The sequence below is a fragment of the Aporhodopirellula rubra genome, assembly GCF_014192335.1.
In the GTDB taxonomy this organism is placed as follows: Bacteria; Planctomycetota; Planctomycetia; order Pirellulales; family Pirellulaceae; genus Rhodopirellula; species Rhodopirellula rubra.
The window spans coordinates 346,029-403,699 of sequence record NZ_JACHXU010000005.1; the positions used below are offsets into that span (position 1 = coordinate 346,029).

Sequence of the window (57,671 nt, forward strand, 5' to 3'; positions counted from 1 at the left end):
CGTTCCTTGGCAGGCTGCTTACGCTCCTTGGATGACCGAAGTGCCTGGCTTTCGGTGCCCCAGTGACCCTGGCGTTGGCTTGCCGGCGATGGGGCGAACCAACTACGCAGCGTGTTATGGCGATTCGGGATACTGCTTGCACGAACCGATTCTCAAAGCGGACGGTACCGCAAACACTGGAAATTGGTGGGGGAGTGCTACGGAAATGGTGAGGGCGAGTCATCGGGGCGTGTTTGTGCATCGGCAAAAGATGGCCTTTCGAGACGTGCTAGACGGCTTGGCAAACACGATTATGGCGGGGGAAATCGCGACGGATTTGGGTGACCTGGATACGCGAACCGAACCTGGCGTTGCCACGACAAGTACAACAGCCAATCCGGCGGATGGTGTCTATGACAACCCATCTGCATGTGACGGACAAATCAATCCGACCCGTCCTCAATTTTGGATTACGTCTGCGGGATCGAGTTCCGCCGATCGCCGAGGATATCGCTGGGCTGACGGAGCGGCGCGGTACACGCTTGTCACCACGATTCGCCCTCCCAATTCACCTCTATGTCAGGCCAGCGGTGGTGATGTTCGCGGAGGCAACTTGTCGGTCAGCAGCCGACATCAAGGTGGGGCCCATGTTTTGATGGGAGATGGTGCCGTGAAGTTCGTCACTGATTCAATTGAAGCGGGGAACAGCAAGGCCGCGATGGTGTATCGAACGCCCGGTGGCTCTCCGCCGGGGGCAAATCAAGTTGGCGCCAATAGCCCGTATGGTCTTTGGGGCGCGCTTGGTTCTCGAGCGGCTAAGGAGACGATCGAGACCGAACTGTAATTGTCGGTTTTGTCACATGCAAGGCGGCCTGTAGCGTACAGGCCGCCGTCCTTTTTTCGCCATTGAAACATCCTGGCAGCGGAGGTCGTAAGCCTTTGGAGAGTAGGCGTGGGCAGCCAAGCTCTTGCAGGTTCGCTTACCAAATCGCCCGTAGATCTTGCTTAGTTAAACCTATCGTTTTTGTCATAATGGAAACACAAATGAAACTGATCCATGTATTTATAATTTGCCTGTGTGGCGTTTCGGTTTCCGGTTGCGGCGGCAACTCCGAACCAACCACGATTCAGCCGGGAGCGGAGTCGCAATCGCGAGTGGAGGAGTACGAGAAACACCAACGCGAGTTAGCCGAAGCACAAGAAAAGTTGGAAAGGGGAAGGTGATGAAACCAGAACCGCAGCTTTAAGCCGTTCGCAAAGCGATGCAGCCAAAATCGCAAAAGTATAGATGCCTTGCTTCTCTTTCACGCTTTGCGATTGTTGCCATTAAATTGTGTCCAAGCTTTCTCGGCTTCGTCTACTGCCACGAATATCAGGCTGATGTTTGTGGCGTTGGAAGTCACTTCTACAAAGGAATACACCACGTGATTGCCTTGCGATTATTTGCGAGAGATGCCATCTTCAGGACTGGGTTGTTGATCATTGTGCTGGTCGGCAATCCTTGCATGGTCCGTTCTACACGCGCCGACGATGTCGGGTCATTGAAACTCGCTGTAGCGGGGCGATTTAAGATCGGTGTCGGCACCAATCGTGATTTGGTTGACCACCCGCAGGATCGAGCCTTGCTGCTGCGGCATTTTGACATCGTAACACCCGAAAACTGTATGAAGCCTCAGGTGGTGCAGCCATTTGAAGGCGACTTTCGTTTTGATCTGGGTGATGCCTTTGTCAAGTTCGCCGAAGAGCATGGTTTGAAGGTCGTTGGCCATTGTTTGGTCTGGGCCGACAGCGGTAAAACTCCTAGCTGGTGGATGACCGAGAACGGGCAACCCACTAGCAAAGAGACGTTGTTCAGAAGAATGAAGACGCATATCCAGACGGTAGCCGGGCGCTATGGTGACCGGATCTCAGAGTGGGATGTGGTCAACGAAGCGCTGTCAGACGGTAGTGACGGGTATTTGCGTGATACTCTTTGGGCCCGTGTTGCAGGCGAGGATTTTATTGTGCGTGCGTTCGAGTACACCCGGGAAGTAGCGCCCAACGCTTTGCTTGTTTATAACGATTACAACGTCGACACCGATGGGAAACGTGACAGCCTGATTCGCTTGGTTCAATCGCTCAAGCAGAAGAACACGCCGATTGATGCCGTCGGGCTGCAAGGTCATTACGAGCTCGATGCGATCGCGTATGAAGGACTTGGGTCAATGCTAGAAGCGATGCGTCAATTGCAGGTCAAGGTGATCATTTCGGAACTGGACATCGACGTGATTCCTCGGTCGCGTTGGTGGGCAGACAACAACAGGCATCGCGACGAACTCAAGTCGTCTAATCCCTACAAGGATGGGTGCCCACCCGAGATTTTGCAGCGACAGGCCGAGCAGTATGCCAAGCTATTTGAGCTTTTCTGTCGATACGATGATGTGGTTGAGCGGGTTTCGTTCTGGAATTTGCACGATGGCCAAAGCTGGCTCAACTACTTCCCTTGGGATCGCGTGAACCATCCATTGCTGTTCGATCGAAACCGCATGCCTAAGCCCGCCTACCATGCGGTTATCAGAACGGTTCGCCAGTCAATTTTGAAGGCGAGCCATCTTGAGGAGCTTCCTAGCAACGCGAATTAGTTGCATTGCCTGCTTTCAAATTAATTCCGCAGCGTTTGTGCTGGCAATGACCGATAGCCGCTTAGCTGATTGAGCGGTGGATAGACAGACCCAACCGGCGACGCGTGACGTGATTTTCAACAACCTGCAAACCTTTGGTCGGAAATTAGATGACACAAGTAGAGCATAAGAACGGGTTTGTCATTCTGATCACCTTAGTGGCGACGATTGGTGGCTTTTTGTTTGGGTTTGATTCCGGTGTGATCAATGGAACTGTCGATGGGCTGCGGACGACCTTTCAGTCAGACAGTGCTGTGACTGGGTTTGCCGTTGCATCCATGTTGTTAGGTTGTGCAGCGGGCGCCTTTGCGGCGGGCCGAATGGCGGATCGTTTTGGACGCCGAAACATCCTCTTGCTGTCAGCCGCATTTTTCACTCTAAGTGCCTGGGGATCGGGAATCGCCCATGGGCCGTCAGAGTTTATGGCCTATCGTATTCTGGGCGGTCTTGCGGTTGGCGCGGCGTCCGTATTGGCGCCGGCTTACATCAGTGAAGTGGCGCCGGCAAAGTATCGTGGAGCACTTTCGTCGATCCAGCAAATCGCAATTATTGGCGGACTCTTTCTTGCATTTTTGAGCAACTATGCCATCGCCAATGCAGCCGGCAGCTCCCTTAGCGTTTTCGCATGGGGTTTCGAGGCCTGGCGTTGGATGTTTTGGGTTGAATTGATTCCAGCGGCCGCCTTCTTTTTCGCGTTGCTGTTAATCCCGGAGAGCCCGCGTTTTCTTGTGGCCACCGGGCAAAAAGAAAGATCGCTTGGGGTGCTGAAGAAGCTGATGGGTGATCATGCGCAAGCAAAATACGATGAAATTGAATCATCGCTGTCAAGCGACCATCACCGTCCGCGATTCCGAGACATCCTCGGGACGTACGGTTTCCGTCCGATCGTATGGGTCGGGATCTTCTTGGCCGCGTTTCAACAATTCGTGGGCATCAACGTGATCTTTTATTACGGCAGTGTCTTATGGCAATCAGCCGGGTTCGATGAGTCCAATGCATTGCTGATCAACGTGATCAGCGGTGCTGTCAGCATCGCTGCCTGCTTTGCCGCCCTTGTGGCGATCGATCGCATGGGACGTAAGCCAATGTTGGTGATCGGGTCGGTCGGAATGTTGATTACATTGGCAGTAATGGCGTTCGTATTCAATCAATCGGATGTTGCCGAAGACGGATCACTTTCTCTGACAGATGTCAACGGCAAGATTGCGTTGATCGCGGCAAACATGTATGTGGTGTTCTTCAATTTTTCATGGGGACCGGTCGTCTGGGTGCTGCTGGGAGAAATGTTCCCGAATCAGCTTCGAGGTTCGGCATTGGCAGTCAGTGGTATCTCTATGTGGGGAGCCAACTTTATCGTTACGATTTCTTTTCCACTGCTGTTGGCGAATATCGGACTTGGTGGAGCGTATTTTACCTACGCCATATGTGCTTTTTTATCTCTGTTCCTCGTCCTTCGGTTTGTCAGCGAAACCAAAGGTCTCGAACTCGAACAAATGCAGGGTTAGAGGACAAACAATCGATGCGTCTAGACACGGAGAGTTAATAGTTTTCCCCTTGCGAACGTTACAATAAACTCAACAGAAAAACTTTAGGAATCGCAAGATGAACGTTTTTTCGCCGTCAATACACATAACGGTCCTGCTGGCCGCGTTTCTCAACCACTGCGTAGTTGACCAAAGCTGTGATGCAGCCGATCGCTTGGACTTCTCCCATTCATTTGTCTTGGAAAAGGCTGAGCCAGGAAGCTTTCCTCTCGTGGCTGGCCAGCAGGCCACGACGTTGCTTATTGATTCCAGTGACCTGCTAGGGGTGCGGCGCGCCACATCGGATTTGCAGGCTGATATCGAACGCGTTACGGGCGTGAGTCCGAAATTGGTGAGCGATCAAGCCTCTGCGGGGTCACTCGCCGTGATTGTTGGAACATTGGGAGACAGCAGGCTCGTGGATTCGCTCGTCGAGTCGGGAAAGCTCAATGTCGAGGAGGTTGCCGGCAAGTGGGAATCGTTCGTCATCGCCACCCTCGAAGATCCCATGCCGGGGCTGGATCGAGCCCTTGTGATCGCGGGCAGCGATCGACGAGGAACAATTTTTGGAATTTATGAAATCTCAAAGCAGATTGGCGTTTCACCGTGGTATTGGTGGGCGGACGTGCCGACGCGACACCGCGATTCGCTTCACATCAAGGCGGGGGTCTATGTTCAAGGTCCACCGAAAGTGAAGTATCGCGGCATCTTTATCAACGATGAAGAACCGGCGTTCGGTCGATGGTCGCGTGAGAAGTTTGGTGGTATCAACTCAAAGATGTATTCCCACGTTTTCGAATTGATTCTGCGTCTTCGCGGCAACTATCTATGGCCGGCCATGTGGAGCAGCGGATTTGGTGAAACGGACGCTCAGAATCCAAAGGTGGCCAATGAGTACGGAATCGTTGTTGGGACTTCTCACCACGAGCCGATGATGCGTGCTCATCAAGAGTGGTCACGGCATAAGAACGAGTATGGAAACGGAAAATGGAACTACGGTTTGAATACCGAAGGGTTGCAAAAATTCTTTAGAGAAGGAATTCAGCGAACAAAGGACTTTGACAATCTGGTCACGGTCGGGATGCGCGGTGACGGGGACGCCCCCATGACCCAACAAGGGCAGGAGGCGTCCAATATTGACCTGATGGAACGTATCGTTGCCGATCAGCGAGAGATTCTTGCGGACATTGTCAATCCGGACGTCACCAACGTGCCGCAAATTTGGGCGCTCTATAAAGAGGTCGCCGACTACTACCAGCACGGAATGCAAGTTCCCGATGATGTCACGTTGCTATGGTGCGACGACAATTGGGGGAACATTCGCCGCATGCCTACTCGGGAGGAACGTAACCGCGCGGGTGGCGCGGGAGTTTACTACCATTTCGATTACGTGGGATCGCCACGAAGCTACAAATGGTTGAACACGAGTCCGCTGCCGAAGATATGGCAGCAGATGAGCATGGCCTACGACTACGGTGCCGACCGTGTTTGGATCGTCAACGTCGGCGACTTGAAGCCGATGGAAGTGCCAATTGAGTTTTTTCTCGACCTTGCCTGGGATCCTGAGGCTTTGCCCAAGGAAAAGATTGAGGCATGGACAGTAAACTGGGCGAAACGCAATTTTTGTGAAAAACACTCGACTCAGATCGCGGACATCGTTTCCAAGTACGCAAAGTACAACGGATGGCGAAAGCCTGAATTGCTCGACCCCACAACGTTCAGTTTGACTCATTACCGCGAGGCCGAACGTGTCCAGGCCGCATGGCAATCAATCGTCCAGCAAGCGGAGCAGATCAACGCGGAGCTGCCCACAGAATACCGTGACGCTTTCTATCAACTTGTGCTTTACCCGACAAAAGCCTCGGCCACGGTTGCTGAGCTTTACATCGAAACGGGGCGCAATCATCTCTATGCCGGTCAGGGCCGGGTGAGTTCCAATCAACACGCACAACGCGTTCGCGAGCTGTTTGCACAAGACAAACAGCTCAGCGATGCCTATCACCAGCTTGGCGGCGGCAATTGGAATCACATGATGTCCCAAACCCGTATCGGCTATACCAGTTGGTCAGATCCCAAGCAGAACATTCTTCCTCAACTAAAAGAGGTGACTCCCAAGAATGGCGCTGTGCTAGGCGTGGCCGTCGAAGGATCCGAAGCTGCGTGGCCTGGCGAGTTATCCAAGGCAAAGCTCCCTGCGTTGGATGCGATCAATCAGCAGTTGCGTTGGATTGATGTTTTCAATCGGGGCAGCGAGAGCTTCGAGTTTTCGGCCACCGCGAATCGATCGTGGGTCAAACTAAGTAGCGTGTCAGGCTCGGTGGATACGGATCAACGGATTTGGCTCAGTGTCGATTGGGACAAGATATCGCCTGGTAAACACGACGCAGTTGTCACCATCTCACAACTTGGTGGGAGAAGCGTCGACGTTCAAGTTGCTGCGGTCCAATCCGACCAATTCACTCGCGAGCAAACACAAGCACTGGGCGGGCTGATCGGCTCCATTGCGTTCTCGGTGGATCAAGCGAAGAGTTTCGTGCCGTCCGGCAATGCGAGTTGGGAAATCATTCCCGACTATGGACGTGGCTCCGCCGGGGTTACCCTCTTTCCAACCACGTCTCCCGCAATGATGCCGCCTGCAGAAGCACCTCGCCTGGAATATCCCGTGCTCTTTGCCGAGGCGGGCGACTATCAAATCGATCTAATCACCGGATCATCGTTGAATGTTCAGCCCAACGAAAACCTCAGGGTCGCGATTTCGTTGGACCACGAGTCACGCAAGATCATCGATGCTTTCACAGGACAGGCCTACGAGGATCCTTCGAAACGCGGTGACACTTCCGCTCCCGCAATTAAAGATTGGGGCAAATGGGTCAGAAACAATGCTCGGACCTTAACCTGCAAACAGCGGGTCAACGAGGCGGGCGTGCATACGCTCAAGATTTGGGCGGTCGATCCAGGTTTGGTGCTGCAAAAAGTCATCATTCACAAAGCCCCACTGCCGTACTCGTATTTTGGCCCTCCCGTAAATCCAATCGATGACCTCGAGCATACCTTGGTAACACGAGTTGGCCCAGCGACCGCGCATCACTGGGTGACAACCTGGGCGACGGCGGCTGAAGAAATCAAGAGTGGCTTTTGGATGGCCAAAGGTTACGCGCCTCCCGTACCACTCGAAAACAGCACCATTCGTATGTTCCTGCGAAATTCCATGGGTGGGGAGCGTTTACGTTTACGGTTCTCAAATGTATTCGGAACGAGCCCGGTAACGATCAACACTGCGCACATCGCGTTGGCAGCCAAAGACGACAGCAGTGCCACCGATGGTGACATCAACACCGATACCGACACCAAGTTGAAGTTCGATGGCGATTTGAGCGTCGTCATTCCGCCCGGAGAAACGGTCTACTGTGATCCGGTGGATTTCACGCTACCTGACTTGTCGGTTGTGGCGGTCAGCATTCACTACGGAAAGACCCAGGACGATCCGGTGACGGGACACCGGGGATCACGCACAACCTCGTTTTTTGCCAAAGGTAACGCGGTTGCGGTTTCGGACATGGCTGAGCAGATTAAGAAAGATGTCTGGTACACGCTGACGGGAATCGAAGTCTTGGCACCTTCTTCCAGCAAGACCGTCGTGGCGATTGGTGACTCGATTACCGATGGGAACGGCACCAAATATAACTACAACACACGCTGGACCGACTATCTCGCCACACGACTCAGCAAACACGAATCCACTTCGGATGTTGGCGTCGCAAACATGGGCATCGGCGGATCTGGTGTTCGTATGGCAATGGAACGTTTCCAACGCGACGTCCTTGATCAACACGCTGCTCGGTGGCTCGTTCTATTGATTGGGGTCAATGACATTGTCTACGGCAAAGCCCCCGCATCGAAGCTTATCGACGCCTATATGGAAATGGCTCGTCGGGCTCATGAAAACGGTCTGAAAGTTTACGGTGCGACCATCACACCAATGGGCGGCGCGGCATCAGTCGAACAGGAGCAAGTGCGTCAGGAGGTCAACGCTTGGATCCGCACAACAGCCGTTGAAACCGGTGTCTTTGATGCTTGCGTCGATTTTGATCGCCCCGTGCTCGACGAACTGGATAACACGTCCATGCGGTCGGCCTACAAGAAGGATGATTTGCATTTGAATCCAACTGGATATCAGGCACTGGCCGATGCCATTGATTTGAATTTGTTCGTTGATCCCTAGGATCAAGTAACGACTCAGCACGCCATTTTATGTTTGGGTGGTGGCTCTCTATTCCGTCCCTTGCTTCCAACAAACCATACGCTCCGAGATATGTACCAACTTCGCTTAGGGGTAATCACTGTTTTTGCTGTGTTTGCAACTCAAATCGTTATCGATGACGCGATGGCTCAGAATTTATTTCAGCCGATTGTCTCGGAAGCGGCTGAGCCCAGAAGTTCCCCGCTGTTACAAGACGGTGAGGTTTCGCCGATCTTTGTCGACAGCCGCGACCATGCCGGCGCATTGCGTGCCGCGTCCGACCCCCAGGCTGATATCGAGCATGCTAATGGCGTCGAAGCGAATCTCTCGACCGATAGAAAACCTTCTGGAAAGTTGGCAGTGATTGTGGGAACGCTGGGGCGTAGCAACTCAATTGATTTGCTCGTTGAGTTCGGCAAGTTCAACGTTGAGGCCGCCACACGTTGAATATCTACATGGTTGCTCCCGCTGTCGCACTGCAAAAGTTAATCGTGCATGTCAGCCCTATACCACCGAGCTATTTCGGTCCACCGACAAACCCGATGAACGAATTAGCAAGGCTATTGTCGTTTTTCATTCTTTTATAGATCGTCTACACACGCCAATTACATCATGATCACTCAATCATGCCCTCGCTTGGGTACCGCCGTGAACGTAAGCCCGCTTGACGCAGGGCAGGATGGGATCCTGCATCACAGGACGTCAGCCTGTGGTGCGAATTGGTCAATCCTCGATTGGATTACGGCCTATCTTAAAATGCTTCGTTCACTGAAACTCGTTGTTTATCTGCAATGGATAACTCTGGTCACATTGGGGGGATTGAGCTTTCAAGGTGAAACGCTCGCTGAGGAGGCTCGCGCGAACGACGCGAGTCAGCCACGCTATTTGGTACCGGGGCTTTATACCGCTGATCCATCGGCGCATGTGTTTGAGGGAAAACTCTACATCTATCCTTCTCATGACATCGAGACGACTGTCGAGCCAGACGACGATGGCGCCCATTTTGATATGCAGGACTACCATGTTTTTTCGATGGACTCCGTTGATGGTGAGGTAATCGATCATGGTATTGCCTTGGACGTCAAAGACGTTCCCTGGGCTGATCGGCAGCTCTGGGCACCTGATTGTGCTATGAAAAAAGGGAAGTACTACCTGTATTTTCCGGCGAAAGACAAGAATGACATCTTTCGGATAGGAGTGGCCACCAGCGAACGTCCGGAAGGACCGTTTAAAGCCCAACCGCATCCGATCGCTGGCAGCTATTCCATTGACCCCGCCGTTTTTCGTGACACCGATGATTCGTACTACATGTATTTCGGTGGAATCATGGGTGGCCAATTGCAGAGATATCGGGACAACAAATCCACGGAGCGTGGCGTCCTACCCGCCGATACGGAACCGGCAATTTGCTCAAAAGTGGTGCGTCTCAGTGAAGACATGCTCGAGTTCGCCGAAGAGCCTCGCGATGCGGTGATTCTCGACGCAAGCGGCATTCCATTGGAAGCCGGGGATGAACATCGCCGTTTTTTTGAAGCAGCTTGGGTTCATCAATTCAATGGCAAGTATTACTTCTCCTACTCAACCGGTGGAACACACAAAATTTGTTATGCGACCGGCGACTCTCCGTACGGCCCGTTCACCTATCAAGGAGTGATTTTGACACCGGTGGTTGGATGGACGACCCATCATTCCATTTGCGAGTTTAACGGTGATTGGCTGCTCTTTCATCACGACAGTGTTCCATCGGGAGGCATCACATCTCTACGTAGTATGAAGGTGACCAAACTCGTGCACAATCGAGACGGCACGATTCAAATGATACAGGGTAGCGTTGGCCGGGTGGATGCAGCCGAATCGACGGTCGATCGGGTGACTCACTAATCCAACTTCCTTTCGTTTTTTCACACGAGGATTGTTGCGATGCTAGAAACGCAACTAGCCCACTGGGGAATTCTTCCGGTTGTCGCGATCGAGTCTGCCAGCGATGCCAGCCCGTTAGCAGAGGCGTTGTCAAGCGCAGACTTACCGATTGCCGAGATAACCTTGCGCACCGATGGCGCCATTCACGCTATCACTCAGCTCACAAAACGCGAGCAATTCATCGTGGGCGCGGGAACGGTTCATAGTGTCGAGCAAGCGAAACAGGTTGCCGATGCGGGGGTGGCGTTCGTTGTCACCCCTGGTTTCAACCCCAAAACGGTCAGTTGGTGTTTGCAGCATTCGTTGCCAATTTTCCCAGGAGTATCAAGTCCAACAGACTTGGAGATGGCTCTCGATTTTGGGATTAACGTAGTGAAGTTTTTCCCCGCGGAACAATTAGGTGGTGTGAATATGCTTAAGGCGTTGCATGGACCCTATAGCAACGTGCGATTCATCCCAACCGGCGGTATCTCACTGACGAATCTTCGCGAGTACTTGAGTCTCCCATCTGTGATCGCATGCGGAGGAAGCTGGATGGCCCGGCAGGATTGGATCCGCAAAGGTCGATTCGATGAGATTCAAAGGGTTAGCACCCAAGCAGTGCAGGAGCGGCGTCAGCTATTGGCGACATGAGAGAGTGAACGGTAGCAGATGCATGAATAGATATGATTCAAAGCGTCTCAATTCGGTTCGGCTCATACGTTCGATTGATACGACTAATTACTTTCATAACACCCGTCCAGACAGTTTTAGCGCTGCTCGGACATTTTTCGGGATTTGCGACTAATATGCCCTCGAAACTTTACCTTAAGCCGCCCGAACAATGTCGGTTCGATCTCGTTTCGCTCGGCGAAGTGATGCTCCGGCTGGATCCAGGTGAGACACGCATTCGTACCGCTCGCCAGTTTCAGGTTTGGGAAGGTGGTGGGGAATACAATGTCGCTCGTGGTCTTCGTCGCTGTTTTGGTTTACGAACCGCACTGGTCAGCGCCTTTGCGGACAATGAAATTGGTCGCTTGGCGGAGGACTTAATTCTGCAAGGCGGCGTCGATATGTCGTACGTGCGATGGATGCCCTATGACGGACTGGGGCGTTCGATTCGAAATGGTCTGAACTTTACCGAACGCGGTTTTGGGATCCGTGGAGCCATGGGCTGTCCTGATCGAGGTCTGACCGCTGCTAGTCAACTCAAACCCGGCGACATTAACTGGGACCATTTGTTTGGAAGTCAGGGAGTTCGCTGGTTTCATACGGGTGGTATTTATGCCGCGCTCAGTGAGACGACACCTGACGTGGTGATCGAAGCTGTGCAGTGCGCCAAACGACATAGCACGATCGTCAGTTACGATTTGAACTATCGACCTTCACTTTGGAAAGGCATTGGAGGGCAGACGAAGGCTCAACAGGTCAATCGCGAAATTGCTAAAAGTGTGGATGTGATGATCGGCAATGAAGAGGACTTTACGGCTTGTCTTGGCTTCCAAGTGGAGGGCGTTGATGCCAGTCTGGGCAATCTGAACGTCGAAAACTTCAAACGCATGATTGAAACCGCCGTCAAGGAGTTCCCGAACTTTCTCGCCACGGGCACAACCTTGCGTGAAGTTCATACAGCAACCGTGAATGACTGGAGCGCGATCGTCTGGTACGACGGTAAGTTTCATCACTCGCAGTTGTACCCCAAGTTAGAAATACTTGACCGAGTGGGTGGCGGCGACAGCTTTGCCGGTGGAATGATCTATGGCTTCCTGACCACAGGCAACGCCGAACAAGCTGTCAATTATGGAGCGGCTCACGGAGCACTCGCGATGACGACGCCCGGCGATACCACGATGGTTTCGTTAAACGAAGTTGAAAAAATCATGACTGGCGGCGGAGCGCGAGTCGTCCGGTAGCCGTCGCCAATCGTTGAGTCTACACCACCCACCAAATCCACCAAGCTCATTAGTCCTCGCTATGAAATCTCTGTTTGATCTTACGGATCGTGTTATTGTCGTGACCGGTGCAACCGGCGCACTGGCTGGATCCGCTGCCAATTACTTGGCCGCGCAAAACGCTCGCGTCGTCTACCTGGGGCGGAGTCAGGAGAAGCTGGATGCGGCTTTGTCGGGGTGTCGGGCGCAAACGCCTGACGCGGAATGCCTTGGGATCATCGCCGATGTCCTTGACCGACCCGCGTTGGAACGGGTGCGTGATCAGGTTTTGCAGAAATGGCGGCGAATTGATGGGTTGCTGAACGGTGCCGGAGGCAACATGCCAGGTGCCACCGTCCCCCCGGAAAAGAGTTTCTCCGATCTCGACTTTGACTCTTTTCAGCAGGTCATTGATCTCAACCTGCATGGCACGGTGCTGCCATCACTGGTACTGGCACCTCTCATGGTAGAGGGTGGTTCCGGCTCGATTATTAATTTTTCATCGGTCAGTGCACCGCAAGCCGTCACCCGTGTAGTCGGATACTCCGCTGCTAAATCAGCGGTTGAGAGCTTCACTCGCTGGCTCGCCGTTGACATGGCTCGGCGAACCGGTGGAAAGGTGCGAGTCAACGCGTTGCTGCCAGGATTCTTCATTGGCGAACAGAACCGCCGACTGCTCACCAATCAAGATGGTTCGCTAACCGAACGTGGTCAGTTGGTGATTCAAAACACCCCCTTTGGCCGCTTTGGCGAAGCAGACGAACTTCACGGCGCGGTCCACTACCTGTTGAGCAATGCATCGAAATTTGCGACGGGTACGACCATGCCAGTCGACGGCGGATTTGTGGCGTATTCGGGAGTCTAGATCGTGAACCTTAAGAATCCCAATCTCTGTTTGATGGAAGAAGGATTGCGCTGGTTTGGTCCCAACGACCCGGTGTCACTTTCTTATATCCGCCAAGCCGGCGCCAGTACCGTGTTTAGTTCGCTGCACCAGATTCCCTATGGCGAAGTTTGGCCACGTGATGCCATCCACGCGCGTCGCGAGCTGATCGAGGCGGCTGGATTGCGTTGGTCGGTTGTGGAATCAGTACCAGTGCACGAAGACATCAAGGTGGGGCAAGGTGACCTGAAGCCAATGTTCCGCAACTACACCGATACGCTACGTCACCTTGCCGACGAAGGTATCAACACGGTGATCTACAACTTCATGCCGGTTTTGGACTGGGTGCGCACGGAAATGAACTCGTTGCTTCCAGATGGATCCCGATGCCTACACTATGATCCATCTCGGTTTGCGGCATTTGAGGTCTATGCATTGCGACGCAGGAATGCCGAAGCGGATTATACCGCCGAGCAACTCGCCGAAGCCAAGGTTTGGTGGGAAGGCTTGAACACGAATGATCAGCAGGCTTTCGTCCAATCCGTGATTGATGTATTTCCCGGTGTCAAATGGGGTTTAACCCTCGACCACATTCGTGCCATGCTCGCTCGTTACGATGGGATCGACAATGATCGTCTACGAAATAACCTCAAAACTTTTTTGCAGACGGTCGTGCCCGTCGCGGAAGAAGTCGGTGTTCGTTTGGCGATCCATCCTGACGATCCACCCTTTTCGGTTCTTGGCTTGCCGCGTATTGCCAGTACTGCCTCGGACATCGAGACCATCTTTAAGATGGTGGACAGTGACGCAAACGGCCTTTGCTACTGCACTGGCTCGTTCAGCGTCCGGGCGGACAACGATCTGTCGGCGATGGCTAAGCGATTTGCCTCGCGGATTCATGCGGTCCACCTGCGTAGCACCCAACGATTACCGGACGGTTCGTTTTATGAGGCGGATCATCTGGCTGGGTCGGTGGGAATGCCAGCGGTGGTGCAAACGTTGCTAGACGAACAGGATCGCCGTCGAGCTGAAGGACTGCCTGACTGGCAATTGCCCTTACGCCCCGACCATGGTCACACAATGATGGACGATCTAGAAAAACCTGTTGGAATAACTCCAGGATACTCGTGCATAGGTCGCATGCGTGGCCTCGCAGAGTTGCGAGGACTGATGCTCGGACTGCGCTATGCAGGTACGCAGAGATGAATTGCCAAAATCGATTGATCGCACAACCCTTGGTTTATGCTGTTTCGCGGGAGCGGTTGGCTTGCCACCTGCCACCATCACCTCGTTCACATAGCGGTCGGGAGCCGAAAACCTCAGTTGCGACCGCCGTGCCACAATCTTTTGGACATGCTTAGATCATGAACGAATCAAGCGTGCAGCTATTGTTACGTGAACCTGACGAAACATCGCTCCATCGATGGATTTCTTGGATTGCCGTAGGGCTACTCTTGACCGGTTTGTTCGCAATTGGAGGCTTTGCGTTGTCGCTTCGATCGCAAAAACTTCGAGCTGGCAGCGGGGCGGAACGCGGGCGGCCATTGGTTTTAAAGCTCGGCCATGGGCTCGATACCGCCCATCCAGTACACCTGGCCATGGAATCGATGAAGGAACGCTTGGAAGAGCTTTCTGGCGGGACCGTGAGCATTGACATCTATCCCAGTTCAGTGCTGGGTTCGGAAACACAATGTATCGAACAACTTCAAAATGGCACTCTGGCAATGACAAAAACGTCGGCTGCGTCGTTGGAGAATTTCATTCCCTCGATGTCGGTCTTTGGGTTCCCGTACATCTTTCGTGATAGCGATCACTACTGGGCTGTCCTCAATGGTGAAATCGGCAACGAGTTGCTTCAGGATGGCGAACAGAAGTATCTTCGGGGGCTGTGTTACTACGATGCTGGCAGTCGCAATTTTTACACCAAAAACACTCCCGTGCGCACGCCCGACGATCTGCGAGGTTTGAAAATTCGGGTTCAGAACAGCAGGACAGCAATTGAGATGGTCAAGGCCATGGGCGGTGCACCCACTCCAATTGCTTGGGGGGAGCTGTACTCGGCACTTGCTCAAGGTACGGTTGATGGTGCTGAGAACAATTTGCCCAGCTTTAGTACCAACAAGCACTATGAGGTTTGTAGGCACTTCACGCTTGATGGTCATACACGAATACCAGATCTGCTATTAGTCAGCACCCGAATCTGGAACAAGCTCGATCCGCAAGTACAGGCTTGGCTGCAACAAGCCGCCACCGAATCCTCGGATTACCAGCGACAGCTGTGGGATCAAATGACGTTGGATGCGATGGACCAGGTAAAAAGTGAAGGTGTCACGATTCATGAAATTGACATCAAGTCTTTTGCCGCGAAGGTCGCCCCGATGTTTGAGAACGTTGCATCCCTCGTGGTTCGCGATCTATTAACTAGAATCTCTAAAGTGAATGCTATCGAACACTGACCACACAATTCCTCCCACTCTTTGCTCCCTAACCGTACCCGCCATCACGACAGAATCATGCTAACAATCGTATCGAAAATCAAGCAATGGACCACGCAAGCATTGGAAGTCGCCTTAATCCTTGCAGTGGCGATTCTGGTTCTGGATGTGGTGTGGGGGGTCATCACTCGCTATGCGATGGGACAACAAGCGAATTGGACGGAAGAGTTGGCAAGGTTTCTATTGATTTGGGTGTCGTTGTTGGGAGGAGCGGTGGCATTCGGCACGAAAGGGCATCTCGGGGTGGACTATTTCGTGAGCAAACTCCATCACGACGCGCGAAAGGGGATGGCGACTATCAGCCATTTCATTGTCCTGTTTTTCGCAGGGGGAATCTTTCTCTACGGCGGTGGCCGTGTTGTGATGGATACCTTGGCGATGGAACAAAGTACGCCTGCCCTGGGTTGGGAAATGGGACATGTGTACTTGGCATTGCCCATATCGGGAATTTTCATGGTGCTCTATACCATTGAAAATTTGATCGAGACCTTGTACACGCCAGCGGCAAACCTTCATGAGTCGGATTCACCGGAGGAATGGAACTGATGGGCACAATTGCATTGCTTCTAGTGGTTATGTTCGCAATCTTGTTGGTCATGGATGTACCGATTGCGGTTGCCATAGCTCTGTCGACGTTTGTTGCGATTTTGGCGGAAGGTTCCGATCCAACGGTGGTAGTCGCGGCAAATATGGCCAATGGCGTGAACAGCTTTGCCCTGCTTGCGATCCCGTTTTTTATTCTCTCAGGGCACTTGATGGGACGCGGAGGGATGGCGGGGCGTTTGATTGATTTCGCAGGAACATTGGTTGGATTCCTTCCAGGTGGTTTGGCGTATGTGAATACGCTGACATGCATGCTATTCGGATCAATTTCTGGATCCGCGGCAGCGGCGGTGTCGTCGGTAGGTGGATTCATGATTCCAGAAATGAATCGGAAGGGCTATAACCGGGAGTTCAATGTGGCTGTTACCACCACTGCTGCGACAACTGGATTGCTGATTCCGCCGAGCAACATCATGATCGTTTATTCGGTGGCTGCCGGGTCCGTATCGATTGCGGCGATGTTTGTCGCTGGCGTGCTACCTGGCTTGATCAGCGGCTTCTTTATTATGTTGGTGTGTGGCATTTTCTCCCATCGAAACCGTTACCCATGTGAACCTCGTTCATCATTGAAAGAGATAGTCACTAGCTTTCGTCGCGCGTTCCTCAGCCTTTTTCTGATCATCGTTGTGATCGGTGGAATTTTGGCGGGAGTCTTCACGGCAACTGAAGCCGCAGCGATCGCTGTGGTGTACGCACTCGTGCTTTCCGTGATCGTTTATCGCGAAATTCAACTCGCCGAATTGCCCGACCTATTACTTCAGACTGGGATTACGACGGCGGTTGTGATGCTCCTGATCGGCGCCAGTTCGGGAATGAGCTGGATCATGACGATGGCCAATATCCCTCAAACCGTCAGCGCGACCTTGTTGGGGCTATCGGACAGCCCTATTGTGATTCTGTTGACGATCAATGTTCTTCTGCTCTGCGTTGGTACATTCATGGACATGACGCCAGCCGTGCTGATCTTCACGCCAATCTTTTTGCCAGTCGTGGAACGATTGGGCATGCATCCAGTTCATTTCGGTATCATGATGATCGCCAACCTTTGCATTGGGCTCTGTACGCCTCCGGTTGGCACCTGTCTTTTCATCGGCTGTGGCGTGGGAAAGACGACGATTGCCAAAGTTACTAGAACTATGCTGCCTTTTTTTGCGGCGATGACCGTGGCGTTGTTTGCAATCACCTACATTCCGACAACTTCACTCTGGTTACCCGTACAGACCAAGCAGCTCAAAGCAGAGGACGTTGATAAGTACACCTTCATGAACATCGAATCGAGTAGCAAGCGCTAACCACCGCCATATTGAGACTTGACGAAGCACCAAAGCTTTGTCCCGCTTTCGTTGCGGTCCATCAGTAATTATCGTGGGTAGAGCTTGAGTCTACTGAGGTGGTGACCAGATCCCGGGCGCGTCCTGTAGAGGGCGAGCGAGCAGAGGTCGCCTGGCCTCGGATGCGTCAGACTTCGAATGAAGGTTCCAGTCACAGAGTCGAATTGAGCACCTACCGTGTTGCCAGAGATCCCCAGCAGTTGCAGGCACATATCGTTCAAGCGATCATTTCTGGCGTCAGCGCCCGGGGCGTCGAAGAGATCAAGCAAAATTCTACTGGTGTGAAACAGTCCAACGTTTCGCGTCTTTGGCAAGAGGCTGGCAGCAAGTTCATCGAACAACTGCGAGGCAATGACCTCAGTTCAACGAACTGGGGTGCTTTGATGCTTGACGGCATTCGTTTAAGCAAAGATCAGACGGCCCTGGTGACACTTGGAATCGACTGCGAAGGCCGTAGGCATGTCTTGAATTTGCACTGGACAGTAGTGAAAACTTGGAGGTCTCGCGTGAACTGATGAGTCACATCGTCAACCGCGGATTCAATTGCGACTATCGGTTGCACGCAAGGCTCGACGGCAGCGATGCCCGTCGCTCTGCCGTGTTGGAGTTCTTCGCTAATGCGGTCATTCAGCGTTGCTTGGTCCACAGAAAGCGAAACATCAAGGGCAAGCTCTCGAAGCGTAATTAGGGCGAACTAGCGTCTGTTCACGCGTCTTCGCAGCGTTCAAGGAATCGAACCTCCGATGGAAGTCACTGGCGAGCTCACCGCGTTTCCGAAACCGATCAACACCGAGGCGTATCGGAGTCTGAACGAAGCCGGTGACAACCTGCTGGCGCGGCATTGATTTAGCGTTCCCAGCACGATACTCCGTTCACTGCTGAGCACCAACGCGATCGAGGACGCGTTATTGAATACCCGACCCAAGCTTGGCCGCGTGACGCGGTTTTGGGTTGAGACCGATCAAGCCAATCGTTGGCTTTCGTATGCATTGCTGGAAGCTGAGAAAGGCTTACGCAAAATCTCTGGCCATGCTTCACTTGGGCAGCTGATCGCGGCTCTGCCACGCCCCAAAACCCGATCCTGAATAAGTTGCCCTCGCCCGATAGCGTCCGAGTTCAAGCTTCCTTTGCTCGACGACGATCGAGATGTGCTTTCAACGTTTTTAAGTATTCGCTTCTGGCGTCTCGGCGACGAACTCCCGTGTTCTGGTCATGGATACGGCGTTCCAAAATGATCGCATCCGATCGATGAGATCGTAAACCGAGGGATTTCGACCTTGAAAACCAATCGATGAATTCGCCCACGGTCAATTCGGTGTTAAACCATCCGACTTTATGAAACCGCTCGGTGGGTATCAAAAGAGTCCCTGCCACTTCACCCTCATGAAATTCGGGCAACTTTGTGTCGGCCAACGGATGCGAAGCGTCATAGAACTGTCGGACACGACCGGTAATTAAATCTATCTCAGCAAAGTCTTCCGCGATCGTCAGTTGCCGCTGCAGCTTATCTGGACTCCAAAGGTCATCGGCATCCAAAAACGCCAATAGCTCTCCCGTGCAAATCTTCACGCCCGCGTTGCGTGCCGCCCCAATCCCTCCGTTTGATTGGCGAATCACCTTAATACCGGGAGTGTCGCTGGCGATTTGGAACGTCCGATCCGTCGATCCATCATCGACCACAATAATTTCGATGTTCGAGTGTGCTTGAACGCGAACGCTATTGATCGCCTCCAACAAAAATCGTTCTGCGTTGAACGCAGGAATCACGACGCTTACCGATACATCACTATCGCCCACACTCATTCGGCTGCCTTGGATTGGTCTGAGTTCTTCATTTTCAGTGCCCGCTGTCGTTCGACAGAACGTCGCATTAGTTGCAATCGTTCGGCATGCATTTGAGCCACGTTGCTGGTAAGACTGCCTTGACGTTTTCGGTAGGCCAACACCGTATCCGGCAGACATTGCGACCGAATCCCCAATTGTCTCGCTCGCGCGAACCAATCGAAGTCGTCACTCGTGCGGAGTCGTTCATCAAACAACCCTACGTGCTCAAATACTTCCCGGCGAAATAGTCCAGCGCCGAGTAAAAAACCTCGCATCACCTTGGCAGGTTCGCTGGCATCTTCCGTAGACGTAAGCGATGGTGTCTCGACAACCTTCGCAGCCCCCCACACAAATTGGTTTGCGGGATCACCCTGCAATGCCGTCAACAAAGTCGCGAGATGCCCGGGCAGCCATATGTCATCGGCATCTAAGAAAGCGATCACTTCTCCCGATGCCGCATCGAGCCCCGTGTTTCGTGCTCCGGCAGCGCCGCGGTTTTCTTGCTCGATGCACCTCACGTCTGAGAACTTGCGAGCGACCGCCGCCGTGCCATCGGTTGAACCGTCATCGACAACAATGACTTCAAGTTGATGGTAGGCTTGCTGTTGAATACTCCCGATCGCCTCGGACAAATATCTCGCGACATTGTAGGCGGGAATTACAACAGAAATCATCGGTTGCGTGTCAGACAAGATTGGTGGCCTCCTCTCGCAAAAGGTTATCCAATGCACCGGGCGAGGAAGGAATCCGCCCCAACTCCAATCGATAGGCAGGCAGCTGCCGAATGCATTTCGCCAGAAACGAAAACCCGGCGCTTTCCCGAGACGCGTGTTGCAACACCGTTGAAGGAGCAAGCCCCCTGAGAGCTTCCGCACGGGACGTCGGCACGCATCGCGATTGCTCTCGGTCCGTGATGACCGGACAAACAATGGCGACGATTCGCATTTCACGCTTCAGTTGAGCGCGGAAGGATCGATGGATAAAGAAAAGTGACTTGCCTTCGGGTCCGATGTTCCGGACCACTCGATCTTTCCAGTCCGGAAAGTGTTCCTGCAGCAATCGGGTGTGAAGTTTCGCGGAGTTGTAAAGACTAAACGCCGTCGGATGTGGCTGCAGCATCACGAGCACATAGTCATCACTGACGTAATCCATTCCCGCGTCCAAACACGCGATCGCCGTCGTGGATTTCCCCCGGCCACCACGTCCGACAATCAGAACGCCCTCACCAGCACGCCCAATCACGGCGGCGTGTGCGACCTGGCCTCCGTTATCCTCTGCCCACCACGAAAAAAGTGTTCGAAACGGGGCCGCAATCTCCCAGTACGAAAGCTGTTCCACACGATTGATAAAATAGATCGCCTTCCGCTCCTGCCGACTCCACAGTTGAAGAAAACCACAGGACGGCACATGACTAACGAAAACGTCGCCGTGATCGCGGCGCCACGCATCGTTGTCGCCGATGCTCTGCTCATCGGTCAGCCAGGGCGGGCAGGGGCATTCGGCATCCATGTCATCGCCGCAGAAAATCAAAATTTCAAAAGGCCCGCTCGTATTCCCCGTTTGAAGATCGGCGTTTGACTCTGCCGCCCTCTCATCGCGATCGATAAGGTGTTCCAAAGGATCGGTGAGGAAGCTCAATCGCTCGCCGGCGAAACGCAGTCGAATCGGATGACCAGCGAGTTCGCAGACAACCGTCGTTTCACCCACTCGATTCGCTTCAGTTTGAAACGATTCGACCATCCGATGAAAATACTCGTTGAGCAATGAATCGCCGCTGGATTCCTTCACGACGTTGTCATCCTAAGTTGCCTTGGATTGAGGCCAGCCACGCTCATCGATTTCGTGGATTGGGTCCAACAACAATTGCTCGGACATGTCGTCGTACTTTTCGAATACGAGCTTGGTATAGGCACCGTCAAATGTGGGAACGACCAACGCGGGTTTTTGCGGGGCATCGACCACGGCGACCAAATCTTCTCGCAACATCCCAGCGATGAACGCGTCGATTTCTTGCTCCACATCGTTTTTCGGCAATCCGTAATGAGTCGCAATCGCGTCTGCGATCTCGGTGGGTGACACACCGGCAAAGAGCCAGTGGCACACACTCGCGGACGTGTGCCGCACGCTGAAATAGCAGCCCGTCTCGAAATGGAGAAGAATGAACTCGCCGTCCAACAATTCTCCAACAACCTGTGGTTCGTTCAATTTGTAGAACGGCTGGCTCGTCATGACGGGTGACTCTCTTTGAAAGCGAGATCCAATAGGCTGGTGAAAAGACACCGTTCGGATGCTAAGAATCCATTTCGGCAAGCCCGTTTCGGCTTTTCCTTTCACGGGATAAATTAGAGGTTCGTAGAGTCTCTGCCAACCCAGACAATCGTGAAATCCAAATGCCCCGAGTTAATACCAAAGACTGGCAACCGGAATACGACGACCTATGGCCCAAACCAGAAGACGAATGGCTCTTGAGAGCGGCCCTTTCATCCCAACCCGACTTCGCTGAGCACTTTCTCATGTGGCGAAACGAGGCAGGCTACGCGAACTACGACGAGATTGACTACACAACCTGCCGCATCCTCCCGATGGTTCTCAAGCAATTCTTAAGTGCCGGGCGGGACGATCCGTGGCTACCTAAAATGAAGGCCCTCCACCGATATCACTGGGTCACGACTAAATCGAAACAAAAACACCTCGTCAAACTGATAGACGCGTTTGACCAAGCCGGCATTCCGACATTGGTCCTCAAGGGAAATGCTCTGATTGCGGGCAAGTACTTTGACGATGCCGGCGAGCGTCCTCTGCATGACCTGGATGTCCTGATTCGGCCCGATGACGAGCCAGCCGCTGCCGAACGACTCCGATCAATGAATTGGACCGATCTCGGCGATGGGCCGCACGCTGAATTCCACGCCCGTGTTTGGCAGGCAGAAGATGGAGTGCAACTGGATCTGCACCGCAAACTATTACCTCCCCCGTATGCCTACATCGGTCTGGATGCATTGCTCCCCTCGTCCCGCAAAGAGTGTTTGAGCGGGATGGAAGTGAGGGTTCCCGACGCGACGCATCTTTTAATGCACTGCGTGGTGCACGGACGACTCTGTTGGGGCTCCGTGAAGCATCCCTTTTTGTGGGTGGCCGATGCGATGCGAATCCTTCAACGATCCCCAGACGAGATTGATTGGAAACGGCTCAAGAGCGATGCTCAGAGATTCTCGATTCTTTTTGATGTTCGCGAATCGCTCGGATACCTGCGTTCGCGATTCGACGCACCGATTCCATCTGATTGGCTAAACGAACTCACCGAAATCCCAATCAGCCGTAAAGAGATGCTGCCATTTTTCCGCTGGACCAACGGTCACGAAATCCACTCGCTCTTAGAACTCAAAGATTTCATGTATGCGGATTTCTTGTGTCATCAACAAATGCATAATCAAACACCGACCACACCTCGATTCATTCGATACGCTTGCCAGCGGTTCCATCGTTTGGCAACCAGTGACGCGGGGCGACGCCGAATCGGATTCCTAGGAACCAAGCTCCGCTACGAAGGCCTGCTCGCGTCGATACGACGTCCTGACTATTTTCAATCGGCGATCGATTCATAAACGACGATCAAAGAAACGTTCGACCCTATCAAGGCATTGACATGCTGAAAAGGAACACATGAAGTTATTCAGCAAACGAATGCTAAGCCGATGGGGAATCCCATCATCGGCGAAATTGCTCAAACAGCTTCACCAGCTCGCCCATTCCCATGAAGCGGCAGGGTGCGCCGTCAACGCCCTGCAAACGGGTGAATTTTCCGATCAGTCGGGGCGTCATGAATCACTGGGCATCGTCAGAGTTCCCCTCGAACAAGCCGCTCTCCTCGCTTACCTGGCAAATCATTGCGACTCTGATTTATCAATCGAAGTCGGTTTTGGTATGGGAATGACCGCGGCCGTCATTCTCGCGTCGCGAGCCCAAGCCGGTCGAATGTTTGATCACCGAATCCTCGATCCGTTCGGGTTACCCGGAAACGCGGGCAACCAAGTTCAGGATTTCCTTACGGATCAATTTGGAACGTCGTTTCGACGAGTTCGCAAACACTCTCAATTCGCAATGGCTGAAATGGCTGCGACCACACCTCCGTCGTCATCGTCATTCATTCATATTGACGGTGACCATCGATTTGACTCCGTCTTTACAGACTTTTTCATGGCGGACCGGATCCTAAAAGTTGGAGGGTTCATAGTCGTTGATGATGCAAAGTTCCCCGCCATCGACACACTCACACAGTTCATCACGCACAATCGCTGTGACTACGAAGTCTCTCGGCTCGAGATCCCCAACACAGCCGTCTATCGCAAAGTCTCCAAGGATCAACGCAGTTGGGATCACTTCACCCCTTTCCCTGTTCCTCAAACGCAAAATTGGACATCCGTTGTTTAGTCAATCTGTTGATGCCATGATCCAAACGAGCGGAGGAATTGAAAGCTCCATGCGATCGCGTCACACCAATCCGCCGACACCATGGGGAATCGAAATATCGGTTGAAACGGCCGCTGTCGTGGCCGCTGTCATGTCCACTTCCGCGTTCGATAGTCCTCGACTGGCTTGCCATTCACTGAGATCTGGTTTTACGTCTATGGACGCATGGACCATAAACGGATCGACTTCCAACCGGCCGAGCCCATGACACTGCTCCTCGCCGCCCAGATCATCTTTGGCATCATCCTTTTCGTTGCCGTGTTCAATTCCGCTTGGGTTTTCTATCTGGCTACCGTCCTGACCCGCAGGAGGGCACTCCCCGACGACCAGCCACTCGGAAAAGCCGCAATCTTGCTGTCGCTTCGGGGAGCCGACCCGAAACTAGCGAGCTGCCTCGATCGTCTGTTGACTCAAGACTATCCCGACTACGACGTGTTGGTGGTCGTGGACTCCAAAAGCGATCCCGCATGGCCGATCGTTCAAGCCACAATTGAACGACACAATTGTGATCGCTTGCGAGTTTGGCCGCTGACGAATCGACGACGCACCTGCGGTTTAAAAAACAGTTCGCTGGTGCAGTTACTCGATGAGATTGATGAATCACATCAGGTGATCGCGCTGGCCGACGCCGACCTTGAAAGCCATCCGACGTGGCTTCGTGAACTCGTTGCCCCGCTTTCCGAACCACACGTGGGAGTTACATTCGGCAATCGCTGGTTCTTACCCGACAGACTGAATACGGGCTCGCTGGTTCGGCAAGTTTGGAACGGCCCCGGATTGATCGTCATGTCGTTTTTCAAGATCCCGTGGGCGGGGTCCATGGCGATTAAGAAGTCTCTCGTCGATTCCGGCGACATCCGCGAAAGGTTGGCAACATCCATTGTCGACGACGGCCCCGTTCGCGTCATTGCAAAACAACAAGGGCTGAAAACCGTTTTCGTGCCCTCCTTAATCATGGCCAACCGTGAAGCCTGCGACCTTCGATTTGCATACAGCTTTATTCGTCGACAACTCACGTGGACACGCACGTACTTTTCCCGCCTGTGGATCCCATTAGTTGCCTACCACCTTTTCGCCACCTCCGCATCCGCCGTCGCGCAAGTCGTCGCCGTGTTCGGACTGATCAAAGGCGATCATCTGTCCGCTGCGTTGGGAGTCATAGGATTTTTCATTTCCCTGACCACCTCGGTCCTGCATCATCTCACGATTGATTGGTGTGCCAGGCGCGCTGTCGCCGCGCAAGGCGAACGGGCACCTCGCGTCACGGTGGGTGAGTTCCTTCGCCTTCCTTTTAATCTTTCGTTGGCAGCACTCATCGGACTTCTGGCCTCGTTTGTTGCGACGTTCGCACGCCGAATCGTCTGGCGAGGGGTCACCTACGAGATTCGGGGCCCATGGAACATAAGACTCCTCGGCGAGAACAACGCCAACTGGCAATCTGCCCCCGCTCCAACGGATAGTCTTGCTGATGGAGCGATGGAACATGCCGCGAATGAGTCTCTCTAAACAAACGAGGCCACCTTACAGCGCGACCAACGTCGCCAGTGAGCCCGGCTCAGCATCTCGACTATCAACGTGACGCATCGACTTAGTCTGCCGGTGCCCCCTGGGTTCGCACCTACGACAGTTCAGACGTGACGGAACGGAATCATGCCTCGTCATCCGATCGTCAATCGTTGACGTCACCCACACAAAACCCGCATTTGAGTTGCAAACACTCACGGCACATCACATCGTCCGATCGGCCCTGACACCTGTTAAGATTGAGGCTACTTTGCGCACAATCACTTAACCGATTTCGTTTTCGATCTAGCATCATGACATGGTTCCATCGACTCACCGGCGTCGACGAAAACACTCCCGATCAAGTTCGCCAAGAACTACAGATTGAAGACGGTCGGCTCGTTTGCCCAAACGGCAACCGTTTCTGTTTCGGTCGGTTGGAAACGCCGAAATTGTCGGAACTCCGAAACGCGGTGGAACATATCGAACCAATAGGGCGACCTTCCACGATTAGAGAAGTCGTTGCCGACGTCCGAACGTTGCACTGTGATCGGAGGAATGAGAATGCGCTTTTCCAGGTCGCCTCACAATTCAACTTGCTGGAAATGACTGGTCCCTCGGTGACGCCAGAACGCGGTGTCGGGATTTATGAAGCCGATCCGACGCAAGGGCCCGCATGCGCGATCGCGTGCGGCGCAGGCACCATTTATCGCAACTACTTCGTTCCCGTCGACGGCTCGGTTGGCCAGTCCATGGACAAACAGATTGACTGTTCATCCGACCTCGGTTTGCATTTGGGCAACCAGACCGGTGAGAAATGGACGATGCGGAATGGCTATCTGTTACCGACAGTCGAAGGGCTTCATCAAACCACGAGGCGACTCGAAGAGGCGACAGAAACCGAACTCGACGAACTGCGGGGTGAGCTGCGAATCGGCCTCCAGTGGCAGACCGATGTGACACTGGCCGATGCCACGCACAAAGTCAGCCAGGCCTATTGTTCGGCTCTGCCGGTAGCGTATGGTTGCGGGGCGACCGATCAATGGAGCCCGTTCGCACAACTGATACTCGACGCAGCGTACGAAGCGACACTTTGCGCCGGTGTGCTCAACGCAGCTCAAACGGGAGTCAACACGATCTACCTAACGCTGCTGGGCGGAGGCGTGTTTGGGAACCGTGACTCCTGGATCACCCGAGCAATCGAACGCGCCTGCTACAAATTGCCGGGACGAGGCCTCGACCTACGCTGCGTTTCCGTTGTCTTATCCAACCCTGAAGTATCCGATCTGGTAGATCGACTCAACGCAAACATGATTTAGCGACCGCCGTCCGAGTACCTGCCAGAGCAACTCTCTTGCGATGCGGTGGTCCCCGATCTTTCAGATTTCCTTCTCTATCACGCTATCGATCTTGTCTTGCATGGATTGCTCGCGGTCGGTGCGTGTTCCCACTTTGATGCTGGTCGTGATTCGGGGGGCACCAAGGGCGTGAACGCGTTCGTGGCAACGTTTGATTGCCGCAAAAACATCGTCCCAGTCGCCCTCAATGTTCGTGCCGTAGGCGTGCAGTTGGTGTTCCAGTCCGGCTTCCTGCAAGACCTTCTGACACTCGGCGACATACCTGCCTACGGATACTCCCACGCCCATCGGGACGACGCACAAATCGACAATGACATTCATCTCTGTGGATTCCTCACTTTTCGGTTCGGTCAGTTGTTGCACCAACGAGTTTAAACTCTCGGATCACGAACAGCAGTGGGCTGGCAATAGATTACCCTACCGCCACAGATTCCTCCCGCATGCCGCTCGGAATCAATCTCCGGCGTTCGCAGAATCGTTTAGTAAATAACGGACTTTCGACGATTGCCGGGTTTCGCTAACCTCCCCACCGCAGAACGATGCGAGGTTCACTTCCGGTGAGCGTAATGAATTGATGCAGGATGCGAGACGATAACGTTGGAGCGGAAATGAAGACTCGGTTGCCATGGTGCCTTTTATGCCTCCTATTCATCGTTCCGGGCTGTCGGTCCACGGCGCCACCCAGCCCAGAGATTTCGGCTGATCTGGCGTCGCCGGATGTGACGACAGCGAAATGGAAACCGGTTTCGTTTGTCGACAAGCCAGACCTCCAGGCCGGAACGGGTTCGATGGACGCAACCGTCCCACCTGAATTCTCGGAAACCGCGTCAGGACTGAAATATCGCGTTCTGCGGAACTCCGACGGGCGCAAGCCAACGTCCGCGAGCACAGTGACGGTCCACTACCGCGGATGGCTCAATAGTGGAAAAGTGTTCGACAGCTCGTACGAGCGTGGTGAACCGACCACATTCCCATTGAAAAGCGTCATCGCTGGCTGGACCGAAGGGATGCAACTCGTTGGCGAAGGCGGGATGATCGAACTGTGGGTTCCCTCCCGGCTCGGCTACGGCGAACGCGGATCCCCCGGCTCCATTCCAGCTCACTCGAATCTTCACTTCATCGTCGAACTCGTGAGCGTCGACTAAAACGCCGGCGGCGCTTAAACCGGTTCTGAAACAACAGCAGGGCCCGAGTACTCACTGCCGATCGTACTGAGAAGCGTCTGCGGCTTAAATCCTTGACCGTAGCTCAGGTGATAGCGTCCAGAACTGTTGAGAACATCCTGCACGAATTCACTACACCGCGTTCGACCATCGGGCTTCGAATTCCGCCAAAAGTAGTTCTTAAGACCATACGGCTCCCCAATCTGCAATTCGGCATACGGCATCGCCATCACCGCGAGTTCGGCCGGCTTGCCGGGGAGGTGTTCAAACTGCTGCGGCGAAACCTTCTTGACGTGCCATAGGTCGGTCGCGTTGTTCGGGCCGTAGAACTTGTGGCCGGCTCCTTCTTTCCAGACATAGAACGCCCATTCGTGAGCGCCCATGAAATCGTTGCGCGTCATGACAGGATGCCGTCCTTTGCCGAAACAAACGATCCATGCAGGTGCAATCCATCCGCCACGCTGTCCCAAGTTCGCGACTGAACTCGCGTGTGGGAATCCCCGTGATGCCGGCCTTCATGTGCAGCGAGGTGGGTGGTCGTAATCAAACACAGCAGGCTCGCAACCGTCGCAATGAATGAGCGAGATTCATGAGCATGGCACTCTCCTGGAACACGTAGTGGATGATCATCAGCGTTGTTTTCGATGCTCGCGTTGCCGGCTCGCGAAGCCGATCGCATTCATCAATTTGTCACCGATGAGATGAGGTAGACTACCAATCCACACGTTCAGTGCAACAATGCCTCAATTCGCGGTGATGCACAAATCCTGGTAGTGCACGGGCCAACGATTAGGAGTAAGAGTTGACGAAAAGAGAGATGGATCAAAAGGCGGCGATCATGATCGTCATCGACCACTTCGGCGACATTTCACCAGGCACGAAGTGCTCTGCTGTGTTTTTTGACATGGAAAGGATTCGCCGGGAAAAGGAATTCTACGCAAAGCTGTACAGCGAGAACGGCGTGCATGATTTGGAAATCTTGCAAGCAATGGTGGCGGCAAACGTGCCCGACGAACCCTATTGGCTAGTCTCCCTGAAAACCAGCAATGCTGTGACGAGAGACGTCACTCGCCTGCACCGCGTGGACGACCGCACCGGAAAGATCATCCCTGATCCTGCCTAAGCCCTGATCCTGCCTAAGCATGGCGAAGCAGAATCCGCCTCGGTGATCGATATCTTGGCCAGTCAGTTTCACGCCGCGTCCGGACGGTGACGAGCGTTGACCGGCCCATCAGCGACCTCGTCCCAACAACCGTTTTTTGCGTTCATTCATCGCCTCGGTTTGCTTTTAACGACCGTATTTATTCTGTTGTTTCGCTTCCCCCTTGCCTTACCTGTACTATACAGGCAATCAAATTTAGGGAATTGAGCCTTTTGCGTTAAGTGAACTCCCCCGCCCGTTCACTCGAATCCAGCTCGTTCCACCAGACCCTGTTCAACTAAACCTCGGAGACGTGTCTTGCCAAACGAAAAGCGGACCATTCGACTCCCCCGTGTCGCGATCGTCGTGCGGATACTCTTCGCACTGTTTCTTTTTGGCACCGGGCTCATGACGATGAGATTTGCCGTCAACGGCTACCCCGTCACGGAAACACCTGATGATGTCGGTCGATTCATGATGGCACTCGAAACGACCGGTTATCTGATTTTCTGGGTTGGCCTCTTCAAGACCATAACGGGCGGACTGATGTTCTTCCCACGGACAGCGCCCCTCGCCGTCCTGATGTCGTTGCCCTATGCCTTCAATATTTTGCTGTATGTGACCTTTTTTGCGCATCAATTCCTCGCCATCGGGCTTCCCGATTTCGCGGCATGCGTTCTGCTGATTTACTGCTACTTCGATTGGTATCGCCCGATCTTTTCCGGGCCGCAAAAGCTTACGCACAACGCAACCGCGTCGGTTCACGATACGTCGGGAGGCATCAATGCACTTTGATTCAGAATCCTCGCCCGGATTCGCCATCGGGCGAGTTGCTTATTTGATTCGCACTTCCATGGCGGCTGAACTGAAGAAAGCCGGTTGGCCGTTCTCGCCCGAGGAAACGCAGACACTGATCAGTTTGCTCGATGCCGGCGAGCCGCTCAGCATGAACGAATTGGCATCGCTAATGATTCGCGATCCCACGACAGTCAAACGACAATTGGATCGGCTTGTCGAAAATCAGTTTGTACAACGGACGACATCGAGCAAAGACGCTCGCAGCGTGATGATCAGTTTGACTCGCGTTGGCGAACAGAAGCTGAAAAGGGTCCTCCCATTGTTGGATGACTTACGAAAAACGGCGTTGAAAGGAATTCCAAAATCAGAGTTACACACAACGCAAAACGTTCTGCGAAAGATGCAGAAGAACCTAACTAATCACCTCACATAGGCCCAATCTGATGAACAGAAATAAGATCACACTGACGTTCCGTGCAAGCTCGCGAGCGGCCGGTCTCTTCTGCCTTCTCGCACTGACAGCCGGTGTCGCCCGGGGACAAACGCAGGTCAAACCCGACACGGCCCTGCGAATGCTCAACGCTCAACAGCAACAGTTCGAAAAAGGCATCGTCAATGTCGCGGACAACGTTTTCACCGCAGTCAGTTATCACGGCGCAAACACGTCGATGATTGTTGGCACAGACGGCGTCATCATCATCGATACCCTTTTCGGTCCGGCCAGCGCATCGAAAGCGGCCGAGGCTTTTCGGCAATACAGCGACAAGCCGGTCAAGGCGATCATCTACACTCACAGCCATGGCGATCATATCGGCGGAGCGAGTGCGTTCGTCGGCGATGAGAAACCGAAGATCTTCGCCACGAAAAGTTTTGGTTCCGCCGAAGGCGTTAACAAAGCCGTCGATCCGGTCAAGCAGAAACGAAACATACGTCAGTTCGGTCGCAACCTCTCACCATCAGAGAGCACTAACCGCGGCGTTGCACCGGCTGGCACCGACGACAGCGACCGGGGAAAGGGATTCCTTCCTCCCAGCGTCACGGTTCCCAACGACGGACTCAAGACAACGGTCGCGGGTATCGAGCTCGAATTCGTCATTGCTCCGGGAGAAACGGACGATGCGTTGTTTGTCTGGCTTCCCAAGGAAAAGGTTCTGTTCGCGGGTGACAACTTTTACAGTTCCTTTCCAAACCTGTATGCGATCCGAGGCACCGCCTATCGCGATGTGCTGAATTGGTCCGAAAGCGTTGGGAAGATGGCTGCGTTGAAACCACACGTGGTCGTTCCTGGTCACACGATGCCTATCCAAGGACAACAAGCGGCAACGACTGCACTCAGCGACTACAGCGAAGCGATTCGCAGCGTGTACGACCAAACGGTGCGTGGCATCAATGTCGGGAAAGGTCCAAACCAACTCGCTCACGAAGTCAAAATTCCCGAGCACTTGAAGAACAAGCCGTATCTGATCCAGTTCTACGGCTCGGTGCCTCATGCGGTCCGAGCGATCTATGCAGGTCTGCTGGGTTGGTACGACGGCAATCCAACAACGTTGAATCCGCTCGAGCCAAGAATCAAAGCGCAGAAGATGTCCGAACTGGTCGGAGGCACACAGCAACTGACCGAGCAAATGCAATCCGCTTTGGCCAAACACGACTACCAATGGGCGTTGGAGCTATCTGACCACGTTAAATGGCTGGATGATGCCGACCGAACGCTCGCCCGAAAAGTTAAAATCGAGGCACTTCGAGGCCTCGCAGCTAGGGAGTACAACGCGCCCAATCGCAACTACTACCTGAGTTACGCAAACGAACTCGAATCCGGCCAACTGAGCGAAGTCTGGTTTTAGACCACTTCTAAGAAGCCGACGTCGCCCCCCCTCTCCTCGTTGAACAACCACGAGGAGAGGGGCCGGCGTCTAAAACATCGCTACATATCGATTTCAAAACCCTTGCGGCTTTCACGTGCCAGGAATGCGTTGGCCTCGTCATCGCCGACAATTTCTCGCTTTGCCGGATCCCAGTTCAGCTCACGTCCCAGGCGGATCGCGATGTTGGCCAAGTGACAAGTCTCGAGCATCCGGTTGTGCGACCACACGTCAGAGATCGGTTGCTCTCGCGACTGCATCGCAGCGATGAAGTTAGCAGTGTGATTCTCGCTGACGGGACCACCATAGACCTCTTCGACGGCACCTTCGGGCAACGGATTACTCTCCAAATCTTCCACAGGCTTGCCCGCCAAACGCCCGCGGTTTACGAAGAATCGCCCCTTCGTACCTTCGAATAGAATCCCGTTGTCGCCCTCGCTGGTGATAACGAGTGGAATGTCACCCGGCATGTTCACGTGGATCTCGAACTTCGTCGGCGAGTTGTACTGATCGTCCACGGTCGGATAGCCGTCTTTGTATTCGACCGGCAACGAAAAGCTCACCGGCGTGACCTTGTTTGGCCCGGTGTCGCCGGCGCCGAGAGCCCACGTCGCAATATCAACATGGTGAGCACCCCAGTCATTCATTTGCCCGCCTGAGTACTCATACCAATTTCGCCACGCGTAGTGACAATTGGTGTAAAGCGGAACACCACCACCGTATCCTTTCCGCATCTCCGGCAACGCTCGGTAAGACGCCTCCGGTGCAGGACCGAGCCACATGTCCCAATCGAGCCCCTCGGGAGCGTCAATCACCGGAATCACCGGGGACCCCGTCGCACCATTGATCCCACACGTGACTTTTTGTATCTCGCCAATTCGGCCCGCACGGATCAGTGCGATGGCTGTTAAGAATCGCTTCGAACATTCTGAACGTTGCATCGTTCCCACCTGGAAGACGCGTCCGGTTTGCTTCACGATTTTCTCGATCAGCTTGCCCTCGGCAATGGTGAGTGTCAACGGTTTTTCGCAGTAGACATCCTTTCCTGCCAGCATCGCTTCAACAGCGATCTTGGTGTGCCAGTGGTCGGGTGTCGCAATCATCACCGCGTCGATGTCGTCTCGTTCGAGAACCTTCCGATAATCGCTGTAGCCCTCGGCCGCCTTACCGGTCTTCTCTTTTAGCTTTTCATTGATCGCTCCGAGCACATTCGCATCAACATCAGCGAAGGCAGCGAAGTCTGCGAACTTGGTCGACTTATTGGTGATGGTCCAACCCTGGTTCCGCAGCCCAATGGTCGCGAAGACCGGTCGCTCGTTTGGCGAATCCTGGGCGAACGAAAATTCACTGGTGCCAGCAAACACGCCCGCGGCCGCCGCCGCAGAAGTCACTTGCAGGAAACTACGTCGGCTGTGACGTGTCGGATGGGTCATGTTTAGCCTCTCTAGGTGATTGCTGGAAATGGTTAAGAAGATTCGGAGCGGTGATCGAGCCAAGACGGCTACTTAAAGTCCCTAAATCGTTCCTAGGTTTGATCTCAACGTGTGCGTCTATTTGAGCACTTGGTTCATCGTTGCATTCCCTTGCACAACATCCGGTAGGCGGCCCCCAACATCCTTCCCGGGCCGTCTCGGCGGAATCCACGCCATAGCAAGCGGAGAATTCACCCCCTAGAGTAATCAGTCCGGGCCCCTGCAGGAAACCCGCCTTTGACCAAAAGTGAAACGGGCGTTATCCACTCCCACCTCCCAACCGCCTCTGCGATAGAGCAAACGCAAGCCATCTTGCCGCCCTATTTCGAAATTCTTCAGACAACAATTGCCCCAACGACGACGGCACCATCCTGCTGCAAAAATGTGGTTCGTCGTTTTCCGAGGTAGAATGCCGTCACCAGCTTCGCCAATATCACCGGTTCGATCTCGGCGTGCTCGCGTTGTCTTGCACCTTCTGCAATCAGCTTTGCTATGCGCGGTGTGCCCCTCCTGCCCGAACCGTGCAGACCAAGCATCCCTATCATCAATGGTTCGCTCAAATCACACCGACACGCAACTTTGGGTGCAGATCGCTCTGAATGCGGGCGTGAGTGGGTTAAACCAAAGTCTTCTCTTTGCTGAGCGAATTGGGGATCAAGCGAAGCAACCGAATCAAAATCTCGGCTTCTTTCGGCGTGATCGCTCCATACATGTCGTCGCGAATTGACTGTCCAACTTTCCAAAGCTTGCGAAGCGTTCTTTTGCCGGTCGCCGTTAACTCCACGGTTTTAGCCCGCGAATCGGTCGGATGGGAGGCGCGCCGGACAAAACCATTCTTCTCGAGCAGTACTAACATTGCTCGAACCGTGCTGGGGTCTGACGAAATCCGGTCTGCTAGCTCTCGCTGCGTGAGCGTGCCAGTTTCTTCCAAGGCTAGCAAGAGAACAAACTGATCCGCTGTGACTCCGTGGGATGCAAACTTCGCCTCCGTGCAGCGGTGAAGAGCCATGTACGCAGCACGAAGCGCCAATGGCAGTTCACGTTCTTGATCCATAGATTCTTTGGTTCGCTCGGAGACCATTGGGTCAGTGACTCGTTTTCGGGACATACCTGTATGGCGGATTGCACCATCCATTTCGGATGGCGGGCCAAGAATTACGTCGTCGACTAGGACGTAACCCACCTGCCCACACATAATAAGCCGCAATTCGAGATAAGGAACATCCTTGGGATACCGTGCCAATGAACTTTCCTGCGGATGGGAGACTCAGGCACCTGAACAACTGCGAAAACACCGTGAGTGACAAACGTTCAGAAAACAAACGATTCCTAGCCTGAGGACCAGGCTGAACAGACCTCGAGACTTGCTAGCGCACCGAGTGGACACAATGGGCCCATGCGTGATTGGCGTTTGTCCTTGCTCTTTAACTGCAGCGAAATCCTCTCACTGGTTTCAACCAACATCCGACCTGACGCGAAGAGTCCCCGTACAGTTTTCCTCGGCCCCCAGTACCTGCGAAGTAGCCGCCGGACGAAAACTTCTTGCAAAAAGCACCGTCCACACCGTTAAGGTGCGGCAGAGCAATCAGCCCCCATCCGTTCGGTTCACGATTCCGTATAGACGATCCAGTGCAGCGGCCAAAACGATGTTTTGGCGATCCCGCGATGCTTCGCTCTTCCAAGTGGCGTGTCACAATTCGAAGCCAAATCGGAAATTTCTCCGAGATTTGCGGAACTTTCTGATGCTGGCTATGTTTATGCGTATACGCACGTTTTGCCCCTAAACGATCGGGCGTGAATTCCAAACGCCTCAACATCGGTTCGCGAGTCTTTAGGAAGCGGCAAGTAGAGCAAGGTTGGAATCAGCCTAAATTGCTTCATGACAATTCAGATTCGCACGAATGACGTGTTTCGTTTCTGGAATTCAAGTTTACCCAAAGGAAACGCACCGTCAGGTCAACACGTCACGAAGCTGCGGTATGCGACTCCGCAGGGCAAGTACGAAAGGACCAATCGATCAAGCTTCATCGGCATTCTCGACGTGAACTAAACCACCTGCATCCAACTCTCAATTCGGGTGCTCACGTTCGTCCTCAAGGCGACACAATATCGCGCACGCAGCCATCGACACCATTTTTCCATGCACGACTTCTCCCTCTCTACTCCTGAGGAACAATCGATGAGAATACCAATCCTACTGCTCACATTTTGCCTTTTGCAACTCTCGCACGTCGCTGCGCAAGACGAATCCCCAAACCGGGAACGCTCTCGAAGGGAGCGTCCTCGCGGTGATCTTGGCGGTCCGATCGAACTCGGGCGTGACGACAAGCAAACGTACGCGGATCCACCAGACCGCATTGTCGAAAAACGCGACGACATTCCGCACGGCAAACTCGAGATGATCGAATACGAGTCGAAAACCGTAGGCACAACACGGAAGATGAATGTCTACACACCGCCGGGTTACTCAGATGAAAAGAAATACCCGGTCCTCTATCTCCTGCATGGCATCGGTGGTGACGAAACCGAATGGCAACGATTCGCTACCCCCGACTTGCTGTTTGATAATCTGATCGCCGATGGCAAAGCAGCCCCCATGATCGTGGTCATGCCAAACGGACGTGCCCAGAAAAACGATCGAGCAGAAGGCAACGTGTTTGAATCGGCACCCGCATTTGCTGTTTTCGAAAGAGACTTGCTCGATGACGTGATCCCTGCGATCGAGTCTCGCTACTCCGTCGCCGGTGCTCAACAACATCGGGCCATTGCGGGGCTGTCCATGGGGGGCGGCCAATCGTTGAACTTTGGACTCACGCACCTGGACAAGTTTGCCTGGGTTGGAGGTTTTTCGTCGGCGCCAAATACAAAAGCCCCTGAGGAGCTGATTGCGAATCCCGAGAAAGCGAAAGAACAGCTTGAATTGCTCTACCTGTCGTGCGGAAACAAAGACGGTTTGATCCGGATCAGCCAGCGATTGCAACGATACTTAAAAGAGGAAGACATCCCACATATCTGGAATGTCGACTCCCATGGGCACGATCCGACCCACTGGCGAAACAATTTGTACCACTTCGCACAAATGGTCTTTCAACAAGATCCAGGACACTCGCCAACGGAAAAAGAGGCCGCCAGTGAATCGACGGAACAGCCAGCGGGCGATGAAAACGCCGATACTGCTACCGGTGTTCCCGAAGGAATCAAAGACGACTTTCAACCCGCATCGACCAACCAAGCCGGGAAAGAATATCCACAAGTAAATTCGCAGGGCCGAATTAAATTCCGCGTCGTTGCACCGGAGGCGAAAAGCGTTGCGACGACATTTCGCGACAGCACCGAGTTCGTCAAAGGCGACGATGGCGTTTGGACCGGATATTCACGTCCACTCGATGAAGGCTTCCACTACTACGAACTGATCATCGATGGTGCACACGTACCGGATCCTAATAGCAAGTACTACTTTGGTGCAATGCGTTGGGGAAGCGGGATCGAAATCCCCGCGCACGATCGCGACTTCTACGCGCTCAAGAATGTTCCCCACGGTCAAGTTCGCGAGATCTTCTTCCACTCAGAGAGCACAGACACCCAACGCCGTGCTTTAGTTTATACGCCTCCCGGTTACGACAGCGATCAAGACAAACGCTATCCCGTACTGTACTTGCAACACGGCTGGGGTGAAAACGAGTACGGCTGGAGCGTCCAAGGTCACGCCGGACTGATCATGGACAATCTGCTCGCGGAACAGAAAACGAAGCCATTCATCATCGTGATGACCTATGGGATGACCAACGATGTTCGCATCGGAGGTCTTCGTAATTTCGATATCAAACACTTCGAAACGGTTCTGGTTGACGAGCTGGTTCCCTTCGTCGATGCCAACTTCCGAACACTCACCGATCAACCGAACCGTGCCATGGCTGGCCTTTCCATGGGCAGCATGGAGACCAAGCTCATCACTTTGCGCCACCTCGACAAATTTTCGCATATCGGGCTGTTCAGCGGAGCCACGATCGGAAAAGAAGACGTTGAGAACACGGACAGCTTCAAAGATAAAGTGAAACTCGTGTTCGTCAGCTATGGAAGCAAGGAAGTCGGTGGCGAAGGACGGACGCGTCGAGGTGGCAACCCCGCCGAATCCGTGGCACAGTTGAAAGAATTAGGGATCGATGCCCACTACTATCTTTCTCCTGAAACAGCCCACGAATGGCAAACTTGGCGTCGCAGCCTGAAAGAGTTCGCTCCGCTATTGTTCCAACCTAAGAACAAACTCTCGGGCGTTTGGCATATTCAGTTCGAAAGTCCTTTTGGTCTTCAGACCTACCACTTGCATGTCGCTATCGAGGACTCAGGCGATGTGTCTGCACGAGCGGAAGTTGAGTCGCGAGACGAAGAGCGGAAGGTTGACTTCGTGGACGTGAAAGTCGACGGCGAATCGATTGTGTTCGCTGAAGTTCGTCAGTTTGGCGAGCGAGAATTTCGCATCGAGTATAGCGGCGAACTGAAGGGAAAGGACCTTGCGCTGACTCGATCGTTTGGGCAAAGAGGCAGCCAGGACTCAATCGCCACGCGAGACCTTCCCAAGCCGCCACCGAAAGAAGATGTCACCCCAGTGGTCGAAGTCAAAATCGATCGCATCATCAAAGACCTCCCCGTACAAAACCAATCCGGAGAGAGTCAGCGGATTTCGCAGGCTTTTTCGCATTGAATCCGGCTTTCGTAATGCGATTGCCGTCCCGTTTGATACGTCTTCCGTCGACGCAAATGCGAAATCTATGGGGGATGTTGCTGTTAACCGAAGCTGCTCTTTCTCGCATGTCTGCGAGTGGTTAACAGGGAGCGAGAATGTCGCCCGTAAGGGCTTCACCGCTGGCAATCTGTTCCGGTTCTTCCGAACGCCGCGGCCGAATTTTGGACGGCAAGCCAATCACCACGCACGCGGCCATTGCGGTGAGTTAATCGTTCCGTACGCTCGTCGTTTCAGCGGGGTAAAAAAATGTCGCCACTCCGATTGTCCCCGCATTTGCAAGGCTTTTCATCGCACGATGGCGAACATTGTCCACCCGCTTTTGACACTCTTGGCGTCGTTGACACGGCAGGAACTGGCCCAGCAGATTCGCTACCTCAAAGCGGAGAACGAGATCCTTCGGTCCAAGTTACCCGGCCGCGTCACGTTGAACAATCGTGAGAGAAAAATATTGGTCAAGCATGGCAAGAAGCTGGGCGGAAAGATCAAGGACGTGATGACGATCGTTTCATATTCAACGTTTCGGCGATGGGTTCGGAAAATGGAAGACAACACGCCGGCGTCCAAGAAAAAGTCAGCAAAGCGAGGCACCGGCCGTCCGAAGATCGAAGACGATGTGCGCGTAACAATCCTGCGGATTCGGAAAGAGACCGGGTTCGGCTACACAAAAATCCTGCAAGAACTGCGCCGAATGGGCGTCCACGTTTCTCGGCAAACGGTGAAAAACGTGATCGTCGAAGCCGGCCTTGCGCCCACGCCGGGTGATCACCCCGACACTTGGCACAAGTTTCTCAAACGACACGCCGATACGTTGTGGCAGTGCGACTTTGCGTGCAAAAAGAAGTGGACGCTGAAAGGTCTGGTCGATGTCTACTTCATGGTCTTCATCCACATCGGCACTCGGCAAATCTGGATCTCGCCTTGTACGGAGACCCCGAACGGTGCCTGGACGACTCAGCAGGGACGCAACTTCCAAATGCATCTACAGGACAACGACTTGAAGTGCGAGATCCTGATGCGTGATCGTGATTCCAAGTACATCGACTCATTTGACGAAATTGTCAAGTCGACTGGCGGCAAGATCAAACTGACGCCGATTCGGTCGCCAAATTTGCAGGCTCACGTTGAGCGAGTCATTCAGACGATCAAACACGAGGTACTTAATGCATTCTGCATCGTGACGAACGAGCACCTCAACAGCATCCTTCGCACCACCCAGAGCTGGTACAACAAACGCCGCGGCCATACCGAACGAGATCACCTTCCGCCGCTTCGGCAAGAGGTGACGTTTCCGCTAAGACCGTTCTCGAAGGACCAGGTGATTCGCGAGACACTACTTGGTGATCACTTAATGTCGTATCGCCGCACGGCATGAAGACAGTTCAGTCAAGCGTTTTTCCGTTTGTACTCACCAGGGGAAACGCCAATTTCCCGCTTGAACGCGGCGCCCAAATATTCTGAATGTTCAAATCCAAGTCGCTCAGCAATTTGGTGAACGGTCAAGTCCGTCTCACGCAGCAGCTCTTTCACCCGATTCATTCGAACCCTTTGAATCTCCTGGTGCGGCGTCCGCCCGACTAATGTTTTAAAGCGATGTTCAAAGACTCGACGCGACAGGTCAATGTTGTCTAAAACATCGATGACGCGAATGTTGGCTGATGCCTTCCGCCGAATGTACTGGAGGGCCCTGGCGATCTGCTCGTCTTCAATCGCGACTATATCCGTCGACTCGCGAAGCTGAATCCCTAGCGGTTGAGTGATCAGCGGTTCTTCGGATGTGAAAACTTCTCCGGACATCATTCTGTCGAGCAAACTTGCTGCCTCGTAACCGGTGCGATTGGTATCTGGAATGACGCTCGAGAGCGTCGGCTCAGACAATTCGCAAATCAGATGGTCGTCATCGACCCCCAGCACCGCGACTTCTGTCGGAACGGCAAGCTTCAACCGCCGACAAGCGTCTAAAACCTCTTGCGCCTTGAAGTCATAGCATCCCATGATTGCAACCGGGCGCGGAAGCCGGCGAACCCAATCCATGATCCGCCGCTTCTCAGCGACGGCGTCAAAGGCGCGGTCATAACGCGCGACGGATTGATACTCGAAAACCTTGCAATCAGATGCCTCAGCAAACTGCCGAAAGTGTTGGCAACGCTTGGATGACCATTGAAAACCAGCATCTCCGCAATAAGCAAGGTTCCGAAAACCTCGTGTAATAAAATGCTCGACTGCCAATCGTGAAATCGCTTTGTCTTCCGTGTCAGCCCAGGGAACCCCTTTGACGTGTCGAGCCGCACTGAGGTCAACGATTGGAACACCGCAGCGTTGCAATTGGCAACCGACTGAATCGGTTTCAATACGAGCGATGATCCCATCCCCGCCCCAGGTTTCTAACCAGGCGGGTGGCGGCGCACCGCGTTCCTGTTCGGTCAAGTAGACAGACCAATTTCCATGCTCTTTGGTGTACGAAATGACTCCTTGAAGTAAGCCTCGGCAGTAGCCGTTTGAGGTCTCTATCAGCAGGGCGACAGATCGTCGAGTCATTGGCTACAAAACAATTAGAGGAGAAATGCCGCGAGGAACATAATCCGTGTGAGCGGCATGCACTCGGCAGCACGATCTCAACCACCGGGAGTCGCCCGGACACCGCTCCTATTCTTGATCCATGGCCTGAATCAATTCAGACCCCACGCTTACTAAAGATGATCCTCAAAAAACGCACGCATCTTTGCTGCGTAGGGAACACCGTATTTCGCAAAGGTTGCTTTGACTTCATTGTTCGGCTTCCAGTCAAAGAATGCGTGACCGGCACCTTCGACTTGGTCGTAGATAACGGTTTGTCCTTTGCTTTGAAGTGCTTCCAGGAAAGCAGCCACCCCGTCGTCGCGGATCAAGAAATCTTTCGTGCCGCGAGTCAGGTATTGCGGAACTGAACGAACACTGGAATCCGGGATATGACTCTGTGGTGCCGTGGCTTCGGCAGCCTGCCCGCTCATGCCGCGTTGGAAACCCTTGAGCCCCTCTGCGGCAAAAACACCGTAACTTGGCGCGGCAGCTTTGATCGAAGTGAGCATTTGCTGACGCACGTCCTCTGCTGACTTGCCCCCTGGGAGATACGTAGGTTTGAAGTGGTAGATTCCCTCTCTCACACCAGAGCCACCGGAGCCGATCTGTTCAATCAAGATGGATGCGGCAGCGGACAGATGACCTCCGGCACTGTCGCCGGTCACGCCAATTCGACTTGCATCTCCACCGTACTGAGCGGCATGCTCCATGATGTGAGCGATCGCGCCGAAAACATCTTCGATCAGATTGGCCATTGAGTTAGGTTTTTCGTCGCCATCGTTGTCGCCGATCCAGCGGTAGTCTATGCTGCACGCGACGAGTGTGCCGTCCTTGGTCAGTTCGCGAGCCAACCCACGCATGATGTCTTCGTCATTGCTTGACCATCCACCGCCGTGGATGATGACAACGATGGGGAGATCCTTGGCACCCTTAGGACTGTAGACGTCATACTTGAGCTCCTTCTTGCCTGGTATGGCATATACGATGTTGTGCCTGAGATCGAAATGGGCGACGGCATCTGCCTCGATAAATGAGGCGCCGATGTGTTTCTCCTGATCAATCGTGAATTTGAATTCGTCAGTCAGCGACTCGTGGTACATCGCTCCCCAGCGACCGGGAACGGAATAGTAAATCGAATCCAGCGAGTAGCCTTCGGCTGGCTTGGCATGAACAGTCACTACAGTTCCCAGCTCGTACGCTCCATCATCTGATAGTGGCGGTTGAAGCTCGATTGAGCCATTCTCAATCGGGTCGAGTGTCACCTTGAAGGACTCTTTGTCAGTCGTGGCTAGGGTGGCTGACAAAAGGGGTGCAGACTCATCGGTTGGCTTTGTTTCTTGTGCCATGGCAGTAGCTGTCGCGATCAGGAGTGCGATAGCGGGCAATGTGGATTTCATTAGATTCCTCTTGTCTGATTTGGTTCTCAAGCCTCCGGAACCGCATCGATTCGCGGGGGCGTCCGGCGTTACAAAACCACTACATGTTGACCTCATAACCCTTGCGACTCTCTCGTGAAAGGAATGAGTTGGCTTCGTCGTCGCCAATGATCTCACGCTTGGTCGGATCCCAATTCAGCTCACGCCCCAAGCGGATCGCGATGTTTGCCAAGTGGCAAGTCTCGAGCATCCGGTTGTGTGTCCATACATCGGAGATCGGTTGTTCACGCGCACGCATGCCTTCGATGAAGTTGGCGGTATGATTCTCGCTGACAGGGCCGCCGTAGACTTTTTCAACTGCGTCCTCAGGCAACGGGTTGGTTTCCAAATCTTCGACCGGCTTTCCCGCCAGCCTTCCGCGATTAACGAAGAAACGACCTTTAGTTCCTTCAAACAAAATGCCGTTGTCGCCTTCGCTGGTGATGATCATTGGGATGTCGCCGGGCATGTTAACGTGGATCTCAAACTTGGTTGGCGAATTGTATTGATCGCTGACCGTCGGATAGCCATCCTTGTACTCGACCGGCAACGAGTAGCTGACCGGCGTCACCTTATCCGGGCCGGTTTCGCTCGCGCCCAGTGCCCACGTCGCAATATCTACGTGGTGAGCACCCCAGTCATTCATCTGGCCACCGGAGGTTTCGTACCAGTTACGCCATGCATAGTGACAATTGGTGTAAAGCGGTACGCCGCCACCATAGCCTCGACGCATTTCGGTCCCCGCTCTGTATGGAACCTTGGGGGCTGGGCCGAGCCACATGTCCCAATCCAGGCCTTCAGGAGGATCGATGGCTGGGATCACGGGCGAACCGGTAGCACCGTTGATTCCACAGGTGACTTTGCGAATCTCCCCGATCCGTCCTTCGCGGATCAGTGCGATGGCTTTGAGGAACCGGTGCTGGTTTTCAGTCCGCTGCATGGTTCCGACTTGGAACACTCGCCCGGTTCGTTTGACGATCTTTTCGATCAACTTGCCTTCGTCGATCGTCAAGGTCAGCGGCTTTTCGCAGTACACGTCTTTGCCAGCGAGCATAGCTTCGACGGAGATCTTGGTGTGCCAGTGATCTGGGGCTGCGATCATCACCGCATCGATGTCTTTGCGGTCAAGCACTTCGCGGTAGTCTTTGTATCCCTCAGCTTTCTTGCCGGTTTTCTTCTCAAGCTTTTCGTTGATCGTTCCCAGTACATTGGCATCGACGTCGGCAAAGGCCGCGAAGTCCGCAAACTTGGTTGACTTGTCCGTGATCGTCCACCCTTGGTTTCGCAGTCCAATCGTGGCAAAAACGGGACGTTCATTCGGCGAGTCTTGCGCGTGTGAAGCGGAACTGGTGCCTATAAAGACGCCAGCCGCAGTGGCGGCGGTTGCCGTTTGAAGAAAATCACGTCGGTTGAATCTTGTTTGCGGCTTCATTGCGGAACCTCGTTAAGAGAACGGGAAAAAGGAACGGGAAATGTAGAAATCGTACTTGGGATTTATTTGCCTAGGTCTTTAAAGCGTTCGTAGGACTGGTTCAAAGGATGTGCCTCTGTTCGTCCATGAATCATGTTTGCCGTCCACTCCGACAACCTTCTCCCGAGTCGGCGACAGGCCTCTTGCACTCGTTCCTCCTCAGGGGCGCCCGCGGATATGGCTCCGTAGTGAGCCGAGAATTTGATGCCGGAGTAATCGGTCAAGCCGAAAACGAGAAAACCGTAGTTGATCAGAATGGACAGCAATGCCATGCAGGTCCATTCCTGGCCGCCACCCCAAGCTCCGGCGGAAGAAAAGACGCAGCCGATCTTTCCATCGCGTTTTCCCCAGTTTTCGATGGGTTGCCGGTCCCACCACTGCTTCATCTGCCAACTCACGCAGCCGTAGTTGGTCGGAGAGCCGAGCGCGAGTCCGTCACACCATTCCAGGTCCGTATGATCGGCCTCTTCAATGCTACGCAGTCGGACTTCAATATCGTCTAGCTGCTGCGCACCTTCAGCCACCAGCTCCGCCATACGTTGAGTGTTCGTGGTATTTGAATGGTAAAGGACCAAAATCTTCGTCATCGAGCTTTCAGTTTGTGCGTGATGAATTCCTAAAAATCGGCGATCTTACCGACGGACGCTATACAAGTGATTTTTCTTGATTGAGCGTGGAAGTGATGTTTCTTAACTGGCAGATCAGCGTGTCCACCTCATCCGGCGTCATGCACCTGTACATTTCATCGCGGATGGATTGCCCGGCTTTCCAAAGCTTGCGTAGCTTTCGTTTTCCGCTGGCGGTCAGCGCTACGGTTTTGGCGCGGGAATCGGTCGGGTGGCTTGCCCTTTGGATCAGTTCCATCTTTTCCAGTAACACCAGCATCGCTCGAACCGTACTCGGGTCAGAGGAGATTCGGTCGGCCAGTTCACGCTGCGTTAATGCTTGGCCCTCGGAGAGTGCCAATAGAAGCACAAATTGGTCAGCGGTCACGCCATGCTGAGCAAACGCTGCTTCCGTGTTGCGGTGAAGCGCCATGTAGGCCGCACGCAACGCTAACGGCAACTCTCGCTCTTGCTGTGTGGATTCCTTCATCTATTCAAGCGACTCCTACGCGAAAGAAAATGTCTGATGGCCACCCTCGCCGATCTATGGGCGTTCGTGATGCGCCCATCATGGATCGGTCTCCGAAGGGACACCTGTCGGATTAGGCGCATCATCGGTCGCAGCTGGTGGACCAAGGATTCCTTGAAAGATCGGTCTTAAAGCGGAAGCCCAGACTTCGTAGGCGGGTCGTTCAAGATGCAAACCATCGCTGGAATACCCAGGCAGGAAACGCCCCTCTGCATCGGTTAGTTGAGCGTTGAGATTGAGAAACAGAATCTGCCGATCATTCGCCAGCGACTGAAGGCGAACATTGATCTCTTTGATCGTTGGAGTGAGCGCCGCGTTCTGGTCTCGCGGGAACAGTCCGGTCAACACGATGACTGCGTCTGGGCAACGCTTCGAGAACTCGTCGGTGATCGCTACGATACCATCGACGACGTCATCGATGGTTGCTTGCTTCGCTGAGCCTTGCCAGGGCAGATTGTTGGTTCCCGCTTGCAGCACGACGATCTTCGGGCTCAACGCGTCCAGCTCCCCGTTTCGCATCCGCCAGAGAATATTGTGCGTGTTGTCACCACCCCAAGCAAAGTTGGCTGCATTCCATCCGTGAAAGCTCTCTTTCCAGTGTTCGAGCAAATGCGGATAGTCCGTTGCGCCCCATCGACGCGTGATTGAATCGCCTTGGAAGTATATATCGACCTTTCCCTGTTTGGCCTTTCGCAACAATTGCTCGTGCGCCGCCCGCGACATCCAATCGGTTCGCTCGTGAGGGACGTGGCCCGTGCCGGTTTGAATTGGCTTGGCTCCGACTGGGTTGGAATCGCGAAGCACTTTAATGACTGCGTCATAAACCGGCTTCGGTTCTAGCTCCCGATCGAACAAGAGCGGATAGTTGGTTCGATCCCAGGGAAAGTAGTTCAGCCAACTTTGGCCGTCGTGCAAGTTCCAAAACGAAACGCGTGCGATTGTCTCCTGGTATTCATCGAACAAGCGAAACAAAGTGACATATTGATCCGTCGCTCGCTGTTCAACATCTCTTGGCAAGCCGTCCTTGTAGGGATCGAACTTCCTCAGTTCCTCGCGGTACTTTCCCTCTTCGGCCCACCATTTTCCACGAGTGACGACATCGATATCCAACTCAGAGATCACAACTTGGATGTCCAGTTCCCGAAGTGCCGCGAACGTTTCCCTCAGTTGCGTAATGGAGTCATCACCCAGTTCAAAATGGCCCTGCATACCGTAAGCATCCACAGGGACGCCGCGCTCTTTTAGCTCCGTAAGCAACCGAATCAGCTTCTTGCGTTTTCCCGGGAAGTGACAGTTGTAATCGTTGTAAATGAGCAGAGCATCGGGATCGTGTTTGCGCGCGGTGCGAAATGCCGTTTCGATGAAGTCGATTCCCGTTGTGGTGCTGTACACCGATTCGCGGAGATAGCCTTCGTCTCCGTCCGCCAGTGCTTCATTGACGACGTCCCACATCGTTGCCGACTCATGATAGCGACCGACAACGGTGGCGACGTGATCTTCAATTCTCGCGAGCAATTCGGCTCGCGATACAGCGTTCCCATCTTTGCCGCGCTTCATCCACTCGTCGGTTCGATCATCCTTGGCCCAAACCAAGCAATGACCGACAACTTCCAGATTGTTCTGACTAGCGAACGCGACGAAGCGATCCGGTGCGGCGAAGTTCCAGCGATCTTCCTCAGGATGAATGCCCTGCGGCTTCATGCAATTCTCAGGTGTAAGAATCTGAAACTGTTCGCGAATCAAGTCGCTGCATTTCGGGTCCGTGAGAATCCGTTCACTCACCCCAACGCCAATCTTAAAGCGATTGCCGACCACTTCTTTCAATGTGGCCGTGTCAGTTGGTCCGATGCTCTCTTGGGCGACTGAAGCACCCACAACGACCAAGGAGAGTGTGAAAGATAGAATGACAAGCAAAGATCTGAATCGCATGAGGTGCCTGTGTTGATAATTGCGCTGCTTGCGTCTTCCCTACACGCGAGCCGGATCGTCTGACGAGATCACCGAGACGAGGCCGTGAAATAACTCCACTTCGGCAAAGTGTACACAACAAACACATGAGGACGTAGTCCCAACTTTTAAAACCATTTCACGTGCATCGAGGGGGCAGCTGCTTGCAATGGCGGTCCACACCGTTACTGTCCGCGCTGCCCGGCAAGTGGGCGCTGGCCCAAATGACGCAGCGCCGCCAATTCTGGCGAATGAGCCACTGCTGTCGCGCAATGAAAACCAAACGCCCATTAGGGCGTGGGGTATTTGAGCTTGTCGTTTCGTTGAATTCCCCCAATGGAATCGAAATATCCGTGAAAATAATGAGTTGGCTCACCGATTTGCAGAACTTTCAGACCGGCCTGGGGTTTATGCGTGTACGCACGGTTATCTGCCGAGCGGATCTGCTGCGAGCTTGTGAAATATCTCCGTTCAGGTGCGCAATTCCTCATTTCCATTGAGCTCAATGTGGCTATAACGCACAGTACCGCCACTCCATCATTCGCGATATCTCGTCCCACTATTGATCCTGACGGCGGCATGTTGTCCACCGAGAATCCAGCTCTATCTGCTTAGATGAACATCGAGCGGTGGAGTTTGCACCGTCAACCAAATAGGCCTACCAGAAACAAGATGACTGCTCTATCAAAACACGTTGCAACTGCAAATCTGCTCGTCCTTATCTTTCTCGCCTGCGGCTTCGCATCGGCTCAGGAATCGCAAGTCTCGGTATTGATGCTTGGCGACAGAGGATTCCATAGGCCATCCGAATTCTATCGGCATTTGGCAGGGCCGCTCCGAGAGCAAGGGATCGAAGTTGTTTACACGGAGAAGCTGAGCGACCTTAACGAAGATCATCTCGCTAAATATGAAGGGCTGATGATCTTCGCAAACATTGAGCAAATCACACCGGACGCCGAGTCGGCTCTGCTGAACTATGTTCAAAGTGGTGGAGGCCTGATTCCCGTTCACTGCGCGTCGTTCTGTTTTCTCAATTCTGATAAGTACATCGAATTAGTTGGCGGTCAGTTTCGAAGTCACGGGTTCACTCGCTTTGAAACCGAGATCGTGGCTTCCGATCATGAGATCATGCGGGGGCTGAACCCGGTTCGGTCGATGGACGAAAGCTACCGCCACAGCAAGCTCAACCCGGACATGACAGTACTTGAGACACGGAGCGACGAATCCGGCCCCGTGAGCAATCCCGATGGTGAACCCTACACATGGATCCGGACGAGCGGACAAGGTCGCGTTTTCTATACCGCGTGGGGACACGATCATCGGACGTGGTCCAACAATGATTTTCAAAAGCTGCTCGCACGCGGTGTTTTGTGGGCCTGTGGTCAGACGCTCACCGCAGCTTCGGCCGACAGCGGCAGGCCTGCAGATCCCAAAGCGGAAGCGGTCATCGCTGCGAATCGTCCCTTTTCTGCGCCGGAGATGAATCCGCCTTCGGTCGACGATGAAGAATTTGCAACGACAGACGTGGGGGCGAAGATCCCCAACTACACGCCGGGTGCTCAGTGGGGAACGCAGGCCGAACCGTTCTCGAAGATGCAAGACCCTCTGCCAGCGGAAAAGTCCATCAAAGCGTTCGCGACTCCGGAAGGAACGCAACTCGCGATCTGGGCCAAGGAGTCGACCGACAACTGGCCCGGCTCTCCCCAGCAAAACGACAAGACCGCGGGGCTAAAGGGTAAGCCGATCGCAATGAACTGGGACGAGGACGGGCGTTTGTGGGTTTGCGAAACTGTGGACTACCCCAATGAACTTAAGGAAAAATCAGCCGTCGGCCGCGACCGCATCAAGATTTGCGAAGATACTGACAACGATGGCCAGGCCGACAAGTTCACGGTCTTTGCAGAAAATCTAAGCATTCCATCGACACTGGTTTGCTACCGGGGTGGCGTGATCGTCCAGGACGGCGAAGAGACGATCTATTTGAAGGACATCGATGGCGACGACAAGGCCGATTTTCGACAGTCGCTGATTACCGGCTGGGCGCTGGGCGACACGCACGGCGGCGTCAGCAATTTTCAGTATGGCCCCGACAATTGGATCTGGGGCATGCAGGGCTACAACAATTCCCAGCCCGTAATCAACGGCGAACCGCAAATGCGTTTTCGCCAAGGGTTTTGGCGATTCAAGGTCAAGGCGGGTGCCTCGGATGAGACAGCGCCAGCCTATGCGATCGACGCGGAAACGGGCAAAGTCGCAGACAGCCAATCAAGCGACTTCGATCAGCACACAATCCGTGTCGATGCATTGGAGTTCATGAGAGGCACGAACAACAACACCTGGGGGCTGGGTTTCAGCGAGGAAGGCTATGTCTTTGGTTCAACTGCCAACGGTTGCCCGAGCGTTCACATGCCGATTCCCAATCGGTATTACGATCAAGTCGCCGGCTGGTCGCCCGAGACTCTTCAAAATATTGCCCAGTCGCATCGGTTCGATCCGATCGATGATCGCATCCGTCAGGTGGACTGGCACGGCGGATTTACAGCCGGTTGCGGCTCAGCAATCTACACCGCTCGCAACTATCCACCGACTTGGTGGAACCGAATTCAAATGGTCTGCGGTCCGACGGGGCACCTCGTTGGTTCTTTCGTGCTGGAGAAGGACGGTGCAAGCTATCGAAGTCGAAACGCGTTCAACACGGTTGCCAGCATCGATGACTGGTCAGCTCCGATCATGTCGGAGGTCGGTCCCGACGGCAACGTATGGGTCTTGGACTGGTACAACTACATTGTTCAGCACAACCCAACGCCCAACGGTTTCCAAACCGGCAAAGGGGCTGCTTATGAAAGTGATCTGCGAGACAAACGTTTTGCCCGAGTCTATCGATTGGTGACCGACGAGGCAGGCAGCGGCTCTGCGACGCGAACGTTACAACTCGCTGATGCAGAGAACGCCGAGTTGGTTACGGCACTCAGTAATGACAATTTCTTTTGGCGTCGAACGGCACAACGTCTTTTGGTGGAACGTGGGGCGGCTGACGATGCGACGCTCAGTGCTCTCGTTTCATTGGTCGACAATGATCAAGTCGACGAGATCGGATTAAACCCAGCCGCGATGCATGCGATTTGGACGCTTGCAGGCATGTCGGAAACGGGTAACGAATCAGCAGTCGCTGCACTTGCAAAGGCGTGTGCCGCCGGTTTCGGTCATGTATCCAGCCCAGTGCGCAACGCGGCAATCGCGAGTTGCGGTAGCGAGCAGATCGCCAAGGCGATTGAAGCGGGTCTGCAAAACGATGTCGACCCCAAGGTGCGGTTGACCTTGTTGCTGCGCGTTGCAGAAGGAAAAGCGAACGCTGCGATCAGCGGCGACGAGCTTGCTGGCTTAGTACCTTCGATTGGAGACGATCGTGTTTTATTGGACGCATGGACTTCCGCTGCTTCGACCGATCCTGCTGCGACGATCGTGGCGCTCGGCAAGATGAGTCCGTCCGCGGCGAATTCGCTCAATCAACGGATTGCCGTTCTGGCGGAGCACCTCGCGCGGAGTAATCCCACAGCTGAGCAAATCAGCGAGCTGCTTGAAATCTCGCCCGATTCGCCAGTCGCCGTCACGGTCTGGGAAGGCTTAGCAAAGGGTTGGCCGCGAGATCTGGTTCTTAATCTTCCCGAGTCATCGCAGAAAATTGTTCGTGACCGGTTCTTAGCCAACGACACTTCGGTCGAAAGCAAAGCCGCGATCCTGGCGGTAGCCGACAAGTGGTCGATCACGAACCTAAACGAGATTGTAAGTGAAATACAGGACGAACTGCTGACAACCGCTTTGGACGCGGATGCCGATTCAGAGAAACGTCTGAGTGCTTGGGATCAAGCGATTCGCCTTGCACCAATGAGTCCAAAGATTCTCGACGCGGTCGAAGCGTTCTTTACACCGCAACTGGCTCCAGAAACTGGGATCGCGGCACTGAACTCACTGCAGGCCGCGCGCGTGAATGGTCTTTCCGAAACGTTGTTGGACATGAAAACCTCGCTGGGGCCAAAACTCGGTAGCCAAGTTCTGACGTTGCTTTTATCCCGAGCCGACGGCACTGAAGATTTGTTGGACGCCATTGCCGATGGACAAGTGCAATTCAATGATCTTCAGCTCGATCAACGCCAAGCCTTACTGAACCACCCCACCTCATCGATAGCATCGCGAGCGAAGGAGTTGATGGAAACGCGAGGTGCGATGGTAACATCTAATCGCCAAGCATTGGTCGATCAATGGTTACCGGTCGCTGCCGTGGAAGGCGATGTGACGAACGGCCTGGCAATGTTCAAGAAACATTGCTCGGCTTGCCACATCCATGGCGAAATCGGACAAGAAATCGGTCCTAACTTGACGGGCATGGCGGTTCATCCCAAAGAAGAAATCTTGATGAACGTCCTCGATCCATCGCGAAGCGTCGAAAGCAACTTCCGCACGTACCAGATTTTGACCGTCGACGGAAATGTGCTCTCCGGAATGCTAGCCGGCGAGTCGGCAAACTCGCTACGCATCATCGACACGCAAGGCAAAGAAAAGCTGGTCCTTCGCGAAGACATCGAGCAATTGACTTCGTCGCACAAGTCATTGATGCCAGAGGGTTTTGAAAGCTCGATCAGTAAAACTGAAATGGCGGATCTGCTTTCGTTTCTCGCCAAACGTGGCAAGTACGCGCCGCTGAACATCTCTAGCTCTGCGACCATCAACAGCAAAAAAGGCCTCCCCGGATTCCGCGGACGACCTGGAGACGAGTTTGTACTCGATTCCTACGGGCGTGTGGAGGTCGAAGGCGTTCCGTTCGAATTGGTCGATCCCCAGGGAGATCGGATCGCCAACATCATCGGTTTGCAACGTCAATCATCGCGATTCCCAAGCACGTTGCCAGAATCGGCTAGCCTCGACTGCGCCGGAAACGTGAAAACGATTCACATGTTGGGGGGCGTCGCCTGGGCTGCCTACCCGCGTTTCAAGGACGAAACGACCAGCATGATCGTCCGTCGTCACTACGCTGACGGAAGCACAAGTGATTTTGAACTGGTAAACGGCAAGCACATCGTGACTTACCAAGCGGGCGAGGATGTGCCGGAATCGAAGAAGGCGATTGAAGCCGGCGGCAAGCAAATCCGCTACTTGAAGATTCCTGCCGAAGCTGACAAAGCACTTACGAAAATCGAATTCTTGAAAGGAGGTGACTTTTCGCTTCCGCTCGTGTTTGCGGTGACCGTCGAGTTTGCAGGTGAAGGTCACTAGACCCGACGGTGATTCGTTGACGTTCCTTCTCATCTTCTTCTGTATCGAGACCCTCTCATGAGAAAATTAGTTGTTCTAGTCCTGCTCGGCATGCTACAGCTTGCCAGTGCCGTTGCCCAAGCACAGGAGCAAAACCCGGAACGTCCTCGCCAGGGTCGTCGCGGAGGCGGATTCGGCGGCCCGATCGAACTTGGTCCCGACGACAAGCAAACTTATCCCGATCCTGCAGATAGCATCGTTGCAAAGCGGGAAGACATTCCGCACGGCAAGTTGGAGATGATCGACTATGAGTCGAAGACGGTCGGCACGAATCGCAAGATGAACGTCTACACGCCCCCGGGGTACTCGAGCGAGAAGAAGTTCCCTGTCTTGTATTTGTTGCACGGCATTGGCGGCGACGAAACCGAGTGGCAGCGTTTTGCGACACCTGATGTGTTGTTTGACAACCTGATCGCGGATGGCAAAGCGGTTCCGATGATTGTGGTGATGCCGAACGGCCGCGCGCAGAAGAATGATCGCGCCGAAGGCAATGTGATGGCGAGTGCTCCAGCATTTGCCGTTTTTGAGAAAGACTTGCTCGATGACGTCATTCCCACCATCGAGTCGCGTTATTCCGTTCAGGCCGATCGAGAACATCGAGCCCTGGCCGGCTTGTCGATGGGCGGTGGCCAGTCGCTGAATTTCGGACTGACCAACCTGGACACGTTTGCCTGGGTCGGCGGATTCTCGTCCGCGCCCAATACCAAGGCCCCAGAGGAATTGGTCCCCGATCCAGAAAAGGCGAAGGAACAACTCGAGCTACTCTACTTGTCATGTGGAAACCAAGACGGATTGATCCGAATCAGTCAACGTCTGCAGCGTTATTTGAATGAGAACGACATTCCACACATCTGGAACGTCGACTCGCACGGACACGATCCGACCCACTGGCGAAACAATCTTTATTATTTTGCTCAATTAGTATTTCAGAAGTCATCGAAGGACTCAGAGCTGCAGGAAGACACGACGACCAATTCGAATGAACAGCCTTCTGCGAATGAAAATGAGAACGCGGCTGCTGGAAGTAATGTTCCTGAAGCATCAAAGACGATTTCAAGCCGGCGCCTACCAACCAAGCTGGAAGAGACTACCCGCAGGTCAATTCCCAAGGTCGCATCAAGTTTCGCGTCGTCGCGCCGGAAGCGAAGAGCGTGGCAACGACATTTCGCGACAGCACCGAGTTCGTAAAGGGTGAAGATGGGGCATGGATCGGATACTCACGACCTCTTGACGAAGGCTTCCACTACTATGAGCTGATCATCGATGGTGCCCACGTTCCGGATCCCAACAGCAAATACTATTTCGGAGCAATGCGTTGGGGGAGCGGAATTGAGATTCCTGCCCACGATCGCGATTTCTACGCACTTAAAAACGTTCCCCACGGCCAAGTTCGCGAGATCTATTTTCATTCAGATAGCACGGATTCCGAGCGGCGAGCTTTCGTTTACACACCACCGGGCTACGACAGAAACCAAGAAGTACCTCCCCGTATGAGACTCTCCTCGAACTTTTTTCAGAGAGTTCGCGCGAGTACTTTTCAAAACAGCGTGATTTACGGGCTTTTTGAAGATGCGAGCCGTTACACTCGACACCCCTGATGAGACTCTCCTCGAAACAGAGTACTTTTGAAAATACTCTCGCTGTTAACCCAAACCAGAAATGTGACAACTTTGTCAGAAACTGACACTCTAGTTAACAGCAAAGCGCGCACTTGAGTACTTCTCAACGGCCCTCGCCGAGATGACTCGGCTACTTTGCATCGCCCGCCAGCGGCTCAAACGCTCAGGCCGTCCGCCATTCGATTCCGTCATCACCAATGCGGCACCGCGAAAACCGTATCAATCAAATCGATTGACGGTGCTGCCTGTTGGTGTCTTGTACGTCGTTCCACCGAATTTGGATTCCATTGGCCCCGTACTCGTATACCCTCTCGTTTTGAGCGGGGTACAAAAAGGTTGCCACCTCGATTATTCAGTAAAACGCGAGGTCTTTCAGCGATCCATGGCCAAGTTTATTCATCCACTTTTGACACTCCTTGCATCGCTTACGCGCCCGCGAACTTGCCCAGCAGATCCGCTTCCTGAAAGCTGAAAACCAGATTCTTCGTGCCAAGTTACCTGATCGGATTGCGCTCGACAATCGCGAGCGTCAGATCCTTGTTAGCGACTCCGAACGGGTTCGTCGGTTGTTATGGATGCCGAACGTTTCGGCTGTGCGGTGTTGGGCGGCGTCACGACGGCCAGCGTTCGAAAAACCAACCACCGAACGCGTCAAGTTTAAATCGGATGGTGGATATGCTCACGCCAATGCTGCCACTGATCACCACAATGACGCCGACAGTGTGGAACCAGTCCCTCGAGGTTTTTGCTCGCCAATCCAAGGCTACGGCTGTTAGAAGCAAAAAGCAACCGGCGGTGATAGCATATTGATGCAACCAAATAATGCCGATGAGGCGTTCAATACTGAGCAGCTCAACAAATGAATGCCAACTGTTCTCGCCCGAATTTTCATGGGCGATTTCATGAATCGCAAGTTGCGACAATGAGTTGCACGACCACTGGACAGTTGCCGCGATGAAATAAACGGTCCATCTAGTTGGGAAACGCGATATGCAGAGGGCAACAATATAGATCGCGCTCGCGATACTGCTGACTGCTATCGTACCAAGGTCACCGGTGGCCATCGGTCCGAGAATGGCGATCAGACCGTGGACCAACACGAGCCAATAGCCGGGATGCAACATCAACGGGGCGACACCACGAATCGTTCGCGAGAACAGTACAACTAGCCCCGCGGCGGCAGCACTCTCCGGAATAACGTACAGAGTCCGCCAAAACCGCATGGTCCCCCGAGTCTCTTCCGGGTAATAGCGAAATAGGTCAATGGCGTCGTGGCCCGCAAACAAGACACCAGCGCAAGTCATCCAGAGCATCAAGTGGCGGATGCTCAGCTGCGGCGTAGCGTCAGTAAAAGGGGTTTCGTTGATCTTGTTGGACACGTCCACTTCCCTAGACCCCGTACTCGTATACCCTCTCGTTTTGAGCGGGGTAGAAAAAGGTTGCCACCTCGATTATTCAGTAAAACGCAAGGTCTTTCAGCGATCCATGGCCAAATTCATCCATCCACTTTTGACACTCCTTGCATCGCTTACGCGGCAGGAACTTGCCCAGCAGATCCGCTTCTTGAAGGCTGAAAACCAGATTCTTCGTGCCAAGTTACCTGATCGGATTGCGCTCGACAATCGCGAGCGTCTGATTCTTGTTCGGCACGGCAAAAAGCTTGGTGGTGCCATAAAGCAAATCATGTCAATTGCTTCGTATTCGACGTTTCGACGCTGGGTCCGAATGCAAGAAGATGGAGCACTCACAGCGGGAAAGAAGCAAAAGAAGAAGTCGAATCAAAAACCTGGCCGGCCAAAGACGCCTGAGGACATCCGCGATACGATCATTCGGATCCGCAAAGAGACTGGCTTTGGCTACACGAAGATTCTGCAAGAATTGCGGCGGATGGGCGTTCGCGTTTCTCGCCAAACCGTGAAGAACGTAATCGTCGAAGCGGGTTTCCCAACGACTCCTGGCGATCACCCGGACACTTGGCACAAGTTCCTGAAGCGTCACGCAGAAACGCTTTGGCAATGCGATTTCGCGTGCAAGAAGAAATGGACGATGAAGGGCTTAGTCGACGTTTACTTCATGGTCTTTATCCATATCGGCAGCCGGCGGATTTGGCTCTCCCCATGCACAGATACTCCCACCGGCGCTTGGACCGGCCATCAAGCCCGGAACTTCAGCATGTGGATGGAAGACGAGGGACTGGAATGCACCTACATGATGCGTGATCGCGATAAGAAATACACCGATTCGTTTGATGGCGTTTTCACGTCGACGGATTGCAAGATCAAGAAAACGCCGATTCGCTCTCCAAATCTGCAGGCTCACGTCGAACGCGTGATTCAGACGATTAAACACGAAGTGCTCAATGCGTTCTGCATCGTGTCCAATGCGCACCTTGACCATGTACTGAAAGAAACATCGATCTGGTACAACACCGAACGTTGTCACAGTGCCCGGGACCATTTGCCTCCGGTGCGTGACGGCGATCCGGTGGCAACGGTGAAGTTCCGTAAGGAACATGTGGTTTGTAAAGATCGTCTGGGTGGGCATCTAAAGTCATATTTTCGGCGGGCTGCTTGAGTCGGCATCGTGAGTTGCTTAATTCGTTCGACTCTCACTCACTCGCTCGCACCACTCCGGTCTCAAAACAATCGGTGTGACGTCTGCTGCGCGATGCGACCGTTTCGACACGACTATTTAACCGTCCCGCTGAATATGGACTCGATCTCGATCCAGAACTCGACCTTATATGACAAACCAACCTCAGATTTCACCGACCTAAATGCTCGTTCGACTTTTTTGCCCCCCCCCGCCATTCATCGTTAAAAAAAACAAATCGGGCATAGGTTGTGTTTGCACAATGGAGGAGTCGAACATTGCTACGGACGCTCAACGAATTTCCACCAGTCGAGTTTGGCTAAGTTGTCTTCTTCGCCAACGAACCTCACGTACAGATCGTGAACTCCGTCGGCACCGTTGACGTCGCTTTCGACCAGTTCCCATTCGCTTGCCTCGTCACCCGCAGGAACCTTAATACGACCAATCTGCTTTCCCTCAAGGCTGTCGAGACGCAGTTCTATTGTGCAATCCTTCGACTCCGATAAGATCATGGCGTTTACCTTCGACGCACCCTGCGGGCCAAAGTTAACTCCGGCGATTTTGATCCAGTCACCGTTGCTGGTGTTCGTAACGTTCATACCGCCTGCTTCGCAAGGCTCCGTCTCGATTCCCCGCTGTGCAGCGAAGGTCTCTGCTTCATTGCGAACATAGGGATCAATGTTCCCGATCTGCGTCACGCCATCGGTCGTGTACTGTACTTTGACGATTGAACCATCGTCCTGATAATCGAATTGCTCGACTGCGATGTTGCGACGAAAGCCAGTGGGGATACCGGCCTCAGTGGCGACGATGCGGTTGTGGTAGACGTGATACCAATTGTCTTTGAACTTGAACTCGGCAGCATGGTTATTGTTATTATTTAGTGGTGGTTGATCGGCGACGATACCTGCATAGGTAAATCCTTCGGTCGGTCGCTTGCTGGTCATGTAATCAATCCGCATTCCCGCATTGGGAGTTGTGGAATAGGTGAAATAGTAGGTCTCTCCGATCTTGTATACCCAAGCCGCTTCGAAAAAATTGGGAGCTACCATCTTTATCACGTCACCGTCGAGAGTCACCATATCTTTGTTCAGCCTCGCGACGCGGACGTTCTCATCCCCGTTACCGCCGAAGTAAATGTATGCTTGGCCGTCATCGTCAATAAAAACCCCCGGATCGAAGAGCCACATGTTTTTCGCCGGTTGGACGCCAGGCGTTCGATGTTCGATCAACGGTTCCCCCTTAATATCCGTAAATGGTCCGATCGGACTATCACCGGCAACGACACCTATGTTTCCACCGCCATTTCCGAAGTACAGGTACGTTTTGCCGCTTCGTTCGATTGCACATGGAGCCCACGTTTTCTTTGCCCACGATGTATCACGCTCGGCGTCGAACACGATTCCATGATCCGTCCAGTTTTTCATGTCGCTGCTTGAAACACAGACAACATTGGGAATGTTGTAGCCACCACGGAGCGGGCTTTCGTCGTCGTTCGAACAGTAGATGTAGACTCTGTCGCTGGTGACAAGCGAGGAGGGATCGGCTAGATAACGATGAGAGGCAATCGGATAGTCCGCGTAGGATTGTGTGCCCCCGATGATGATCGTAAAAAGAATCAACAATCCGGCCAAGCGTTTATTTTTCATTGGATCAAAACTTCGATGAAGGGGGACTGAAACCGTTATTTCGTTTGCAAATTCGATTTTGTCGGACAAGTCGGAATCATCAAAGTCGACATGTCCGCC

Annotated in this window: 47 protein-coding genes and 1 pseudogene (1 of these 48 only partly in view); 30 read left to right on the forward strand and 18 right to left on the reverse strand. The window is 53.6% G+C overall.

What is annotated here, in order from left to right:
• The 15 genes and pseudogenes from FHS27_RS09325 to FHS27_RS09395 form a co-directional block, all read left to right on the forward strand.
• On the forward strand, positions 1–823 hold the 3' portion of the coding sequence (locus FHS27_RS09325) for a DUF1559 domain-containing protein (protein ID WP_184304425.1). It extends 407 nt beyond the left edge of the window; 823 of the gene's 1,230 nt are visible here — the last part of the coding sequence; the start codon falls outside the window, past its left edge; its stop codon occupies positions 821–823.
• A gap of 418 nt (positions 824–1,241) precedes the next feature.
• A complete protein-coding gene (locus FHS27_RS09330; RefSeq protein WP_184304427.1) occupies positions 1,242–2,600 on the forward strand; it encodes an endo-1,4-beta-xylanase in 1,359 nt (452 codons plus the stop codon).
• A 149-nt stretch (positions 2,601–2,749) separates the two neighbouring features.
• A complete protein-coding gene (locus FHS27_RS09335) occupies positions 2,750–4,144 on the forward strand; it encodes a sugar porter family MFS transporter (protein WP_184304430.1) in 1,395 nt (464 codons plus the stop codon).
• 250 nt (positions 4,145–4,394) lie between these two features.
• Positions 4,395–8,384: a glycosyl hydrolase 115 family protein gene (locus tag FHS27_RS09340; RefSeq protein ID WP_184304432.1), complete on the forward strand. Its 3,990-nt coding sequence runs from the start codon at positions 4,395–4,397 to the stop codon at positions 8,382–8,384.
• Between the two features lie 129 nt (positions 8,385–8,513).
• A complete protein-coding gene (locus FHS27_RS09345; RefSeq protein ID WP_184304434.1) occupies positions 8,514–8,849 on the forward strand; it encodes a hypothetical protein in 336 nt (111 codons plus the stop codon).
• Positions 8,850–8,857: 8 nt separating this feature from the next.
• Positions 8,858–8,989: a hypothetical protein gene (locus tag FHS27_RS31620; protein WP_184304436.1), complete on the forward strand. Its 132-nt coding sequence runs from the start codon at positions 8,858–8,860 to the stop codon at positions 8,987–8,989.
• Positions 8,990–9,158: 169 nt separating this feature from the next.
• Positions 9,159–10,283: a glycoside hydrolase family 43 protein gene (locus tag FHS27_RS09355; protein ID WP_184304438.1), complete on the forward strand. Its 1,125-nt coding sequence runs from the start codon at positions 9,159–9,161 to the stop codon at positions 10,281–10,283.
• 39 nt (positions 10,284–10,322) lie between these two features.
• A complete protein-coding gene (eda, locus tag FHS27_RS09360; RefSeq protein ID WP_221224976.1) occupies positions 10,323–10,955 on the forward strand; it encodes a bifunctional 4-hydroxy-2-oxoglutarate aldolase/2-dehydro-3-deoxy-phosphogluconate aldolase in 633 nt (210 codons plus the stop codon).
• Between the two features lie 155 nt (positions 10,956–11,110).
• Positions 11,111–12,214 (forward strand): sugar kinase, encoded by a 1,104-nt coding sequence (locus tag FHS27_RS09365; RefSeq protein ID WP_184304440.1) that lies wholly within the window; start codon positions 11,111–11,113, stop codon positions 12,212–12,214.
• Positions 12,215–12,275: 61 nt separating this feature from the next.
• Positions 12,276–13,097 (forward strand): SDR family oxidoreductase, encoded by an 822-nt coding sequence (locus tag FHS27_RS09370; RefSeq protein WP_184304442.1) that lies wholly within the window; start codon positions 12,276–12,278, stop codon positions 13,095–13,097.
• A gap of 3 nt (positions 13,098–13,100) precedes the next feature.
• Positions 13,101–14,321, forward strand: coding sequence for a mannonate dehydratase (uxuA, locus tag FHS27_RS09375; protein ID WP_221224977.1), 1,221 nt, complete (start codon positions 13,101–13,103; stop codon positions 14,319–14,321).
• Positions 14,322–14,479: 158 nt separating this feature from the next.
• Positions 14,480–15,571 (forward strand): TRAP transporter substrate-binding protein, encoded by a 1,092-nt coding sequence (locus FHS27_RS09380; protein ID WP_184304444.1) that lies wholly within the window; start codon positions 14,480–14,482, stop codon positions 15,569–15,571.
• Between the two features lie 57 nt (positions 15,572–15,628).
• On the forward strand, positions 15,629–16,156 hold the full coding sequence (locus tag FHS27_RS09385; protein ID WP_184304446.1) for a TRAP transporter small permease: 528 nt from the start codon (positions 15,629–15,631) through the stop codon (positions 16,154–16,156).
• Positions 16,156–17,505 (forward strand): TRAP transporter large permease, encoded by a 1,350-nt coding sequence (locus FHS27_RS09390; protein ID WP_184304448.1) that lies wholly within the window; start codon positions 16,156–16,158, stop codon positions 17,503–17,505. Before FHS27_RS09385 ends, FHS27_RS09390 begins: the two co-directional genes overlap by 1 nt.
• 111 nt (positions 17,506–17,616) lie before the next feature.
• Positions 17,617–18,633 (forward strand): annotated as a pseudogene (locus tag FHS27_RS09395) (transposase); the annotation flags it as partial.
• Positions 18,634–18,660: 27 nt separating this feature from the next.
• Here the strand turns inward: FHS27_RS09395 and FHS27_RS09400 are convergent.
• Genes FHS27_RS09400 through FHS27_RS09415 form a run of 4 tightly spaced genes read right to left on the reverse strand, consistent with a single transcriptional unit; the run spans position 18,661 to position 21,597 of the window.
• A complete protein-coding gene (locus FHS27_RS09400) occupies positions 18,661–19,347 on the reverse strand; it encodes a glycosyltransferase family 2 protein (protein ID WP_184304450.1) in 687 nt (228 codons plus the stop codon).
• Positions 19,344–20,042, reverse strand: coding sequence for a glycosyltransferase family 2 protein (locus FHS27_RS09405; RefSeq protein WP_184304452.1), 699 nt, complete (start codon positions 20,040–20,042; stop codon positions 19,344–19,346). Before FHS27_RS09405 ends, FHS27_RS09400 begins: the two co-directional genes overlap by 4 nt.
• Positions 20,043–20,052: 10 nt before the next feature.
• Positions 20,053–21,156, reverse strand: coding sequence for a hypothetical protein (locus tag FHS27_RS09410; RefSeq protein ID WP_184304454.1), 1,104 nt, complete (start codon positions 21,154–21,156; stop codon positions 20,053–20,055).
• Between the two features lie 12 nt (positions 21,157–21,168).
• Entirely contained in the window at positions 21,169–21,597 is a 429-nt protein-coding gene (locus FHS27_RS09415) for a PqqD family protein (RefSeq protein ID WP_184304456.1), read from the reverse strand.
• A gap of 161 nt (positions 21,598–21,758) precedes the next feature.
• Between FHS27_RS09415 and FHS27_RS09420 the strand changes: the two genes are divergently transcribed.
• From FHS27_RS09420 to FHS27_RS09435, 4 genes are all read left to right on the forward strand, one after another.
• The gene (locus FHS27_RS09420) at positions 21,759–22,973 is read left to right on the forward strand and encodes a nucleotidyltransferase family protein (RefSeq protein WP_184304458.1); all 1,215 of its coding nucleotides are present in this window, start codon (positions 21,759–21,761) and stop codon (positions 22,971–22,973) included.
• Positions 22,974–23,031: 58 nt separating this feature from the next.
• Positions 23,032–23,799 carry a class I SAM-dependent methyltransferase gene (locus tag FHS27_RS09425; RefSeq protein WP_184304460.1) on the forward strand — a complete coding sequence of 256 codons (768 nt, stop codon included), beginning with the start codon at positions 23,032–23,034 and terminating at the stop codon, positions 23,797–23,799.
• A 243-nt stretch (positions 23,800–24,042) separates the two neighbouring features.
• Positions 24,043–25,344, forward strand: coding sequence for a glycosyltransferase (locus tag FHS27_RS09430; protein WP_184304462.1), 1,302 nt, complete (start codon positions 24,043–24,045; stop codon positions 25,342–25,344).
• Positions 25,345–25,655: 311 nt separating this feature from the next.
• The gene (locus FHS27_RS09435; RefSeq protein ID WP_184304464.1) at positions 25,656–26,660 is read left to right on the forward strand and encodes a hypothetical protein; all 1,005 of its coding nucleotides are present in this window, start codon (positions 25,656–25,658) and stop codon (positions 26,658–26,660) included.
• A gap of 60 nt (positions 26,661–26,720) precedes the next feature.
• Here FHS27_RS09435 and FHS27_RS09440 read toward each other — a convergent pair whose 3' ends face one another.
• Positions 26,721–27,020 carry an MTH1187 family thiamine-binding protein gene (locus FHS27_RS09440; protein WP_184304466.1) on the reverse strand — a complete coding sequence of 100 codons (300 nt, stop codon included), beginning with the start codon at positions 27,018–27,020 and terminating at the stop codon, positions 26,721–26,723.
• A 287-nt stretch (positions 27,021–27,307) separates the two neighbouring features.
• Between FHS27_RS09440 and FHS27_RS09445 the strand changes: the two genes are divergently transcribed.
• The gene (locus tag FHS27_RS09445; protein ID WP_246419342.1) at positions 27,308–27,844 is read left to right on the forward strand and encodes an FKBP-type peptidyl-prolyl cis-trans isomerase; all 537 of its coding nucleotides are present in this window, start codon (positions 27,308–27,310) and stop codon (positions 27,842–27,844) included.
• Positions 27,845–27,858: 14 nt separating this feature from the next.
• On the opposite strand, the gene FHS27_RS09450 is transcribed toward FHS27_RS09445, so the two are convergent.
• Together FHS27_RS09450 and FHS27_RS09455 are read right to left on the reverse strand one after the other, a co-directional pair.
• On the reverse strand, positions 27,859–28,263 hold the full coding sequence (locus tag FHS27_RS09450) for a hypothetical protein (protein ID WP_184304471.1): 405 nt from the start codon (positions 28,261–28,263) through the stop codon (positions 27,859–27,861).
• Positions 28,260–28,541, reverse strand: coding sequence for a hypothetical protein (locus FHS27_RS09455; RefSeq protein ID WP_221224998.1), 282 nt, complete (start codon positions 28,539–28,541; stop codon positions 28,260–28,262). The genes FHS27_RS09450 and FHS27_RS09455 overlap by 4 nt, the downstream gene beginning before the upstream one ends.
• 138 nt (positions 28,542–28,679) lie before the next feature.
• Here FHS27_RS09455 and FHS27_RS09460 point away from each other — a divergent pair, with 138 nt between their 5' ends.
• The 4 genes from FHS27_RS09460 (at position 28,680) to FHS27_RS09475 (ending at position 31,645) form a co-directional block, all read left to right on the forward strand.
• Positions 28,680–28,985, forward strand: a complete 306-nt coding sequence (locus FHS27_RS09460; protein WP_184304576.1) for a hypothetical protein — start codon at positions 28,680–28,682, stop codon at positions 28,983–28,985.
• Positions 28,986–29,321: 336 nt separating this feature from the next.
• Positions 29,322–29,798: a hypothetical protein gene (locus FHS27_RS09465; protein WP_184304473.1), complete on the forward strand. Its 477-nt coding sequence runs from the start codon at positions 29,322–29,324 to the stop codon at positions 29,796–29,798.
• Positions 29,788–30,234: a MarR family winged helix-turn-helix transcriptional regulator gene (locus FHS27_RS09470; protein ID WP_184304475.1), complete on the forward strand. Its 447-nt coding sequence runs from the start codon at positions 29,788–29,790 to the stop codon at positions 30,232–30,234. Before FHS27_RS09465 ends, FHS27_RS09470 begins: the two co-directional genes overlap by 11 nt.
• 10 nt (positions 30,235–30,244) lie before the next feature.
• Positions 30,245–31,645 (forward strand): alkyl sulfatase dimerization domain-containing protein, encoded by a 1,401-nt coding sequence (locus tag FHS27_RS09475; protein ID WP_184304477.1) that lies wholly within the window; start codon positions 30,245–30,247, stop codon positions 31,643–31,645.
• Positions 31,646–31,725: 80 nt separating this feature from the next.
• On the opposite strand, the gene FHS27_RS09480 is transcribed toward FHS27_RS09475, so the two are convergent.
• The 3 genes from FHS27_RS09480 to FHS27_RS09490 all read right to left on the reverse strand — a co-directional run bounded on the left by FHS27_RS09480 (position 31,726) and on the right by FHS27_RS09490 (position 34,189).
• Positions 31,726–33,096 (reverse strand): Gfo/Idh/MocA family protein, encoded by a 1,371-nt coding sequence (locus tag FHS27_RS09480; protein WP_184304479.1) that lies wholly within the window; start codon positions 33,094–33,096, stop codon positions 31,726–31,728.
• A 374-nt stretch (positions 33,097–33,470) separates the two neighbouring features.
• A complete protein-coding gene (locus FHS27_RS09485) occupies positions 33,471–33,695 on the reverse strand; it encodes a hypothetical protein (protein ID WP_184304481.1) in 225 nt (74 codons plus the stop codon).
• A 56-nt stretch (positions 33,696–33,751) separates the two neighbouring features.
• The gene (locus FHS27_RS09490; protein ID WP_246419347.1) at positions 33,752–34,189 is read right to left on the reverse strand and encodes a MarR family winged helix-turn-helix transcriptional regulator; all 438 of its coding nucleotides are present in this window, start codon (positions 34,187–34,189) and stop codon (positions 33,752–33,754) included.
• Between the two features lie 1,125 nt (positions 34,190–35,314).
• On the opposite strand from FHS27_RS09490, the gene FHS27_RS09495 reads away from it, so the two are divergent.
• Together FHS27_RS09495 and FHS27_RS09500 are read left to right on the forward strand one after the other, a co-directional pair.
• Positions 35,315–37,837 carry an alpha/beta hydrolase-fold protein gene (locus FHS27_RS09495; protein WP_184304483.1) on the forward strand — a complete coding sequence of 841 codons (2,523 nt, stop codon included), beginning with the start codon at positions 35,315–35,317 and terminating at the stop codon, positions 37,835–37,837.
• Positions 37,838–38,174: 337 nt separating this feature from the next.
• Positions 38,175–39,251, forward strand: coding sequence for an integrase core domain-containing protein (locus FHS27_RS09500; RefSeq protein ID WP_184304485.1), 1,077 nt, complete (start codon positions 38,175–38,177; stop codon positions 39,249–39,251).
• An 11-nt stretch (positions 39,252–39,262) separates the two neighbouring features.
• On the opposite strand, the gene FHS27_RS09505 is transcribed toward FHS27_RS09500, so the two are convergent.
• The 6 genes from FHS27_RS09505 to FHS27_RS09530 form a co-directional block, all read right to left on the reverse strand.
• Positions 39,263–40,414, reverse strand: a complete 1,152-nt coding sequence (locus FHS27_RS09505; RefSeq protein WP_184304487.1) for a XylR family transcriptional regulator — start codon at positions 40,412–40,414, stop codon at positions 39,263–39,265.
• Positions 40,415–40,566: 152 nt separating this feature from the next.
• The gene (locus tag FHS27_RS09510; RefSeq protein ID WP_221224978.1) at positions 40,567–41,832 is read right to left on the reverse strand and encodes an alpha/beta hydrolase; all 1,266 of its coding nucleotides are present in this window, start codon (positions 41,830–41,832) and stop codon (positions 40,567–40,569) included.
• 79 nt (positions 41,833–41,911) lie between these two features.
• Positions 41,912–43,282 (reverse strand): Gfo/Idh/MocA family protein, encoded by a 1,371-nt coding sequence (locus FHS27_RS09515; protein ID WP_184304488.1) that lies wholly within the window; start codon positions 43,280–43,282, stop codon positions 41,912–41,914.
• A 62-nt stretch (positions 43,283–43,344) separates the two neighbouring features.
• Positions 43,345–43,908: a flavodoxin family protein gene (locus FHS27_RS09520; protein WP_184304490.1), complete on the reverse strand. Its 564-nt coding sequence runs from the start codon at positions 43,906–43,908 to the stop codon at positions 43,345–43,347.
• Positions 43,909–43,966: 58 nt separating this feature from the next.
• Positions 43,967–44,416 carry a MarR family winged helix-turn-helix transcriptional regulator gene (locus FHS27_RS09525; RefSeq protein WP_246419350.1) on the reverse strand — a complete coding sequence of 150 codons (450 nt, stop codon included), beginning with the start codon at positions 44,414–44,416 and terminating at the stop codon, positions 43,967–43,969.
• A gap of 78 nt (positions 44,417–44,494) precedes the next feature.
• Positions 44,495–46,384, reverse strand: coding sequence for an endo-1,4-beta-xylanase (locus tag FHS27_RS09530; protein ID WP_184304492.1), 1,890 nt, complete (start codon positions 46,382–46,384; stop codon positions 44,495–44,497).
• A 690-nt stretch (positions 46,385–47,074) separates the two neighbouring features.
• Here FHS27_RS09530 and FHS27_RS09535 point away from each other — a divergent pair.
• The 3 genes from FHS27_RS09535 to FHS27_RS31040 are packed head-to-tail and all read left to right on the forward strand — an operon-like array spanning position 47,075 to position 53,310.
• On the forward strand, positions 47,075–51,673 hold the full coding sequence (locus FHS27_RS09535) for a PVC-type heme-binding CxxCH protein (protein ID WP_246419352.1): 4,599 nt from the start codon (positions 47,075–47,077) through the stop codon (positions 51,671–51,673).
• Positions 51,674–51,730: 57 nt separating this feature from the next.
• Positions 51,731–52,900, forward strand: coding sequence for an alpha/beta hydrolase (locus FHS27_RS09540; protein WP_246419354.1), 1,170 nt, complete (start codon positions 51,731–51,733; stop codon positions 52,898–52,900).
• The gene (locus FHS27_RS31040; RefSeq protein WP_246419356.1) at positions 52,864–53,310 is read left to right on the forward strand and encodes a hypothetical protein; all 447 of its coding nucleotides are present in this window, start codon (positions 52,864–52,866) and stop codon (positions 53,308–53,310) included. The genes FHS27_RS09540 and FHS27_RS31040 overlap by 37 nt, the downstream gene beginning before the upstream one ends.
• A 632-nt stretch (positions 53,311–53,942) precedes the next feature.
• Here the strand turns inward: FHS27_RS31040 and FHS27_RS09545 are convergent.
• Entirely contained in the window at positions 53,943–54,710 is a 768-nt protein-coding gene (locus FHS27_RS09545; protein ID WP_184304494.1) for a hypothetical protein, read from the reverse strand.
• Between the two features lie 106 nt (positions 54,711–54,816).
• Between FHS27_RS09545 and FHS27_RS09550 the strand changes: the two genes are divergently transcribed.
• Positions 54,817–55,905: an integrase core domain-containing protein gene (locus tag FHS27_RS09550; protein ID WP_184304496.1), complete on the forward strand. Its 1,089-nt coding sequence runs from the start codon at positions 54,817–54,819 to the stop codon at positions 55,903–55,905.
• Between the two features lie 299 nt (positions 55,906–56,204).
• Here FHS27_RS09550 and FHS27_RS09555 read toward each other — a convergent pair whose 3' ends face one another.
• Positions 56,205–57,572 carry a glycoside hydrolase family 43 protein gene (locus FHS27_RS09555; protein WP_184304498.1) on the reverse strand — a complete coding sequence of 456 codons (1,368 nt, stop codon included), beginning with the start codon at positions 57,570–57,572 and terminating at the stop codon, positions 56,205–56,207.
• Positions 57,573–57,671 lie beyond the last annotated feature (99 nt).

What these genes read in the sequence shown, in the direction of transcription:
- FHS27_RS09330 (WP_184304427.1), top strand. Translation starts at nt 1,242, where the DNA reads ATGCAGCCAAAATCGCAAAAGTATAGATGCCTTGCTTCTCTTTCACGC.
- FHS27_RS09335 (WP_184304430.1), top strand. Translation starts at nt 2,750, where the DNA reads ATGACACAAGTAGAGCATAAGAACGGGTTTGTCATTCTGATCACCTTA.
- FHS27_RS31620 (WP_184304436.1), top strand. Translation starts at nt 8,858, where the DNA reads ATGGTTGCTCCCGCTGTCGCACTGCAAAAGTTAATCGTGCATGTCAGC.
- FHS27_RS09355 (WP_184304438.1), top strand. Translation starts at nt 9,159, where the DNA reads ATGCTTCGTTCACTGAAACTCGTTGTTTATCTGCAATGGATAACTCTG.
- eda (WP_221224976.1), top strand. Translation starts at nt 10,323, where the DNA reads ATGCTAGAAACGCAACTAGCCCACTGGGGAATTCTTCCGGTTGTCGCG.
- FHS27_RS09365 (WP_184304440.1), top strand. Translation starts at nt 11,111, where the DNA reads ATGCCCTCGAAACTTTACCTTAAGCCGCCCGAACAATGTCGGTTCGAT.
- FHS27_RS09370 (WP_184304442.1), top strand. Translation starts at nt 12,276, where the DNA reads ATGAAATCTCTGTTTGATCTTACGGATCGTGTTATTGTCGTGACCGGT.
- FHS27_RS09380 (WP_184304444.1), top strand. Translation starts at nt 14,480, where the DNA reads ATGAACGAATCAAGCGTGCAGCTATTGTTACGTGAACCTGACGAAACA.
- FHS27_RS09385 (WP_184304446.1), top strand. Translation starts at nt 15,629, where the DNA reads ATGCTAACAATCGTATCGAAAATCAAGCAATGGACCACGCAAGCATTG.
- FHS27_RS09390 (WP_184304448.1), top strand. Translation starts at nt 16,156, where the DNA reads ATGGGCACAATTGCATTGCTTCTAGTGGTTATGTTCGCAATCTTGTTG.
- FHS27_RS09400 (WP_184304450.1), bottom strand. Translation starts at nt 19,347, where the DNA reads ATGAGTGTGGGCGATAGTGATGTATCGGTAAGCGTCGTGATTCCTGCG.
- FHS27_RS09405 (WP_184304452.1), bottom strand. Translation starts at nt 20,042, where the DNA reads ATGATTTCTGTTGTAATTCCCGCCTACAATGTCGCGAGATATTTGTCC.
- FHS27_RS09415 (WP_184304456.1), bottom strand. Translation starts at nt 21,597, where the DNA reads ATGACGAGCCAGCCGTTCTACAAATTGAACGAACCACAGGTTGTTGGA.
- FHS27_RS09420 (WP_184304458.1), top strand. Translation starts at nt 21,759, where the DNA reads ATGCCCCGAGTTAATACCAAAGACTGGCAACCGGAATACGACGACCTA.
- FHS27_RS09425 (WP_184304460.1), top strand. Translation starts at nt 23,032, where the DNA reads ATGAAGTTATTCAGCAAACGAATGCTAAGCCGATGGGGAATCCCATCA.
- FHS27_RS09430 (WP_184304462.1), top strand. Translation starts at nt 24,043, where the DNA reads ATGACACTGCTCCTCGCCGCCCAGATCATCTTTGGCATCATCCTTTTC.
- FHS27_RS09435 (WP_184304464.1), top strand. Translation starts at nt 25,656, where the DNA reads ATGACATGGTTCCATCGACTCACCGGCGTCGACGAAAACACTCCCGAT.
- FHS27_RS09440 (WP_184304466.1), bottom strand. Translation starts at nt 27,020, where the DNA reads ATGAATGTCATTGTCGATTTGTGCGTCGTCCCGATGGGCGTGGGAGTA.
- FHS27_RS09445 (WP_246419342.1), top strand. Translation starts at nt 27,308, where the DNA reads ATGAAGACTCGGTTGCCATGGTGCCTTTTATGCCTCCTATTCATCGTT.
- FHS27_RS09450 (WP_184304471.1), bottom strand. Translation starts at nt 28,263, where the DNA reads ATGACGCGCAACGATTTCATGGGCGCTCACGAATGGGCGTTCTATGTC.
- FHS27_RS09455 (WP_221224998.1), bottom strand. Translation starts at nt 28,541, where the DNA reads ATGCGATCGGCTTCGCGAGCCGGCAACGCGAGCATCGAAAACAACGCT.
- FHS27_RS09460 (WP_184304576.1), top strand. Translation starts at nt 28,680, where the DNA reads ATGGATCAAAAGGCGGCGATCATGATCGTCATCGACCACTTCGGCGAC.
- FHS27_RS09470 (WP_184304475.1), top strand. Translation starts at nt 29,788, where the DNA reads ATGCACTTTGATTCAGAATCCTCGCCCGGATTCGCCATCGGGCGAGTT.
- FHS27_RS09475 (WP_184304477.1), top strand. Translation starts at nt 30,245, where the DNA reads ATGAACAGAAATAAGATCACACTGACGTTCCGTGCAAGCTCGCGAGCG.
- FHS27_RS09480 (WP_184304479.1), bottom strand. Translation starts at nt 33,096, where the DNA reads ATGACCCATCCGACACGTCACAGCCGACGTAGTTTCCTGCAAGTGACT.
- FHS27_RS09490 (WP_246419347.1), bottom strand. Translation starts at nt 34,189, where the DNA reads ATGGATCAAGAACGTGAACTGCCATTGGCGCTTCGTGCTGCGTACATG.
- FHS27_RS09495 (WP_184304483.1), top strand. Translation starts at nt 35,315, where the DNA reads ATGAGAATACCAATCCTACTGCTCACATTTTGCCTTTTGCAACTCTCG.
- FHS27_RS09500 (WP_184304485.1), top strand. Translation starts at nt 38,175, where the DNA reads ATGGCGAACATTGTCCACCCGCTTTTGACACTCTTGGCGTCGTTGACA.
- FHS27_RS09505 (WP_184304487.1), bottom strand. Translation starts at nt 40,414, where the DNA reads ATGACTCGACGATCTGTCGCCCTGCTGATAGAGACCTCAAACGGCTAC.
- FHS27_RS09510 (WP_221224978.1), bottom strand. Translation starts at nt 41,832, where the DNA reads ATGAAATCCACATTGCCCGCTATCGCACTCCTGATCGCGACAGCTACT.
- FHS27_RS09515 (WP_184304488.1), bottom strand. Translation starts at nt 43,282, where the DNA reads ATGAAGCCGCAAACAAGATTCAACCGACGTGATTTTCTTCAAACGGCA.
- FHS27_RS09520 (WP_184304490.1), bottom strand. Translation starts at nt 43,908, where the DNA reads ATGACGAAGATTTTGGTCCTTTACCATTCAAATACCACGAACACTCAA.
- FHS27_RS09525 (WP_246419350.1), bottom strand. Translation starts at nt 44,416, where the DNA reads ATGAAGGAATCCACACAGCAAGAGCGAGAGTTGCCGTTAGCGTTGCGT.
- FHS27_RS09530 (WP_184304492.1), bottom strand. Translation starts at nt 46,384, where the DNA reads ATGCGATTCAGATCTTTGCTTGTCATTCTATCTTTCACACTCTCCTTG.
- FHS27_RS09535 (WP_246419352.1), top strand. Translation starts at nt 47,075, where the DNA reads ATGACTGCTCTATCAAAACACGTTGCAACTGCAAATCTGCTCGTCCTT.
- FHS27_RS09540 (WP_246419354.1), top strand. Translation starts at nt 51,731, where the DNA reads ATGAGAAAATTAGTTGTTCTAGTCCTGCTCGGCATGCTACAGCTTGCC.
- FHS27_RS09550 (WP_184304496.1), top strand. Translation starts at nt 54,817, where the DNA reads ATGGCCAAATTCATCCATCCACTTTTGACACTCCTTGCATCGCTTACG.
- FHS27_RS09555 (WP_184304498.1), bottom strand. Translation starts at nt 57,572, where the DNA reads ATGAAAAATAAACGCTTGGCCGGATTGTTGATTCTTTTTACGATCATC.